Genomic DNA, 57,671 nt, shown 5'->3' on the forward strand with positions numbered 1-57,671 from the left:
AACGGTCTCAGCCCGCGCTTTCAGGCGCTGGGCACTCCGACAAGAAAAATCCCCCTCGTGAGAGGGGCGAATGGTTGTAAATTACTCGTTAACGGTGAAGAACTCAAGCAGGGCGCGCGACGTTCTCTTCGTTACTGATGTTCAAATCATTGTCCAGTACAAGGGCGATCAGCTTATCTTCCAGCGTGAATCGCTCTTCCAGCGCTTCACCGAGGTCGGATAGCGCCCGCTGAAACTCAAGATAGTTATCGTGATCGATGGCGTTCTCGAGCGCGGAATCATAGTAATCCATGATCTGCTGGGTGTTGGCTTCCAGCAGCGGATAGAGCTTGCTGGCTGCTAAATACGGTGTTGTCCCTTCCATTTCGCGGATAATGCGTTCATAAATATTGAAATGGCCGTCGGACAGATAGTCGACCAGGCCCTGACAAAAATCATCCAGCGCTTTTTCATTCAGTCGCATAAACGATTCTTTGCCAGGCTTAATGCCGACCAGATTGTAATAAGCCACGAGTAGATGCTTGCGCACATGTAGCCAGCGATCCACCAGTTTGTTACTTCCTCTAACGCGCTCAGTCAGGCTTTCCAGCTGGTTTAACATGGTCGACTCCGCAAAATGTAGGATTGAATCTGCTTATCCAGAATGTAACCACAATGCTAACAACATGTCAGTGAAGCGAAGGTAGTGCAATAGATATGGATCGTATTATTGAAAAATCAGATCTTGGTTGGTGGATCGTCAGTCACGAACAAAAATTATGGCTTCCTGCCGGGGAAATCCCCTATGGCGCAGCTGAGGCGTTCGATCTTGCTGGCCAGCCAGCGCTACAGATCGGCGAGTGGCAGGGTGAGCCCGTGTGGTTGATCCAACAGCCCCGCCGCCAGGATATGGGATCTGTGCGCCAGGTGCTGGATCTGGACGTGGGGCTGTTCCAGCTGGCGGGGCGCGGCGTGCAGCTGGCGGAGTTTTACCGCTCGCATAAATACTGCGGCTATTGCGGCCATACCATGCGTCCGAGCAAAACCGAATGGGCGATGCTCTGCAACCACTGCCGCGAACGCTACTATCCGCAGATTGCGCCGTGCATTATCGTCGCTATCCGCCGGGAGGATTCCATCCTGCTGGCGCAGCATACCCGTCATCGCAACGGCGTTCATACCGTGCTGGCCGGCTTCGTCGAAGTGGGCGAAACGCTGGAGCAGGCGGTGGCGCGCGAGGTGATGGAGGAGAGCGGGATCAAAGTGAAGAACCTGCGCTACGTCACCTCCCAGCCGTGGCCGTTCCCGCAGTCGCTGATGACGGCCTTTATGGCCGAATATGACAGCGGCGAGATCGTTATCGATCAGAAAGAGCTGCTGGATGCGAACTGGTATCGCTACGACGATTTACCGCTGTTACCTCCGCCGGGCACCGTGGCGCGTCGGCTGATAGAAGATACCGTGGCGATGTGTCGGGCCGAGTATGAGTAGTGTTACACTGAGGCCATGACGCTTAAGGAACTGCAAAAATGACCGAACTGAAGAACGATCGTTATCTGCGTGCGCTGCTGCGCCAGCCCGTTGATGTCACCCCGGTGTGGATGATGCGCCAGGCGGGACGCTATCTGCCAGAGTACAAAGCCACGCGCGCGCAGGCGGGCGATTTTATGTCGCTGTGCAAAAACGCCGAGCTGGCCTGTGAAGTGACGCTCCAGCCGCTGCGCCGCTTCCCGCTGGATGCTGCGATCCTCTTCTCGGATATTCTGACCATTCCGGATGCCATGGGCCTTGGCCTGTACTTCGAAACCGGTGAAGGCCCGCGTTTCACCTCTCCGATCAAAAGCAAAGCCGACGTGGACAAGCTGCCGATCCCCGATCCGGAAGGCGAGCTGGACTACGTGATGAACGCCGTACGCACCATTCGCCGCGAGCTGAAAGGTGAAGTGCCGCTTATTGGCTTCTCCGGCAGCCCGTGGACGCTGGCAACCTATATGGTGGAAGGGGGCAGCAGCAAAGCCTTCACCCTGATTAAAAAGATGATGTACGCCGAGCCGCTGGCCCTGCATGCGCTGCTCGACAAGCTGGCGAAGAGCGTCACCCTCTATCTGAACGCGCAGATTAAAGCCGGTGCGCAGTCGGTGATGATTTTCGATACCTGGGGCGGCGTGCTGACCGGGCGCGATTATCAGCAGTTCTCCCTGTATTACATGCACAAAATCGTAGACGTCCTGCTGCGTGAAAACGAAGGTCGCCGCGTGCCGGTGACGCTGTTCACTAAAGGTGGCGGTCAGTGGCTGGAAGCGATGGCGGCCACCGGCTGCGATGCGCTGGGGCTCGACTGGACCACCGATATTGCTGATGCGCGTCGTCGCGTGGGCGACAAAGTGGCGCTGCAGGGCAATATGGACCCGTCCATGCTCTATGCGCCGCCAGCCCGCATTGAAGAAGAAGTGTCGACTATACTGTCTGGTTTCGGCCAGGGGGAAGGCCACGTCTTTAACCTCGGCCACGGTATTCATCAGGATGTACCGCCAGAGCACGCAGGCGTATTTGTGGAGGCGGTGCATCGGCTTTCTGCCCAGTATCACAAGTAAGGAGTCGTTATGGATCTCGCGTCACTATGCGCTCAGCAAATCGAACTGGCCTCATCGGTGATCCGCGAGGATCGTCTGGATAAGGATCCTCCGCAGTACATTGGCGGAGCAGACGTCGGGTTCGAGCAGGGTGGGGAAGTGACGCGAGCGGCGATGGTGGTACTGAAATACCCTTCGCTTGAACTGGTGGAGTACAAGGTCGCGCGTATCGCGACCACCATGCCGTATATCCCGGGCTTTCTCTCCTTCCGCGAATATCCCGCGCTGCTGGCAGCGTGGGAGCAGCTCTCGCAAAAACCTGATCTGCTGTTTGTCGATGGGCATGGGATCTCACACCCGCGCCGTTTAGGCGTTGCCAGCCACTTTGGGCTGCTGGTGGATGTGCCGACCATTGGCGTTGCCAAGAAACGCCTGTGCGGTGCGTTTGAGCCACTCTCCGCCGAGCCGGGCGCGCTGGCACCGCTTATCCATAAAGGCGAGCAGCTGGCGTGGGTCTGGCGCAGCAAGGCTCGCTGTAATCCGCTGTTCATCGCCACCGGCCATCGGGTGAGCATGGACAGCGCTCTGGCGTGGGTACAGCGCTGCATGAACGGCTACCGCTTGCCGGAGCCGACGCGCTGGGCTGACGCGGTGGCCTCTTCGCGTCCGGCTTTTGTTCGTTGGCAGGAAATTCAGCGGTGATTCAGGTAAACTGCGCCTAATTTTCGATTCGAGAGATCATCATGCTACAAAACCCGATTCACCTGCGCCTTGAAAAGCTGGAAAGCTGGCAGCACGTCACCTTTATGGCTTGCCTGTGCGAGCGCATGTATCCCAACTATGCCGCGTTCTGTAAGCAGACGGGCTTTGGTGATGGCCATATCTACCGCCGCATTCTGGATCTGATCTGGGAAACGCTGACGGTGAAAGACGCGAAGGTGAATTTCGACTCTCAGCTCGAAAAGCTCGAAGAGGCGATTCCGGTGGCGGATGATTTTGATCTGTACGGCGTCTACCCGGCAATTGATGCCTGCGTGGCGTTAAGCGAACTGCTTCACTCCCGTCTGAGCGGTGAGACGCTGGAGCACGCTATTGAAGTCAGTAAGGCATCTATTACGACCGTGGCGATGCTGGAAATGACCCAGGAAGGTCGCGAAATGACCGATGAAGAACTGCGTGCAAACCCGGCCGTTGAGCAAGAATGGGACATTCAGTGGGAAATTTTCCGCCTGCTGGCAGAGTGTGAAGAACGCGATATTGAACTGATAAAAGGGCTGCGCGCGGACTTACGTGAGGCCGGTGAGAGTAATATTGGTATAATTTTTAACCAATGAGATAAGAAAACTTGAGATAACGCCCGTTTTGTCGCTCCTCGACTCTTCCCTTTCGCCCCTTGTCTGGTCTACATTTGGGGGGCGAAAAAAAGTGGCTATCGGTGCGTGTATGCAGGAGAGTGCTTTTTTGGCATTTTCGTCGCACTCGATGCTTAGCAAGCGATAAACACATTGAAAGGATAACTTATGAACAAGACTCAACTGATTGATGTAATTGCGGACAAGGCTGATCTGTCTAAAGTGCAGGCTAAAGCTGCTCTGGAATCTACCCTGGCTGCTATTACTGAGTCTCTGAAAGAAGGCGATGCTGTACAACTGGTTGGTTTCGGTACCTTCAAAGTGAACCACCGCGCTGAGCGTACTGGCCGCAACCCGCAGACCGGTAAAGAAATCAAAATCGCCGCAGCGAACGTGCCGGCATTTGTTTCTGGTAAAGCACTGAAAGACGCAGTTAAGTAAGACGCGTGGCAGTGAACAGTTTTAGCGAAGGGGCGGCAACGCCCCTTTTGTCTTTCTGGCGCGGAACGCTCGCGCTGGCAGGCATGCTGCTGCTGTCCGCCTGCAGCCACGACACCTCCCTGCCGCCGTTTACCGCCAGCGGCTACGCGGACAACCAGGGTGCAGTCAGGATCTGGCGCAAAGATTCCGGCGGCGAAGTGCATCTGCTTTCTGCCTTTAGCCCGTGGCATAACGGCAATACGTCGACGGCGGAATATCGCTGGCAGGGAGATGACCTGTCGCTGATTGAACTGAACGTCTACAGCAAGACCCCCGAACACGTGAAAGTGCGTTTTGACGACCATGGCGAGCTGAGCTTTATGCAGCGCGAAGTCAGCGGTCAAAAACAGCAGCTTTCCAGCGATCAAATCGCCCTCTACCGTTATCGTGCCGAACAAATTCGCCAGACCAGCGATGCGCTTCGTCTGGGACGCGTTGTGCTGCGCCAGGGGCGCTGGCATAACGATGGAACGGTAACCACCTGCGAAGGGCAAACGGTCAAGCCTGAGCTTGAATCCTGGGCGACCGAACACATTCAACGCCGTCAGCGTCATTCATCAATGGAAGTGAGTGTGGCGTGGCTGGAAGCGCCGGAAGGCTCTCAGCTGCTGCTGGTGGCGAACGAAGACTTCTGTACCTGGCAGCCGACGGAGAAGAGTTTTTGAGTTCTGTGGATTAAGCCGGATGGCGCTAACGCTTATCCGGCCTACGAACGATCCCCTCTCCCTTGAGGGAGAGGGTGAGGGCGAGGAGGAATTACTCCCCCTGCTCGCGCGCAATCGCGCGATAGCCGATATCCTGACGGCTAAAGCTACCGTTCCAGTGAATATCCGCCATCAGCGCATAGGCGCGCTTCTGCGCTTCTGCCACGGTATGGCCCAGCGCGGTCGCACACAGCACGCGTCCGCCGTTGGTGAGGACGCGATCGTCTTCAGCCAGCTTCGTACCGGCATGGAACACCTTCGCACCGTCAATCTCTTCCAGCGGCAGACCGTGGATCTCATCCCCGGTGTTGTAATTACCCGGATAACCACCCGCAGCAATCACCACACCCAGAGATGCACGCTCGTCCCACTCTGACGTTTTCTCGTCCAGCTTGCCTTCGCAGGCTGCCAGACACAGATCCACCAGATCGGATTTCATGCGCAGCATGATGGGCTGAGTTTCCGGATCGCCAAAGCGGCAGTTGAATTCGATAACCTTAGGGTTACCCTGCTTGTCGATCATCAGGCCCGCGTAGAGGAAACCGGTGTAGGTGTTACCTTCCGCCGCCATCCCTTTCACGGTTGGCCAGATGACGCGATCCATGGTGCGTTGATGAACTTCGTCAGTCACGACCGGAGCAGGGGAGTAGGCGCCCATTCCGCCGGTATTCGGGCCGGTATCGGCATTGCCCACACGCTTGTGGTCCTGGCTGGTGGCCATCGGCAGAACGTGCTCGCCGTCGACCATCACGATAAAGCTGGCTTCTTCACCGTCGAGGAACTCTTCAATCACGATGCGGTGGCCCGCATCGCCAAAGGCGTTACCTGCCAGCATGTCCTGAACCGCGGCTTCGGCTTCTTCGAGCGTCATCGCGACGATCACGCCTTTACCGGCGGCCAGACCGTCGGCCTTGATAACAATCGGCGCGCCCTTCTCACGTAAGTAGGCCAGAGCAGGCTCCACTTCAGTGAAATTCTGATATTCCGCCGTCGGGATGTTATGACGCGCGAGGAAATCTTTGGTGAAGGCTTTGGAGCCTTCCAGCTGCGCGGCCCCTTGCGTTGGTCCGAAGATTGTCAGGCCCGCCGCGCGGAACGCGTCAACGACGCCAATCACCAGCGGCGCTTCCGGGCCGACGATGGTCAGATCGATTTTCTCGCTCTGGGCAAAGCTCAGCAGCGCCGGAATGTCGGTCACGCCGATAGCCACGTTCTGCAGCGCGGGTTCCAGTGCGGTACCGGCGTTGCCCGGTGCCACGAAGACCGTTTTCACCAGCGGAGACTGCGCCGCTTTCCACGCCAGCGCGTGCTCGCGTCCGCCGTTACCAATTACTAATACTTTCATTTTCAGCTCCGGGAATTAATGGCGGAAGTGGCGCATGTCGGTGAAGATCATCGCAATGCCGTGTTCGTCGGCGGCGGCAATCACTTCGTCGTCGCGGATTGAGCCGCCAGGCTGGATCACGCAGGTGATGCCGACAGCAGCTGCCGCATCGATACCGTCACGGAACGGGAAGAACGCGTCAGAAGCCATGGCGGAGCCTTTCACTTCCAGACCTTCATCGCCTGCTTTAATGCCCGCGATTTTCGCGGAGTAGACGCGGCTCATCTGGCCAGCACCTATTCCGATGGTCATATTCTCTTTCGCGTAGACGATGGCGTTGGATTTGACGAACTTCGCCACTTTCCAGCAGAACAGCGCGTCACGCAGTTCCTGTTCGGTCGGCTGACGTTTGGTCACCACGCGCAGGTCGGCTTCTGTCACCATACCCAGATCGCGATCCTGAACCAGCAGACCGCCGTTTACGCGTTTGAAGTCCAGGCCCGGCACGCGTTCTGCCCACTGGCCGCAAACCAGTACGCGTACGTTCTGTTTTGCCGCGGTAATTTTGAGCGCCTCTTCGGAGGCGGATGGCGCGATGATCACTTCAACGAACTGGCGGGAGATGATGGCCTGAGCCGTTTCAGCATCCAGCTCGCGGTTGAAGGCGATAATGCCGCCGAACGCGGAGGTTGGGTCGGTTTTGTACGCGCGATCGTAGGCATCCAGAATAGAGGAGCTCACGGCAACGCCGCATGGGTTCGCGTGCTTGACGATAACGCAGGCCGGCTCGCTGAACTCTTTCACGCATTCCAGCGCGGCGTCGGTGTCGGCAATGTTGTTATAGGAGAGGGCTTTGCCCTGAACCTGCTGAGCGGTCGCAACAGAGGCTTCTTTTACCTCTTCTTCTATATAGAAGGCTGCCTGCTGGTGGCTGTTCTCACCGTAACGCATATCCTGCTTCTTAATGAAGTTCAGGTTCAGGGTGCGCGGGAAGCGGCCGGAAGGATCTTTGCTTTCACCGTGGTAAGCCGGTACCAGGCTACCGAAGTAGTTGGCGATCATGCTGTCGTACGCGGCGGTGTGTTCGAAGGCTTTGATGGCGAGGTCGAAACGCGTTTCCAGGGTCAGCGACCCTTCGTTGGCATCCATCTCATTAATAATGGTTTCGTAATCGCTGCTCTTTACGACGATGGCCACATCTTTATGGTTCTTGGCCGCGGAGCGCACCATGGTCGGGCCGCCGATATCAATATTCTCTACGGCATCTTCCAGAGAGCAGCCTTCGCGGGCAACGGTCTGGGCAAACGGGTAGAGGTTAACAACCACCATGTCGATTGGTGCGATGTCATGCTGTTCCATAATGGCGTCGTCCTGACCGCGACGGCCAAGAATACCGCCGTGGACTTTTGGATGCAGGGTTTTGACGCGTCCATCCATCATTTCCGGGAAACCGGTGTAATCGGACACTTCGGTTACCGGCAGACCTTTATCTGCTAACAGGCGAGCGGTACCGCCTGTGGAAAGCAGCTCCACACCGCGTGCGGAAAGTGCCTGAGCGAATTCGACGATACCGGCTTTATCAGAAACACTGAGCAGAGCGCGGCGGACTGGACGACGTTGTTGCATGGTAAATCCCCTGGATTTCACGATTACAGAGAGCGTTAGATGAATTTTCCTGTGAAAAACTCATCTAACACACCTGACGAGGCATCCTTGTTAAGCGCGAGCATTTTAACGAAAACGTTTGCGCAACGCTCGCACATTTTCACTTTTTCGTATCATTGTGGATAAGTCTGTGTGTAAAAAGGTATAAGGCGGGGTTTTGCTGTGGAATGCAGCAGTCAGTCATTTTTCTGTCATTTAGCGGTTGCGGCCTGCGGAGAACTCCCTATAATGCGCCTCCATCGACACGGCGGATGTGAATCACTTCACAAACAACCCGGTCGGCTGAAGAGAAAAAATCCTGAAATAACGGGTTGACTCTGAAAGAGGAAAGCGTAATATACGCCACCTCGCAACGGTGAGCGAAAGCCGCGTTGCACTGCTCTTTAACAATTTATCAGACAATCTGTGTGGGCACTCAAAGTGACATGGATTCTTAATGTCTTCGGACAATAAATGAATACCAAGTCTCTGAGTGAACATACGTAATTCATTACGAAGTTTAATTCACGAGCATCAAACTTAAATTGAAGAGTTTGATCATGGCTCAGATTGAACGCTGGCGGCAGGCCTAACACATGCAAGTCGAGCGGTAACACAGGGAGCTTGCTCCTGGGTGACGAGCGGCGGACGGGTGAGTAATGTCTGGGAAACTGCCTGATGGAGGGGGATAACTACTGGAAACGGTAGCTAATACCGCATAACGTCGCAAGACCAAAGAGGGGGACCTTCGGGCCTCTTGCCATCAGATGTGCCCAGATGGGATTAGCTAGTAGGTGGGGTAACGGCTCACCTAGGCGACGATCCCTAGCTGGTCTGAGAGGATGACCAGCCACACTGGAACTGAGACACGGTCCAGACTCCTACGGGAGGCAGCAGTGGGGAATATTGCACAATGGGCGCAAGCCTGATGCAGCCATGCCGCGTGTATGAAGAAGGCCTTCGGGTTGTAAAGTACTTTCAGCGGGGAGGAAGGTGCTGAGGTTAATAACCTCAGCAATTGACGTTACCCGCAGAAGAAGCACCGGCTAACTCCGTGCCAGCAGCCGCGGTAATACGGAGGGTGCAAGCGTTAATCGGAATTACTGGGCGTAAAGCGCACGCAGGCGGTCTGTCAAGTCGGATGTGAAATCCCCGGGCTCAACCTGGGAACTGCATTCGAAACTGGCAGGCTAGAGTCTTGTAGAGGGGGGTAGAATTCCAGGTGTAGCGGTGAAATGCGTAGAGATCTGGAGGAATACCGGTGGCGAAGGCGGCCCCCTGGACAAAGACTGACGCTCAGGTGCGAAAGCGTGGGGAGCAAACAGGATTAGATACCCTGGTAGTCCACGCCGTAAACGATGTCGACTTGGAGGTTGTGCCCTTGAGGCGTGGCTTCCGGAGCTAACGCGTTAAGTCGACCGCCTGGGGAGTACGGCCGCAAGGTTAAAACTCAAATGAATTGACGGGGGCCCGCACAAGCGGTGGAGCATGTGGTTTAATTCGATGCAACGCGAAGAACCTTACCTACTCTTGACATCCAGAGAACTTTCCAGAGATGGATTGGTGCCTTCGGGAACTCTGAGACAGGTGCTGCATGGCTGTCGTCAGCTCGTGTTGTGAAATGTTGGGTTAAGTCCCGCAACGAGCGCAACCCTTATCCTTTGTTGCCAGCGGTTAGGCCGGGAACTCAAAGGAGACTGCCAGTGATAAACTGGAGGAAGGTGGGGATGACGTCAAGTCATCATGGCCCTTACGAGTAGGGCTACACACGTGCTACAATGGCGCATACAAAGAGAAGCGACCTCGCGAGAGCAAGCGGACCTCATAAAGTGCGTCGTAGTCCGGATTGGAGTCTGCAACTCGACTCCATGAAGTCGGAATCGCTAGTAATCGTAGATCAGAATGCTACGGTGAATACGTTCCCGGGCCTTGTACACACCGCCCGTCACACCATGGGAGTGGGTTGCAAAAGAAGTAGGTAGCTTAACCTTCGGGAGGGCGCTTACCACTTTGTGATTCATGACTGGGGTGAAGTCGTAACAAGGTAACCGTAGGGGAACCTGCGGTTGGATCACCTCCTTACCTTAAAGAACCTGCCTTTGCAGTGCTCACACAGATTGTCTGATGAATGATGAACTTCTGAATGTACTTTTGAGTGCATTAAGAAGTTTTGCTCTTTAAAAATCTGGATCAAGCTGAAAATTGAAACGACACATCTTAAATGGTGTGTTCGAGTCTCTCAAATTTTCGCAATCAGAAGTGAAACATCTTCGGGTTGTGAGGTTAAGCGACTAAGCGTACACGGTGGATGCCCTGGCAGTCAGAGGCGATGAAGGACGTGCTAATCTGCGAAAAGCGCCGGCGAGGTGATATGAACCTTTGACCCGGCGATGTCCGAATGGGGAAACCCAGTGTGATTCGTCACACTATCGTTAACTGAATACATAGGTTAACGAGGCGAACCGGGGGAACTGAAACATCTAAGTACCCCGAGGAAAAGAAATCAACCGAGATTCCCCCAGTAGCGGCGAGCGAACGGGGAGCAGCCCAGAGTCTGAATCAGCTTGTGTGTTAGTGGAAGCGTCTGGAAAGTCGCAGGGTACAGGGTGATACTCCCGTACACGAAAACACACAGGCTGTGAACTCGAAGAGTAGGGCGGGACACGTGGTATCCTGTCTGAATATGGGGGGACCATCCTCCAAGGCTAAATACTCCTGACTGACCGATAGTGAACCAGTACCGTGAGGGAAAGGCGAAAAGAACCCCGGCGAGGGGAGTGAAAAAGAACCTGAAACCGTGTACGTACAAGCAGTGGGAGCACCTTCGTGGTGTGACTGCGTACCTTTTGTATAATGGGTCAGCGACTTATATTCTGTAGCAAGGTTAACCGTATAGGGGAGCCGAAGGGAAACCGAGTCTTAACTGGGCGTTAAGTTGCAGGGTATAGACCCGAAACCCGGTGATCTAGCCATGGGCAGGTTGAAGGTTGGGTAACACTAACTGGAGGACCGAACCGACTAATGTTGAAAAATTAGCGGATGACTTGTGGCTGGGGGTGAAAGGCCAATCAAACCGGGAGATAGCTGGTTCTCCCCGAAAGCTATTTAGGTAGCGCCTCGTGAACTCATCTTCGGGGGTAGAGCACTGTTTCGGCTAGGGGGCCATCCCGGCTTACCAACCCGATGCAAACTACGAATACCGAAGAATGTTATCACGGGAGACACACGGCGGGTGCTAACGTCCGTCGTGAAGAGGGAAACAACCCAGACCGCCAGCTAAGGTCCCAAAGTCATGGTTAAGTGGGAAACGATGTGGGAAGGCACAGACAGCCAGGATGTTGGCTTAGAAGCAGCCATCATTTAAAGAAAGCGTAATAGCTCACTGGTCGAGTCGGCCTGCGCGGAAGATGTAACGGGGCTAAACCATGCACCGAAGCTGCGGCAGCGACACTTAGGTGTTGTTGGGTAGGGGAGCGTTCTGTAAGCCGTTGAAGGTGTGCTGTGAGGCATGCTGGAGGTATCAGAAGTGCGAATGCTGACATAAGTAACGATAAAGCGGGTGAAAAGCCCGCTCGCCGGAAGACCAAGGGTTCCTGTCCAACGTTAATCGGGGCAGGGTGAGTCGACCCCTAAGGCGAGGCCGAAAGGCGTAGTCGATGGGAAACAGGTTAATATTCCTGTACTTGGTGTTACTGCGAAGGGGGGACGGAGAAGGCTATGTTAGCCGGGCGACGGTTGTCCCGGTTTAAGCATGTAGGCGGAACGATTAGGTAAATCCGGTCGTTTTTTAACGCTGAGGTGTGATGACGAGGCACTACGGTGCTGAAGTAACAAATGCCCTGCTTCCAGGAAAAGCCTCTAAGCATCAGGTAACATCAAATCGTACCCCAAACCGACACAGGTGGTCAGGTAGAGAATACCAAGGCGCTTGAGAGAACTCGGGTGAAGGAACTAGGCAAAATGGTGCCGTAACTTCGGGAGAAGGCACGCTGATATGTAGGTGAAGCCCCTGCGGGTGGAGCTGAAATCAGTCGAAGATACCAGCTGGCTGCAACTGTTTATTAAAAACACAGCACTGTGCAAACACGAAAGTGGACGTATACGGTGTGACGCCTGCCCGGTGCCGGAAGGTTAATTGATGGGGTTAGCGGCAACGCGAAGCTCTTGATCGAAGCCCCGGTAAACGGCGGCCGTAACTATAACGGTCCTAAGGTAGCGAAATTCCTTGTCGGGTAAGTTCCGACCTGCACGAATGGCGTAATGATGGCCAGGCTGTCTCCACCCGAGACTCAGTGAAATTGAACTCGCTGTGAAGATGCAGTGTACCCGCGGCAAGACGGAAAGACCCCGTGAACCTTTACTATAGCTTGACACTGAACACTGGTCCTTGATGTGTAGGATAGGTGGGAGGCTTTGAAGCGTGGACGCCAGTCTGCGTGGAGCCGTCCTTGAAATACCACCCTTTAATGGCTGGTGTTCTAACGTAGACCCGTAATCCGGGTTGCGGACAGTGTCTGGTGGGTAGTTTGACTGGGGCGGTCTCCTCCCAAAGAGTAACGGAGGAGCACGAAGGTTAGCTAATCCTGGTCGGACATCAGGAGGTTAGTGCAATGGCATAAGCTAGCTTGACTGCGAGAGTGACGGCTCGAGCAGGTGCGAAAGCAGGTCATAGTGATCCGGTGGTTCTGAATGGAAGGGCCATCGCTCAACGGATAAAAGGTACTCCGGGGATAACAGGCTGATACCGCCCAAGAGTTCATATCGACGGCGGTGTTTGGCACCTCGATGTCGGCTCATCACATCCTGGGGCTGAAGTAGGTCCCAAGGGTATGGCTGTTCGCCATTTAAAGTGGTACGCGAGCTGGGTTTAGAACGTCGTGAGACAGTTCGGTCCCTATCTGCCGTGGGCGCTGGAGAATTGAGGGGGGCTGCTCCTAGTACGAGAGGACCGGAGTGGACGCATCACTGGTGTTCGGGTTGTCATGCCAATGGCACTGCCCGGTAGCTAAATGCGGAAAAGATAAGTGCTGAAAGCATCTAAGCACGAAACTTGCCCCGAGATGAGTTCTCCCTGAGACTTTAAGTCTCCTGAAGGAACGTTGAAGACGACGACGTTGATAGGTCGGGTGTGTAAGCGCAGCGATGCGTTGAGCTAACCGATACTAATGAACCGTGAGGCTTAACCTTACAACGCCGAAGCTGTTTCGGCGAAGAGACAGACACGATTTTCAGCCTGATACAGATTAAACAGAATTTGCCTGGCGGCTTTAGCGCGGTGGTCCCACCTGACCCCATGCCGAACTCAGAAGTGAAACGCCGTAGCGCCGATGGTAGTGTGGGGTCTCCCCATGTGAGAGTAGGGAACTGCCAGGCATCAATTAAGAAGAACCCCGTACCGAAAGGTGCGGGGTTTTTTGCTTTTGTCTTTCCTCCTCCTTGAAACTTTCTCACCTTCTGCTTGCAGACTCGACATTCAAACCATTTCTGGGTATCGTTAGCTATCTGGATGTCTAAACGTTTATACGTATGCTGTGAGGATACAAAGCTATGCCGATTCGGGTGCAGGACGAGCTACCAGCCGTCAATTTCTTGCGTGAAGAAAATGTCTTTGTGATGACGACTTCACGTGCGACAGGTCAGGAAATTCGCCCGCTGAAGGTGCTTATTCTCAATCTGATGCCGAAAAAGATCGAAACAGAAAACCAGTTCCTGCGTCTTCTATCGAACTCCCCGCTGCAGGTCGATATTCAGCTGCTGCGAATCGACGCCCGTGAGTCACGTAACACGCCTTCTGAGCATCTGAACAACTTCTACTGCAACTTCGATGACATTCAGGGTGAAAACTTCGACGGACTGATTGTGACCGGCGCCCCGCTGGGTCTGGTTGAATTTAACGATGTCGCCTACTGGCCGCAGATCAAACAGGTCCTGGAGTGGGCAAAAGATCACGTCACGTCCACATTGTTTGTCTGTTGGGCGGTACAAGCCGCACTGAATATTCTCTATGGCATCCCCAAGCAAACCCGCACTGAAAAGCTCTCCGGCGTATACGAACACCATATTCTCCATCCACATGCGTTGCTGACGCGCGGGTTTGATGATTCTTTCCTGGCCCCGCATTCTCGCTACGCTGACTTCCCGGCCCAGCTGATTCGTGATTACACCGATCTGGAGATCCTGGCAGAAACGGAAGATGGGGACGCTTACCTGTTTGCCAGCAAAGATAAGCGCATTGCCTTTGTGACCGGGCATCCTGAGTACGATCCGCATACCCTTGCGTCAGAGTATTTCCGTGATGTCGAAGCGGGTCTCAATCCGGATGTCCCGTACAATTATTTCCCGAAAGACGATCCGCAAAACAAACCGAGAGCAACCTGGCGTAGCCACGGGAATTTGCTTTTCACTAACTGGCTCAACTATTACGTCTATCAGATAACGCCATACGATCTGCGTCACATGAATCCAACGCTGGAGTAATCGTCTGCACTAAACGATCCTAAAGCGTTTCAGCTATTCAAATCAGGCACCTTCGGGTGCCTTTTTTATTTCCGAAATACCCCTCATCATTCAACCAAACTTTAATCTCAATAAAATCAATTAATTAATTGCAATTAACAATTAAAATGGAAATTGTTTTTGATTTTGGAAAAAATAGAGATAGTCTTAATTCTGCTGAGCGAAAACTACCCAACGATCTTTCGTTCGCATCGGGAGCGTGATTTTGGATCTTTGATGAGGAGCAGAGTAATGACTCAACAGGCAACGACGGTCGATGAACTGGCCTTTACCCAGCCGTATGGCGAGCAAGAACAGCAAGTTTTGACGGCGGAAGCGGTAGAATTTCTGACTGAACTGGTGACTCGCTTTACGCCGCAGCGTAATAAGCTGCTGGCGGCACGTATTCATCAGCAGCAGGAAATTGACGATGGCAAGTTGCCTGGATTTATTTCGGAAACCGCTTCCATTCGTCGTGGCGAGTGGAAAATCCGCGGCATCCCTGAAGATTTACAGGATCGTCGCGTTGAGATCACCGGTCCGGTAGAGCGCAAAATGGTGATCAACGCCATGAACGCCAACGTTAAAGTCTTTATGGCCGATTTTGAAGACTCACTGGCGCCTGACTGGAACAAAGTTATCGACGGGCAGATCAACCTGCGCGACGCCGTGAACGGCACCATCAGCTATACCAACGAAGCCGGCAAAATTTACCAGCTCAAACCGAACCCGGCGGTGCTGATCTGCCGCGTACGCGGGCTGCACCTGCCTGAAAAACATGTCACCTGGCGTGGGGAAGCCATTCCGGGCAGCCTGTTTGATTTCGCACTCTATTTCTTCCACAACTACAAGAACCTGCTGGCAAAAGGCAGCGGCCCCTATTTCTATCTGCCAAAAACGCAGGCCTGGCAGGAAGCGGCCTGGTGGAGCGAGGTGTTCAGCTATGCGGAAGATCGTTTCAACCTGCCGCGGGGCACCATCAAGGCCACGCTGCTGATTGAAACGCTGCCCGCCGTGTTCCAGATGAATGAAATTCTGCACGCCCTGAGAGACCACATTGTCGGCCTGAACTGCGGACGCTGGGACTATATTTTCAGCTACATCAAAACCCTGAAAAACTATCCCGATCGCGTGCTGCCGGATCGCCAGGTCGTGACCATGGATAAACCGTTCCTGAGCGCCTACTCGCGTCTGCTGATCAAAACCTGCCACAAGCGCGGTGCCTTTGCGATGGGCGGCATGGCGGCATTTATCCCGAGCAAAGACGCTGAGCGCAACAATCAGGTGCTCAACAAGGTGAAAGCCGACAAAGAGCTTGAAGCCCGTAACGGTCACGATGGCACTTGGATCGCGCATCCGGGTCTGGCCGATACGGCGATGGACGTCTTCAACCGCGTGCTTGGCGACAATAAAAACCAGCTGTTTGTCACCCGTGAAGACGATGCCCCAACGGCTGAAGAACAGCTGCTGGCTCCGTGTGCGGGCGAGCGGACGGAAGAGGGCATGCGGGCCAATATTCGCGTCGCCGTGCAATACATCGAAGCGTGGATCTCCGGCAATGGCTGCGTGCCGATCTACGGCCTGATGGAAGATGCCGCGACGGCGGAGATCTCACGTACTTCCATCTGGCAGTGGATCCACCATCAAAAAACGCTCAGCAACGGCAAGCCGGTGACCAAATCTCTGTTCCGCCAGATGCTGGCCGAAGAGATGCGGGTGATCCAGGACGAGCTGGGCGAACACCGCTTCAGCAGCGGGCGTTTTGACGACGCTGCGCGCCTGATGGAGCAAATCACCACATCAGATGACTTAATCGACTTCCTGACCCTGCCGGGCTACCGCTTCCTGGCGTAACTCACCACATAACAATATGGAGCATCTGCACATGAAAACCCGTACCCAACAAATCGAAGAGTTAAAGAAAGAGTGGACACAACCTCGCTGGGAAGGCATCCGCCGTCCTTACAGCGCGGAGGAAGTGGTGAAATTACGCGGCTCGGTCAATCCGGAATGCACGCTGGCGCAAAATGGCGCGGCGAAAATGTGGAAGCTGCTGCACGGTGGCTCTAAAAAAGGCTACATCAACAGCCTCGGTGCGCTGACCGGCGGTCAGGCGCTGCAGCAGGCGAAGGCCGGTATTGAGGCGATTTACCTCTCCGGCTGGCAGGTCGCGGCGGACGCCAACCTGGCCTCCAGCATGTACCCGGATCAGTCGCTCTATCCGGCTAACTCCGTGCCGTCGGTGGTGGATCGGATCAACAATACCTTCCGTCGAGCGGATCAGATCCAGTGGGCGGCGGGCATTGAACCTAACGATCCGCGCTTTATTGACTATTTCCTGCCGATCGTTGCAGATGCGGAAGCGGGCTTCGGCGGCGTGCTGAATGCCTTCGAGCTGATGAAATCGATGATTGAGGCCGGTGCAGCGGCCGTTCACTTCGAAGACCAGCTGGCGTCAGTGAAGAAGTGCGGACATATGGGCGGTAAGGTGCTGGTTCCCACACAGGAAGCGGTTCAGAAGCTGGTTGCCGCGCGTCTGGCTGCTGACGTGCTCGGCGTGCCGACGCTGGTCATTGCCCGTACCGATGCCGACGCGGCTGACCTGATCACCTCTGACTGCGACCCGTACGACAGCGAATTCATCACCGGCGAGCGTACCAGCGAAGGCTTCTACCGCACCCATGCCGGCATTGAGCAGGCGATCAGCCGCGGCCTGGCGTACGCGCCGTACGCGGACCTGGTCTGGTGTGAAACCTCCACGCCGGATCTGGCGCTGGCAAAACGCTTTGCCGACGCCATCCACGCGAAATACCCGGGCAAGCTGCTGGCCTACAACTGCTCGCCGTCCTTCAACTGGCAGAAAAAGCTGGATGACAAAACTATCGCCAGCTTCCAGCAGCAGCTGTCCGACATGGGCTACAAATACCAGTTCATTACTCTGGCAGGCATCCACAGCATGTGGTTTAACATGTTCGACCTGGCGCACGCCTACGCGCAGGGTGAGGGCATGAAGCACTACGTTGAGAAGGTGCAGCAGCCGGAGTTTGCCGCGGGTAAAGACGGCTACACCTTCGTGTCTCACCAGCAGGAGGTGGGAACTGGCTACTTTGATAATGTGACCACGATTATTCAGGGCGGCACCTCCTCCGTCACCGCCTTAACGGGTTCAACGGAAGAAGCACAGTTCTAATCTTTTCCCCCTCTCCCCTCTGGGGAGAGGGTTGGGTAAGGGGAATATATGTCGCGTGGCCTGGAATTACTGATTGCCCAAACTATTTTGCAGGGTTTTGATGCCCAGTATGGTCGTTTTCTTGAAGTGACATCCGGCGCGCAGCAGCGCTTTGAACATGCAGACTGGCATGCGGTTCAGCAGGCCATGAAGCAGCGTATCCATCTCTATGATCACCACGTGGGTCTGGTGGTGGAGCAGCTGCGCTGTATTACCGACGGTAAAAGTCCCGACGCGGAATTTTTACTGCGCGTCAAAGAGCATTACACCCATTTGTTACCCGACTACCCTCGCTTCGAGATTGCGGAGAGCTTTTTCAACTCCGTCTATTGCCGGTTATTTGACCACCGCTCATTATCTCCTGAGCGGTTATTTATCTTCAGCTCCCAGCCCGAACGGCGCTTTCGAACCATTCCGCGCCCGCTGGCGAAAGATTTCTTTCCCGATCGCGGATGGGAAAAGCTCCTGCACCGCGTGCTAACGGATTTGCCGCTGCGCCTGCCCTGGGAGAATAAAACCCGGGATATCGGCTATATTCACACCCATCTCAACGAAACCTTCGGCGCGGAGGTGCTCAGCCACAGCCATTTACAGGTGGCCAACGAGCTTTTCTACCGCAATAAAGCCGCCTGGCTGGTGGGCAAACTGGTTACGCCGACCGCCATTGTGCCGTTTCTGCTGCCCATTCACCGTACCGACGAAGGGGAACTGTTTGTCGATACCTGCCTGACCACCGGCGCCGAGGCCAGCATCGTGTTTGGCTTCGCCCGCTCTTATTTCATGGTGTACGCCCCGCTGCCTGCCGCGCTGGTGGAGTGGCTGCGCGAGATCCTGCCGGGCAAAACCACCGCCGAGCTATATATGGCGATTGGCTGCCAGAAGCACGCCAAGACGGAAAGCTACCGGGAATACCTGCGTTATGTCACCACCGCTGATGAGCAGTTTATCGAAGCGCCAGGCATTCGCGGTATGGTGATGCTGGTCTTTACGCTGCCGGGCTTCGACCGGGTCTTTAAGGTGATTAAGGACAGATTCGCCCCGCAGAAAGAGATGACCGCCGCGCACGTTCGCGCCTGCTATCAGCTGGTCAAAGAGCACGATCGCGTCGGGCGCATGGCGGATACCCAGGAATTCGAAAACTTTGTGCTGGATAAACAGCAGATCGACCCGGCGCTCATGGCGCTATTGATGCAGGAAGCGCCTGCGAAAATCACCGATCTGGGTGACAAAATCGTGATTAGTCATCTCTACATTGAGCGCCGCATGGTGCCGCTGAATATCTGGCTGGAGCAGTCTGACGGTCAGGCTTTAAGAGATGCGATTGAAGAATACGGCAACGCGATTCGCCAGCTCGCCGCCGCCAATATTTTCCCGGGGGACATGCTGTTTAAAAACTTCGGCGTCACCCGTCACGGGCGGGTGGTGTTCTACGATTACGACGAAATTTGCTACATGACCGAAGTGAATTTCCGCGATATCCCACCGCCCCGCTACCCGGAAGATGAGCTTTCCGGTGAGCCGTGGTACAGCGTCTCGCCGGGCGATGTGTTTCCCGAAGAGTTTCGCCACTGGCTGTGTGCCGACCCGCGTATCGGGCCGCTATTCGAAGAGATGCATGCCGATCTGTTTCGCGCCAGCTACTGGCGCGGACTGCAAACGCGGATCAAAAATGGGCACGTGGAAGATGTGTATGCATACCGCCGCAAGCAGCGGTTTTGCATCCGCTTTTCTCCCTCTCCCTGTGGGAGAGGGCCGGGGTGAGGGCATCAGGCCGCACTCAATTTTAACGAATCCCACCGTACGCCAGCGTCACCTCTTTCGCCGCCTTAATCACCAGCGCACCGAGCTCGGTCACGCGGTCGTCGGTCATCCGCGAAATCGGTCCGGAGATGGAGATGGCGGCAAACGGCTCGCGGTGTTCGTCGAAAATGCAGGCCGCGAGGCAGCGCAGGCCCAGGGCATGTTCTTCATCATCAAACGAATAGCCGCGCTTGCGGGTCAGGGCCAGATCTTCTTTCAGATGCACGGGCGACACCAGGGTGGCGTGGGTGTAGGCGTGCAGCCCTTTACGGTGCAGCAGCCCCGTCACCTGCTCCTCGCTCAGCTGCGAGAGAAATGCTTTCCCCGCCCCGGACGCATGCATCGGCAGCTTGCCGCCAATCGGTGCGGACATGCGCATCAGCTGCGTGCACTGCACCTGGTCGATGATAATCGCCTGATGGTCGCTCTGGTCCAGTACCGCCAGGTTTACCGTCTCGCCGGACTCCTCCATCAGCTTGCGCAGAATCGGATGCACAATCGCAAGCAGGTTGCGGCTCTGCAGGAAGCTGCTGCCGACGATAAACGCGTGCGCGCCCACCGCCCAGTGCCCCAGCTCGCCCACCTGACGCACAAAGCCCAGTTGCTGCATGGTGGTCAGCAGGCGGTGCGTTGTGGAGTTCGGCAGGCCAGCCTGCTGGGCCAGCTCCGTCAGGGCCACGCTGCTGTGCGACTCGGCTATCCACTCCAGCAGCTTCAGACCGCGCGTGAGCGATTGAACCTGTCCGCCCTGTTGTGCGGCGGTGGTGGCAGCAGGCTTTCTGCCGCGTTTGGCGGGAACGGTCGCGACCATGGCGATCTCCTTTTTCTGTATCGTGGAAATCATTTTCGTTTTATTTGGTGAATTTGCAACCGTTATCCTGACTGATCGGAGGAGTGATGGTGAACATGTCTCATGTTACCCCTGAGTGGCTTTTCCACCCTGCGAGATTGTGCCAGTATGGAACCCAGCCTTTTGGCCTTGTTGAGCGTTGTCGGGAGCAAGTGTGAGCAGCAAAGTAGAGCAACTGCGTGCGCAGTTAAATGAACGAATTCTGGTGCTGGACGGCGGCATGGGCACCATGATCCAGGGCTATCGTCTGAGTGAAGACGATTTCCGCGGCGAGCGCTTTGCCGACTGGCCATGCGACCTGAAAGGGAACAACGACCTGCTGGTGCTCAGCAAGCCGTCCGTGATTAAGGATATCCACAACGCCTACTTCGAAGCGGGGGCGGATATCGTTGAAACCAACACCTTCAACTCGACAACCATCGCCATGGCGGATTACCAGATGGAATCCCTGTCGGCGGAAATCAACCTGGAAGCCGCGAAGCTGGCGCGCGCCTGTGCCGACGAGTGGACGGCCCGCACGCCGGACAAGCCTCGCTACGTTGCCGGGGTGCTTGGCCCGACGAACCGCACCGCGTCGATTTCACCGGACGTCAACGACCCGACGTTTCGTAACATCACCTTTGACCAGCTGGTTGCCGCCTACCGCGAATCGACCAGAGCGCTGGTGGAAGGCGGCTCCGACCTGATCCTGATTGAAACCGTATTCGATACCCTCAACGCCAAAGCCGCAATTTACGCGGTGAAAGAGGAGTTTGAGGCGCTGGGCGTTGACCTGCCGATCATGATTTCCGGCACCATCACCGACGCCTCCGGCCGCACCCTGTCTGGCCAGACAACCGAAGCGTTTTATAACTCCCTGCGCCACGCCGAAGCGCTCTCCTTTGGCCTTAACTGCGCGCTGGGGCCGGATGAACTGCGTCAGTACGTGCAGGAGCTATCGCGCATTGCGGAATGCTACGTCACCGCACACCCGAACGCCGGTCTGCCGAACGCGTTCGGTGAATACGATCTCGATGCCGACACCATGGCGGCGCAAATCCGCGAGTGGGCCGAGTCTGGCTTCCTGAACATTGTCGGTGGCTGCTGCGGCACCACGCCGGAGCACATCGCGGCCATGAGCAACGCCGTCGCCGGACTGCCGCCGCGCAAGCTGCCCGAGCTTCCGGTTGCCTGTCGCCTTTCCGGACTCGAGCCGTTGACCATCGGCGACGAAAGCCTGTTTGTAAACGTGGGTGAGCGTACTAACGTCACCGGTTCTGCAAAGTTCAAGCGCCTGATCAAAGAAGAGAAGTACAGCGAAGCGCTGGACGTTGCCCGCCAGCAGGTGGAAAGCGGCGCGCAGATTATCGATATCAACATGGATGAGGGGATGCTCGACGCCGAAGCGGCGATGGTGCGTTTCCTCAACCTGATCGCCGGTGAGCCGGACATCGCCCGCGTGCCGATCATGATTGACTCCTCCAAATGGGAAGTCATCGAGAAAGGGCTGAAGTGCATTCAGGGTAAAGGCATCGTCAACTCTATCTCGATGAAAGAGGGCGTTGATATCTTTATCCACCACGCGAAAATGGTCCGCCGCTACGGTGCCGCCGTGGTGGTCATGGCCTTTGACGAAGTGGGCCAGGCGGATACCCGCGAGCGCAAAATCGAGATTTGCCGCCGTGCGTACAAGATTTTGACCGAAGAGGTGGGCTTCCCGCCGGAAGACATCATCTTTGACCCGAACATCTTCGCCGTGGCGACCGGCATCGAAGAGCATAATAACTATGCCCAGGACTTTATCGGCGCGTGCGAGGACATCAAGCGCGAGCTGCCGCATGCGCTGATCTCCGGCGGCGTATCGAACGTGTCATTCTCATTCCGCGGTAACGACCCGGTGCGTGAAGCGATCCACGCCGTGTTCCTCTACTACGCCATCCGCAACGGCATGGACATGGGGATCGTTAACGCCGGACAGCTGGCGATTTACGACGACCTTCCTGCCGAGCTGCGCGATGCCGTCGAGGACGTGATCCTTAACCGCCGCGACGACGCCACCGAGCGCATGCTGGACCTGGCGGAGAAATACCGCGGCAGCAAATCGGATGAGGCGGCAAACGTTCAGCAGGCCGAGTGGCGTTCCTGGGACGTGAAAAAGCGTCTGGAATACTCGCTGGTTAAAGGCATTACCGAATTTATCGAGCTCGATACCGAAGAGGCGCGCCAGCAGGCAGCCCGCCCGATTGAGGTGATTGAAGGCCCGCTGATGGACGGCATGAACGTGGTCGGCGATCTGTTTGGCGAAGGCAAGATGTTCCTGCCGCAGGTGGTGAAATCCGCCCGCGTGATGAAGCAGGCAGTGGCGTATCTTGAGCCCTACATCGAAGCCAGCAAAGAGAAAGGTTCCAGCAACGGCAAGATGGTCATTGCCACCGTGAAGGGCGACGTGCACGACATCGGTAAGAATATCGTCGGCGTGGTGCTGCAGTGCAATAACTACGAAATTATCGACCTCGGCGTGATGGTCCCGGCGGATAAAATCCTCAAGACCGCGCGCGAAGTGAACGCTGACCTGATTGGCCTCTCCGGGCTGATCACCCCGTCGCTCGACGAAATGGTCAACGTGGCGAAGGAGATGGAGCGTCAGGGCTTCACCATTCCGCTGCTGATTGGCGGCGCGACCACCTCGAAAGCGCACACGGCGGTGAAAATCGAGCAGAACTACAGCGGGCCGACGGTGTACGTGCAGAACGCCTCGCGCACCGTGGGCGTGGTCTCCGCGCTGCTCTCTGACACCCAGCGCGACGAGTTTGTTGAGCGCACCCGCAAAGAGTACGAAACCGTCCGCATCCAGCACGGCCGTAAGAAGCCGCGCACCCCGCCTGTTTCACTCCAGGCGGCGCGCGACAACGATCTGGCCTTTGACTGGTCGAGCTATACGCCGCCGGTCGCGCATCGTCTGGGCGTTCAGGAGGTCAGCGCCAGCATCGAGACGCTGCGCAACTACATCGACTGGACGCCGTTCTTTATGACCTGGTCGCTGGCGGGTAAATATCCGCGCATCCTGGAGGATGAGGTGGTAGGCGAGGAGGCGAAGCGTCTGTTCAAAGATGCCAACGACATGCTCGACACGCTGAGCGCAGAGAAAACCCTCAACCCGCGCGGCGTGGTGGGGCTGTTCCCGGCGAACCGCGTGGGTGACGACATTGAAATTTATCGCGATGAAACCCGCACCCACGTATTGGCAGTCAGCCGCCATCTGCGCCAGCAAACCGAGAAAGTGGGCTTTGCCAACTACTGCCTGGCCGATTTCGTCGCGCCGAAGTTAAGTGGTAAAGCCGACTATATCGGCGCCTTTGCGGTAACCGGCGGTCTGGAAGAAGATGCGCTGGCGGACGCGTTCGAAGCGCAGCACGATGATTACAATAAAATCATGGTGAAAGCGATTGCCGACCGCCTGGCGGAAGCCTTTGCCGAGTACCTCCACGAGCGCGTGCGTAAGGTGCACTGGGGCTACGCGGCGAATGAAAACCTCAGCAATGAGGATCTGATCCGCGAAAACTACCAGGGCATTCGCCCGGCACCGGGATACCCGGCCTGCCCGGAACACACCGAGAAAGGCACAATCTGGAAACTGCTGGACGTAGAAGCGCATACAGGTATGAGGCTCACCGAGTCGTTCGCCATGTGGCCGGGCGCGTCAGTCTCAGGCTGGTACTTCAGCCATCCGGACAGCAAGTACTTCGCCGTGGCGCAGCTGCAGCGGGATCAGATCGAAGATTACGCCTTGCGCAAAGGGATGAGCGTATCAGAAGTGGAGCGCTGGCTGGCCCCTAATCTCGGCTACGACGCCGACTAAAATCACTTTTCCTTACAACAAACAGGGCACCTCAAGGGTGCCTTGTCTCTTTCTTACGCTTAAACCCTTATACTGAACCTATGGAAAACGAATAACGATAAGGAGGAAAACCTTCCGTGCTGACCCTGTTACATCTGCTCTCTGCAGTCGCACTGCTCGTATGGGGCACCCATATCGTCCGTACCGGCGTGATGCGCGTTTTTGGCGCCCGTTTACGTACCGTCCTCAGCAGCAGCGTTGAGAAGAAGCCGCTCGCCTTCTGCGCGGGCATTGGCGTAACGGCACTGGTTCAGAGCAGTAACGCCACGACCCTGCTTGTCACCTCCTTTGTGGCGCAGGATCTGGTGGCGCTGGCCCCGGCGCTGGTCATTGTGCTGGGTGCGGATGTAGGTACCGCGCTGATGGCGCGTATCCTGACGTTCGATCTCTCCTGGCTGTCCCCGCTGCTGATTTTTATCGGCGTTATCTTCTTCCTCGGCCGCAAACAGACGCGCGCCGGCCAGCTTGGACGTGTGGGCATTGGCCTGGGGCTGATTCTGCTGGCGCTGGAGCTGATTGTGCAGGCGGTCACCCCTATTACCGAGGCCAACGGCGTTCAGGTCATCTTCGCTTCCCTGACCGGGGACATCATGCTCGACGCGCTTATTGGCGCGGTGTTTGCCATCGTCAGCTACTCCAGCCTGGCCGCCGTGCTGCTGACGGCCACGCTCACCGCCGCCGGGGCGATCTCCTTCCCGGTCGCGCTGTGCCTGGTGATCGGTGCCAACCTCGGCTCGGGCCTGCTGGCGATGCTCAATAACAGCGCGGCCAACGCCGCAGCCCGACGCGTGGCGCTCGGCAGCCTGCTGTTTAAGCTGGTGGGCAGCCTGATTATCCTGCCCTTTATCCACCCGCTGGCGAATCTGATGGACAACCTCCCGTTGCCGAAGGCGGAGCTGGTGATCTATTTCCACGTGTTCTACAACCTGGTGCGCTGCCTGGCGATGGTACCTTTTGCCGGGTCGATGGCCCGCTTCTGTGAACGCCTCATTCAGGACGAACCGGAGCTGGATGCGCGCCTGAAACCGAAGCACCTGGATACGTCCGCGCTGGACACCCCGGCGCTGGCGCTGGCGAATGCCGCGCGCGAGACGCTGCGCATGGGCGACGCGATGGAAACCATGCTCGAAGGCCTGCAAAAGGTGATGCACGGTGAGCCGCGTGAAGAGAAAGAGCTGCGCAGGTTAGCTGACGATATCAACGTGCTCTATACCGCAATCAAGCTTTACCTGGCGCGCATGCCGCAGGACGAGCTGGCGGAAGAGGAGTCCCGCCGCTGGGCGGAAATTATCGAGATGTCGCTCAACCTTGAGCAGGCTTCGGATATCGTTGAACGCATGGGCAGCGAGATCGCCGACAAATCCCTTGCCGCGCGTCGTGCGTTTTCAGGTGAAGGCCTGAAGGAGCTGGAAGCGCTGCACGAACAGCTGGTCAGCAACCTCAAGCTGGCGATGTCGGTATTCTTCTCCAGCGATGTGCCGAGCGCGCGCCGCCTGCGCCGCAACAAGCATCGTTTCCGTATTCTGAACCGCCGCTACTCGCACGCCCACGTTGAGCGTCTGCACCAGCAGAACGTGCAGAGTATCGAAACCAGCTCACTCCACCTGGGACTGCTGGGCGATATGAAGCGCCTCAACTCGTTGTTCTGTGCGGTGGCCTACAGCGTGATGGAACAGCCGGATGAAGACGACGAGCGGGATGAGTATTAATCTCTGAAAGCGCCTCGCAAAACCTTGTTGCGAGGCGTGACACCTTATCAAGCGCCATTTACCCTTCAGACCTTACGTTTTTTAGGGAATAGAAAATGGTCGTTTATTACGCTACACTTCGCCAATTCATGCGCATTCCGATGGGGGTTTTCATGCGCACTACTCATGGCATTAAAAAATCAGTCAACGTGTCGTTAGCACCTGAAATCCTTGAAGAGGCGCGACGGCTTAAACTTAATCTCTCTGCCGTGCTCACGGCTGCACTGCAGGAGCAGTTTCGTGCGCATCAGCGTGCAGAGTGGTTAGCAGAAAATAAAGCTTCTATCGAGGCCATTAACCAATGGGTTGATGAAAACGGCTCCTTTAGTGACTTTCAGAGGTCGTTCTGATGGAGCAATATTTTGCTTATGAGAATGAAGGTAAGGGGAAAACTGCCTATCCCTGGCTAATCAATATGCAGCATCCCGTGGCTAATGTGATGAAGCATGTTCTGGTCGCCCCCGCAGTTGAACTTAGCCATCTGGGAGGCATTCAGCCACCTGCGAAAGTGTGCCCTGTCGTTGAGATAGCGGGTAAACCCTGTGTGGTAATGATGCACATGATGGCAGGCATATCGCCAAAAGAGTTAGGCGAGCGTGTCGCCGATCTTACGCAAAACCGTGCTTCATTGCGGGATGCACTCGATTTTTTGATCAACGGTTACTAACACTTTTTTGTCAGCCGCAAGGTAAGGTATATTTCGCCCTTCACAGGAGAAACTATGCTGCCAACTCAATCAACCCGATTAAACAAATACATTAGCGAGAGCGGGATCTGCTCACGTCGCGAGGCTGACCGTTACATTGAACAAGGTAACGTGTTTCTTAACGGCAAACGCGCCACCATCGGCGATCAGGTGGTGCCTGGCGATGTGGTTAAAGTGAATGGTCAGCTCATCGAACCGCGTGATGCTGAAGACCTGGTGTTTATCGCGTTGAACAAACCGGTTGGGATTGTCAGCACCACGGAAGACGGTGAGCGGGACAACATCGTTGATTTCGTGAACCACAGCAGCCGTATCTTCCCGATTGGCCGTCTGGATAAAGACTCTCAGGGGCTGATTTTCCTCACCAACCACGGCGATCTGGTCAACAAGATCCTGCGTGCCGGTAACGATCACGAGAAAGAGTACATTGTGACGGTGAATAAGCCGGTCACGGACGACTTCATTCGCGGTATGGGCGCCGGTGTGCCGATCCTTGGTACCGTTACGAAAAAGTGTAAGGTGAAGAAAGAAGCGCCGTTCGCGTTCCGCATTACCCTGGTGCAGGGCTTAAACCGCCAGATCCGCCGCATGTGCGAACATTTCGGTTATGAAGTGACGAAGCTTGAGCGCACGCGCATCATGAACGTCAGCCTGTCCGGCATTCCGCTGGGTGAATGGCGCGACTTAACGGATGACGAACTGATCGAGCTATTCAAGCTTATCGAGAACTCCTCGTCCGAAGCGAAGCCGAAGGCCAAAGCAAAACCGAAAACCCAGGCGATTAAACGTCCGGTGGTGAAGGCGCCGCAGGCGGAAGAGAAAGGACGCGGCAAATCGGGTAACGGGAAGCGATTTACCCAGCCTGGCCGTAAAAAGAAAGGGCGCTGATTAGCGCCTTCCACGGGTAGACGTTGTGGCCGACCAGGAAAAGGTCGCCTCTGCATCGGGTTTATAAGCCTGCTCTTTTTTCAGCTTGCGGGCTTTTTTCGCCGCGGCGTCACGCTGCGCCATCAGCTTATCGATGTACTCTTTTTTCACCTGATTGGTTTCGGCGTTCGTCAGCGTGCGGCCATGTGCGATACGGGCGCGGTCGAGAAGCGTTTTCAGTTCGCGCTGCTCGGCTTCGGTCATGTCTTTCTGGGTCAAACGTGGTATAGCCATTGCTGAAGCCTCCTGATGGGGAGGCTTCAGTGTAAAGCAAGCTGAGTCAATTAACCCTGCTTCACCGCATCTTTTTTCGTTTGTTCATCAATCGGTTTGCCGGACCAGTAGCCCGCCAGCAGCGAGCCGGAGAGGTTGTGCCAGACGGAGAACAGCGCGCCAGGCAGGGCCGCCAGCGGGGAGAAGTAAATTTTACCAAGCGCCGCCGCCAGGCCGGAGTTCTGCATCCCTACCTCGATTGCCAGCGTGCGGCAGGTCGATTCGTCGAAGCCAAATAGTTTCCCTCCCCAGTAGCCGCCCAGCAGACCAATGGTGTTATGTAGCACCACCGCGACGATCACCACAAAGCCTACGGAAGCAATGTGCGAGGCGGAGCCCGCTACCACGGCGCTGATGATGGCCAGAATACAGGCCATTGAAAACGCGGGCAGGTATGGCTCAACGGCCTTCACCACGCGCGGGAAAAGATGGTGAATGGCCAGCCCCACCGCAATCGGGATCACCACAATCTGCAGAATGCTCAGCAGCATGCCCATCACGTCCACCTGAATATGCGCATCCACGTACAGGCGGGTTAACAGCGGCGTGGCAATCACGCCCACCAGCGTAGAGACGGACGAGATAGTGACGGAGAGCGCCACGTCGCCTTTCGCCAGATAGATCATGACGTTGGACGCCGTGCCGCTGGCCACGCTGCCCACCAGCACCATCCCGGCGGAGAGGTCGGGCGGCATCTTAAAGGCCATCGCCAGCAGCCACGCCGCGAGCGGCATCACCAGGTAGTGCAGAAATATTCCTGCCGCGACGGGCGCAGGGCGAGACAGCACGCGTTTAAAGTCGTCGACTTTCAGATGCACGCCCATACCGAACATGATCAGCATCAGCAGGGTGGTGACCCACGGCCCGATGCCGGTGAACGTGGTGGGGGTGTAATACGCGAGTACGGAGAGCAGCAGCGCCCATAACGGGAACAGCCGCGTGATGGCGGATAACATAATGGTTTCCTTGCAGTATTGTCGTGTTGTTTAGTTATGAAAAAGCCGGGTCTGTGCCCGGCTTGTAGATATTGTTTATCGCGCTAACGAATTTTATTCAAACAAATTCTGATGAAGTTTCTGCACGACCTGCTCGGCCTGATCGGCAGGCACCAGGAAGCAGAGGTTATAGCTGGACGCACCGTAGCAAATCATGCGGATGTTGAACGGGTCGAGCACACCAAACACCTCTTTGCCCACGCCGCAGGCACGCGACAGCTTGTTGCCAATGATGGCAACCAGCGCCAGATCTTCTTCCACTTCCACGCGGCACAGCTCGGACAGCTCAATCAGCAGCGACTGCGTCAGCAGGGTGTCGCCGGTGGAGGTAGAACCGGTGGTGTCCAGCGTCAGCGCAATGCTCACTTCAGAGGTGGTGATCAGATCCACGGAGATGTTGTGGCGTGCCAGAATGCCAAACACTTCCGCCAGGAAACCGCGGGAGTGCAGCATATTGTGGCTGTGCAGGGTGACCAGCGTCTGGCGACGGCGCAGGGCCAGGGCGCGGAACAGCGGCGGGTTTTCCGTTTTCTTGCAGACCAGCGTCCCGCCCGCTTTCGGATCTTTACTGGAGCCGACGAAGACCGGAATATCGCTACGTACGGCTGGCAAAAGGGTTGCCGGATGCAGCACTTTCGCACCGAAGGTGGCCATTTCAGCCGCTTCTTCAAACGCGATCACGTCAATACGTTTCGCCGCAGAAACGACGCGCGGGTCGGTGGTGTAAATGCCCGGAACGTCAGTCCAGATATCCACGCGCGTGGCATGCAGGGCTTCGCCCAGCAGCGCGGCGGTGTAGTCGCTGCCGCCACGGCCAAGCGTGGTGGTGCGGCCCTTCGCTTCACTGCCGATAAAGCCCTGGGTGATCACGATACCGTCTGCCAGGCGTGGTGCCAGCTGCTGATTGGTCAGTTCGGCCAGTGCTTCAACGTCCGGCTCGGCACGGCCAAAGCGGTCGCTGGTACGCATCACTTTACGCACGTCAAACCACTGCGCCTGAATGTTACGCTCGCGCATGATTTCAACAAACAGCAGGGTGGACATCAGCTCGCCGTGGCTAACCAGCTCGTCGGTCAGGGCGGTGGAGGTGGCCAGAGAGGCGGCTTCTGCCAGGGTAGTGATATTTTCCAGCAGACGTTCCACTTCCTCGCGGATGACGTTCGGGTTCTGCAGACGCTCAAGAATGTCGAACTGAATTTTGCGCAGTGCATCCAGCTTCACGAAACGTTCTGTCGCTTCCAGTCCTTCAGACAGAGAAACCAGCAGGTTCGTCACGCCGGCAGATGCAGACAGCACCACCAGGCGGGTATTCGGATCGGCCAGCACCACATCGGCGCTGCGGTTCATGGCATCGTAATCGGCCACACTGGTGCCGCCAAACTTGGCGACCACAAAACTCGTCATAACAACCTCGTGTCAGGGAATGAATAAGCGACCTTGGCACAAGAGTGAAACGAAAACAGGTGCAGGCGCAAAATACGGCCCTATAAATAAAATGCGGGGGAGGTCCTGTCAATGCTGGGATTATGCGGATTTTTTATGGGGGGGTACCCCTGAGAAACAGGACTTATAACAGCGCCAGATTTTATGCTCCGTTTTAGGGCATTTTGACCGACATTTCGCCGCCCCGGGAGGGCGTTTCAGCAGCTATACTTTTCGGGTCTTTTCACCTGCGTTTGATGCAGGCCAGGGCAATGGCATAAAAACCATCACAATTTTTATTTGCAGGCGCTACAATCGACCGCAGTCACAATTCTCAAATCAGAAGAGTATTGCTAATGAAAAACATCAACCCAACGCAGACCGCTGCCTGGCAGGCACTCCAGAAACATTATGATGAAATGAAAGACGTCACCATCGCGGATCTGTTCGCGAAAGATGCCGATCGTTTCAACAAGTTCTCCGCGACCTTCGACGACCTGATGCTGGTGGATTTCTCCAAAAACCGCATTACCGAAGAGACGCTGGCAAAACTGCAGGATCTGGCGAAAGAAACCGAGCTTGCCGACGCCATCAAATCCATGTTCTCCGGTGAGAAGATCAACCGCACCGAAGACCGTGCCGTGCTGCACGTCGCTCTGCGTAACCGTAGCAATACGCCAATCATCGTTGACGGCAAAGACGTCATGCCGGAAGTGAACGCGGTGCTGGAAAAGATGAAAACCTTCTCCGAAGCGATCATCTCCGGCAACTGGAAAGGCTACACCGGCAAAGCGATCACTGACGTGGTTAACATCGGTATCGGCGGTTCTGACCTCGGTCCGTTCATGGTGACCGAAGCGCTGCGCCCGTACAAAAACCACCTCAATATGCACTTTGTGTCTAACGTCGATGGTACCCACATCGCCGAAGTGCTGAAGAACGTGAACCCGGAAACCACCCTGTTCCTGGTTGCGTCTAAAACCTTTACCACCCAGGAAACCATGACCAACGCCCACAGCGCGCGCGACTGGTTCCTGAAAACGGCTGGCGATAACAAGCACGTGGCGAAACACTTCGCGGCGCTGTCTACCAACGGTAAAGCCGTCAGCGAGTTCGGCATTGATACCGCGAACATGTTCGAGTTCTGGGACTGGGTTGGCGGCCGCTACTCCCTGTGGTCTGCGATTGGCCTGTCCATCATCCTGTCCGTGGGCTTCGACAACTTCGTTGAGCTGCTCTCCGGCGCGCACGCGATGGATAAACACTTCTCCACCACCGCACCAGAGAAAAACCTGCCGGTGCTGCTGGCGCTGATCGGTATCTGGTACAACAACTTCTTCGGCGCTGAAACCGAAGCGATCCTGCCGTACGACCAGTATATGCACCGCTTTGCGGCCTACTTCCAGCAGGGCAACATGGAATCCAACGGTAAATATGTTGACCGTAACGGCAACGCGGTGGACTACCAGACTGGCCCAATCATCTGGGGCGAGCCGGGCACCAACGGTCAGCATGCCTTCTACCAGCTGATTCACCAGGGCACCAAAATGGTACCGTGCGATTTCATCGCCCCGGCTATTACCCATAACCCGCTGTCCGATCACCATCCGAAGCTGCTGTCCAACTTCTTCGCACAGACCGAAGCGCTGGCGTTTGGTAAATCCCGCGAGGTGGTTGAGCAGGAATACCGTGACCAGGGTAAAGACCCAGCCACGCTGGACCACGTGGTGCCGTTCAAAGTGTTCGAAGGCAACCGTCCAACCAACTCCATCCTGCTGCGCGAAATCACGCCGTTCAGCCTGGGTGCGCTGATTGCTCTGTACGAGCACAAAATCTTCACACAGGGCGCGATCCTGAACATCTTCACCTTTGACCAGTGGGGCGTTGAGCTGGGCAAACAGCTGGCAAACCGTATTCTGCCAGAGCTGGGTGATGATAAAGCGATTACCAGCCATGACAGCTCAACAAATGGTTTGATCAACCGTTATAAAGCATGGCGTGCGTAATTAAAACGTCATGAAAACGTGCCGGCGAAATGCCGGCATTTTTTTATCGGATAATTCCTGATGTCTGTTAGTTAACTCAAATTCTGGATCTGAGTTTAATCCGAAAAAGACGGTTAACCCGTTAATTGCTGCGGTTTATTTTAAGAAAATACGCAGTAGTCCATTAATATATTTATATTATAAGTTATTGATTTTTATAAATTATATATTTATGCCATTTGTCTTTCATTTCCATTTTAACCATTAATCCGAAAACCCTCTCCCTATTTCCCCTTACGGCAAACCCACGGCAGTAGTTGTGTATACTCGATTCCGCCTGAAATTCTTTTCGGGCAAATCTCCATTCATTCATTGAAGGGAAATTGTTATGAAGAAAGTACTGTATGGCATTTTTGCCATATCTGCGCTTGCGGCGACATCTGTCTATGCAGCTCCGGTTCAGGTCGGGGAAGCGGCAGGTTCGGCTGCGACGTCTGCGTCTGCGGGAAGTTCTACCGCAGCCAGCGCCAGCACCGTAAGTTCAGCCGTGGGTGTCGCGCTGGCGGCAACCGGTGGCGGTGATGGCTCCAACACCGGAACCACGACCACCACGACAACCAGCACCCAGTAATAGCGGGTGTTTTAATCATAACCACACTTCGGTGTGGTTATTTCGCCCCTTCGGAGAAGAGTCGTGAAGCGACCTGCAATCATTCTGATTTGCCTGCTGCTGCAGGCGTGCTCGGCCACCACTAAAGGGCTGGGAAACTCACTGTGGGAAAGCCTGTTCGGCACACCGGGCGTGCATCTGACCGATGACGAACTTCAGAACATGCCCTATGCCAGTCAGTACATGCAGCTTAACGATGGCCCGCAACTGTTTGTGGTGCTCGCTTTCGATGAAAACGGGCAGCAGAAATGGGTGACGCAGGATCAGGCTACCATCGTGACGCAGCATGGCCGTATCGTGAAAACCCTGCTGGGCGGCGATAACCTGCTGGAGGTGAATAATATCGCCGACGACCCGCTGATCAAGCCGAACAAGATCGCCGACGGCGCAGGCTGGACGCGCACGATGGGCTGGACCGAACACAAGCAGGTGCGTTACGCCACGGCACGCTCGACCTTCCGCTGGGACGGCACGGACAGCGTGAAAGTCGGCAGCGACGAAACGCAGGTTCGCGTGCTGGATGAAGAGGTCACCACCGACAAGGCCACCTGGCACAACCGCTTCTGGATCGACGAGGAAGGGCAGATCCGTCAGTCCTTACAGTATCTCGGTGCCGGATTCTTCCCGGTCAAAACCACCCTGATCAAGGCGGCGAAATCATGAAAACGCTCATTCACGTTGCGCTTATCGCCAGTTTTGCCGCGCCGCTGGCATGGTCCGCCGGGACAGTAAAGGTCTACACGCCGGACAGTGAAAAACCCAAAACCTTAACCCACGCCGAGCATCTGCTCGATCTCGTCGGACAGCCAAGGCTCGCCAACAGCTGGTGGCCGGGCGCGGTCATCGCTGAACGGCAGAAGACCGCTGAAGCGGAACAACAGCACAAGGCTCTCCTTGCGAGGCTGACGGGACTCGCGGAGCAGGAAGATGGCGACGACGCGGCGGCCATTAACAGCGTCCGTCAGCAGCTGCAGGCGCTGAAGGTGACGGGCCGTCAGAACGTCAATCTTGACCCGGATGACGTGCGCGTCACGGAAAACGGCAACCCGACGCTGGAAGGGGACTATACGCTCTGGCTGCCGGCGAAGCCGACGACGGTGACCGTGATGGGGCTTATCAGCAGCCCGGGTAATAAGCCCTTTACCCCCGGTCGTGACGTGGCGAGCTACCTCGACGAGCAGAGCCTGCTGAGCGGTGCCGATAACAGCTACGCCTGGGTGGTTTACCCTGACGGCCACACGCAAAAAGCCCCCGTCGCTTACTGGAATAAACGGCATATCGAACCCATGCCGGGCAGCATCATTTTTGTCGGTTTTGCCGACCATTTCTGGACGAAGGCGTATGACGGGCTTAACGCCGATATCCTTCACTCCCTGATTCAGCGGATACCGGAATAATGAAAAGAACTTATCTCTACAGCATGCTGGCGCTCTGCGTGAGTGCCGCCTGCCATGCAGAAACGTATCCGGCACCCATTGGCCCGTCTCAGTCAGACTTCGGCGGCGTCGGTTTACTACAAACGCCCACCGCGCGTATGGCGCGCGAGGGGGAAATTAGCCTTAACTACCGTGATAACGACCAGTATCGCTACTACTCGGCGTCGGTGCAGCTGTTCCCGTGGCTTGAAACCACGCTGCGCTATACCGACGTGCGGACGAAACAATACAGCAGCGTCGAGGCGTTCTCAGGCGATCAGACCTACAAAGATAAAGCCTTCGACGTCAAGCTGCGCCTGTGGGAAGAGAGCTACTGGATGCCGCAGGTCTCAGTGGGTGCCAAAGATATCGGCGGTACCGGTCTGTTTGATGCGGAATACATCGTGGCCAGCAAAGCCTGGGGGCCGTTCGACTTCTCACTCGGGATGGGATGGGGCTATCTCGGCACCAGCGGTAACGTGAAAAACCCGTTTTGCTCCTACAGCGATAAATACTGCTACCGCGATAACAGTTATCAGAAAGCGGGCTCCATCAACGGGGACCAGATGTTCCACGGCCCGGCGTCGCTGTTTGGCGGTGTAGAGTATCAAACACCCTGGCAGCCATTACGCCTGAAGCTGGAGTACGAGGGGAATGACTACTCGCAGGACTTCGCCGGGAAGATTGAGCAGAAGAGCAAGTTTAACGTCGGCGCCATTTATCGCGTCACCGACTGGGCCGACGTTAACCTCAGCTACGAGCGCGGCAATACGGTGATGTTTGGCTTCACGCTGCGCACCAACTTTAACGACATGCGGCCGCACTACAATGATAACGCGCGGCCTGCATACCAGCCGGAGCCGCAGGATGCGATTCTGCAGCACTCTGTGGTGGCAAACCAGCTGACGCTGCTGAAATACAATGCCGGTCTGGCGGATCCGAAAATTCAGGTGAAAGGCGATACGCTGTACGTGACCGGCGAGCAGGTGAAATACCGCGACTCGCGCGAAGGGATCGAACGCGCCAACCGGATCGTTATGAACGATCTCCCGGACGGGATCCGCACGATCCGCGTGACGGAGAATCGTCTCAACCTGCCGCAGGTGACGACGGAAACGGACGTTGCCAGCCTTAAGCGCCACCTGGAAGGCGAACCGCTCGGGCATGAAACCGAGCTGGTGCAAAAACGCGTAGAGCCGATCGTGCCGGAGACCACCGAGCAGGGCTGGTATATCGACAAGTCGCGCTTCGATTTCCATATCGATCCGGTGTTGAACCAGTCCGTCGGCGGGCCGGAAAACTTCTACATGTATCAGCTGGGCGTCATGGCGACGGCGGATCTGTGGCTTACCGACCACCTGCTGACCACCGGCAGCCTGTTTGGCAACATCGCTAACAACTACGACAAGTTCAACTATACCAACCCGCCAAAAGACTCACAGCTGCCGCGCGTGCGTACCCGCGTGCGTGAGTACGTGCAGAACGATGCCTATGTGAATAACCTGCAGGCCAACTATTTCCAGTACTTCGGCAACGGCTTCTACGGCCAGGTGTACGGCGGGTATCTGGAAACCATGTACGGCGGCGCGGGGGCGGAAGTGCTTTATCGTCCTGTCGACAGCAACTGGGCGTTCGGGGTTGATGCCAACTACGTCAAGCAGCGTGACTGGCGCAGCGCCCAGGACATGATGAAGTTCACCGACTACAGCGTCAAAACCGGTCACCTGACTGCCTACTGGACGCCGTCGTTCGCACCTGACGTGCTGGTGAAAGCCAGCGTCGGCCAGTACCTGGCGGGCGATAAGGGCGGCACGCTGGACATCTCCAAACACTTCGACAGCGGCGTCGTGGTGGGCGGCTACGCCACCATCACCAATGTCTCGCCGGACGAATATGGGGAAGGGGACTTCACCAAAGGGGTTTACGTATCGATTCCGCTGGATCTGTTCTCATCTGGTCCAACCCGCAGCCGTGCGGCCATCGGCTGGACGCCGCTGACGCGCGACGGTGGTCAGCAGCTTGGGCGTAAGTTCCAGCTGTACGACATGACCAGCGACAAGAACATTAATTTCCGCTGATGCCCCTCACCCTAACCCTCTCCCCAAAGGGGAGAGGGGATCGCTCGGCGCTGTCTTTTCCCCCTCGCCCCTTTGGGGAGAGGGCCGGGGTGAGGGGAATCCTCTCCGTTGCGCCAAACATAAACAAAAAATATAGATCTCCGTCACATTTTTGCGTTATACAGGAACCTCGCCCTGGAGAATGAGGTGCTGTATGACATCCCTGACTCGCCCGCGCGTTGAGTTTATCTCAACTATCCTCCAGACCGTGCTGAACCTCGGTCTGTTGAGCCTTGGCCTGATACTGGTCGTCTTTTTGGGTAAAGAGACGGTGCATCTGGCGGATGTACTGTTTGCCCCTGAACAAACCAGCAAATATGCGCTGGTGGAAGGCCTGGTGGTCTACTTTCTCTACTTTGAATTTATCGCCCTGATTGTGAAGTACTTTCAGTCCGGCTTTCACTTCCCGCTGCGTTATTTTGTCTACATAGGGATCACCGCGATTGTGCGGCTGATCATCGTCGATCATAAATCCCCGCTCGACGTGTTGATCTACTCGGCGGCGATCCTGCTGCTGGTGATCACCCTCTGGCTGTGTAACTCAAAGCGGCTGAAACGGGAATAAAAAAATGGCGCTCCGAAGAGCGCCTAACAACAGTCACAAGTTGGGTCAATACAATACGTCTAAAGTTGAGGGTTGCAGTGGCATAACAAAATGAAACTTAACCTTTCACACCGCCCGCCGTCAGGCCATTGACCAGCCAGCGCTGCGCCAGCAGGAACACCACGGTAATCGGGATGGCGGAAAGTACGGCCGCCGCGGCAAAGTCGCCCCACAGGTAGTTTTGCGGATTGAGGTATTGCTGCATACCCACGGCCAGGGTGTAGCTGTTCACATCACGCAGTAACAGTGAGGCAACCGGTACTTCGGTGATCGCAGCGATAAACGACAGGATAAACACCACCGCCAGAATCGGCACCGACAGCGGCAGCAGCACCAGGCGGAACGCCTGCCAAGGGGTTGCCCCATCCAGCGCCGCCGCTTCTTCCAGCGAGCCGTCGATGGTTTCGAAATAGCCTTTAATGGTCCATACATGCAGTGCGATACCGCCAAGATAGGCGAAGATCACGCCACCGTGGGTGTTCAGACCGATAAACGGAATGTACTGGCCCAGGCGGTCAAACAGGGCGTACAGCGCCACCAGCGACAGCACGGCCGGGAACATCTGGAAAATCAGCATCCCTTTCAGCAGCGTCGCTTTGCCCGGGAAACGCATACGGGCAAAGGCGTAAGCGCAGGTGGTGGACAGCGCCACGATACCGATCGCGGTAATGCCTGCGATTTTCACCGAGTTCCACAGCCACAGCAGCACCGGGAACGGCGGCGGCGTGACGCGGCCATCCGCGTGCTCCACGCTGAAGCCCAGCGCGAGCTTCCAGTGCTCCCAGGAGATTTCGTCCGGGATCAGGCTCCCGGTGGCGAAGTTACCCGAACGCAGGGAGATGGCGATAACCATCAGCAGCGGGAACATGATCGCCGCGATGAAAATCAGCAGGCCTAAGTGCGTCGCCAGGAGGCGCAGCTTCTGAGATTTGGGTTGTACCATTGCCATGATCGATGCCCTCCTTAGTCAAATTTCATACGTGTGGCTTTCAGGTTCACAATCGCCAGTGCGCCTACCAGCAGGAAGATCAGGGTGGCAATCGCCGCCGCCAGACCGAAGTCCTGACCGCCGCCGCCTTCGAAGGCGATACGGTAGGTGTAGCTCACGAGCAGGTCGGTATAACCTGCCGGCGTCGTGGTGCCAAGGCGATCCGGACCGCCGTTGGTCAACAGCTGAATCAGCACGAAGTTGTTAAAGTTAAAGGCGAAGCTGGCAATCATCAGCGGGGTGAGCGGCTTGATGAGCAGCGGCAGCGTAATCTTAAAGAAGTTCTGGAACGGGCCCGCGCCGTCCATCGCCGAGGCTTCGTACAGATCGTCCGGGATAGCCTTCAGCAGGCCCATGCACAGGATCATCATGTACGGATAGCCCAGCCAGGTATTGACGATGATGATCATCGAGCGGGCGGTGGTTGGGTCGCTGAACCAGGCCGGTTTGATGCCAAACAGCGCGCTCAGCATCATGTTGATTTCACCGAAGCTCTGGTTAAACAGCCCTTTGAAAATCAGAATCGAGATAAACGACGGCACGGCATACGGCAGAATCAGCAGTACGCGGTAAATCGCTTTGCCCTTCAGGGATTCCCACTGGACGAGGCAGGCCAGCACCATACCCACGGCAACGGTGAGGATCACGGTCAGTACGGAGAAGACCACCGTCCAGACGAAGATGGCGAAGAACGGTTTCTGAATGCCTTCGTCAGTAAACACGCGGGTAAAGTTGTCCCAGCCGATGGTGACGGTATAGCCCGGGCTGAGTTTGTCATCACCCCATTTGCCGTCGGCAGTAATGGACTGATAGAAACCAATGTCGTTATTCGGACGATATTTCACGCCGCTCTGGTTGTTGGTCAGCGTGCCGTCATCCGCCAGAGTATAGAGCGGCTGCGTGCCGGAGAACTGGCGCAGCGAGCTCATCGTCACTTTGCTTTCGTCTGGCAGCACGGCGGTGAGCTGGGTCAGCGCCTGACGGTTCTGGGTAATGACGCGCAGGTTGGCACGTTCACCTTCCGGCAGGGCCTGTGCCTCTTTTAAGGCCAGCTTCTGCTCGCCGCCAAATTTGAACGCGTCGGAGACATAGTATTTGCTGCTTGCTTCGTCAGTAAGCGCTAACTTCCACTCGTTTCCGGCAGGATACAGACCGAAGTTAAAGGTTTTACCCGCCTGATAAGAGCGGTCCAGAAGCACCTGCGTTGCGCGTTCCTGCGCAAGCTGGTTGGTGCTGCTGTAGTTGGTGAACGCAATGGCGATGGTACAAATCAGCGGGAACAGGACAAACAGCCCCATCCCGGCCACGCCCGGGTAGACATAGCGCCAGGCATAGGCTTTACGATTAGCGAAAATATACAGGCCAGCAGAGCTTAAAATCAGCGTCATGATGGCGAACAGATATTCCCCTTGTACGTACATTAAAACAACAAGGTAACCCACCAGCAGGCACAGCAGACCGATCGCTGACCACTTCAGCGCGTCGCTTTGCCACCAGCGTTTCTTTTTAATGACATCCATGGGGTTCTTCCTCTACAACGGTGGAATCTTATCGTCAGGTGGCGCTGCGCTTACCTGACCTACGGATCGTGCCGTAGTCGTAGGGCGGGTAAGCGCACGCGCCACCCGCCGTTTTTCTGCTTACTTAGTAATACGACCCTGAGCATCTTTCAGCGCGGCATCGACAGTCTGGCGACCGCTTGCAGCGTTGATAACCGCGGTACGGGTGGCGTACCAGAACGCGGCCATCTGTGGGATGTTCGGCATGATTTCGCCTTTCTGGGCGTTATCCATAGTGGCCGCGATACGTGGGTCTTTCGCCAGATGATCCTGGAAGGATTTCAGCGCGACGGCACCCAGCGGTTTGTCCTTGTTCACTTCATCCAGACCCTGATCGGTCAGCAGGTAGTTTTCCAGGAACTCTTTCGCCAGCTCTTTGTTCGGGCTGGCGGCGTTGATGCCCGCGCTCAGCACGCCAACGAACGGCTTAGACGGCTTGCCTTTGAAGGTTGGCAGCAGCGTCACGCCATAGTTGATTTTGCTCTTGTCGATGTTGGTCCAGGCCCACGGACCGTTGATGGTCATCGCGGTTTCGCCTTTGTTGAACGCCGCTTCCGCGATGGAGTAATCGGTATCCGCGTTCATGTGTTTGTTCTTTATCAGATCCACCAGGAAGGTCAGACCCGCTTTCGCGCCCGCGTTGTCCACGCCCACGTCTTTCACGTCATACTTGCCGTTTTCAAACTTGAACGCGTAACCGCCGTCGGCAGCAATCAGTGGCCAGGTGAAGTACGGCTCTTGCAGGTTGAACATCAGGGCGGATTTACCTTTCGCCTTCAGCTCTTTATCCAGTTTCGGGATCTCTTCCCAGGTCTTCGGCGGGTTAGGAACCAGGTCTTTGTTGTAAATCAGAGACAGGGCTTCAACCGCGATTGGGTAAGCGATCAGCTTGCCGTTATAGCGAACGGCGTCCCAGGTGAACGGGAACAGTTTGTCCTGGAAGGCTTTGTCTGGCGTCACTTCAGCCAGCAGGCCAGACTGCGCGTAACCCCCGAAACGGTCATGCGCCCAGAAGATGATGTCCGGGCCATCGCCGGTTGCCGCAACCTGCGGGAATTTCTCTTCCAGTTTGTCCGGGTGCTCTACGGTCACTTTGATGCCGGTATCTTTCTCGAATTTTTTGCCCACTTCGGCCAGGCCGTTATAGCCTTTGTCGCCGTTAATCCAGATAACCAGTTTGCCTTCTTCAATTTTGGCGAGCGCCGGTGCGGAAATCATCATTGCTGCGAGGGCGGACAATGCGAAAACGCGTGCGCCAGTCTTGATATTCATAGCTGCCATCCTTTTTGGTGATGTCTCGTGGTATGACTTCAGTGGTTCAACGTGTCTCAGTCTCCTTATTTGACATCCTCTTTCCATCCTCCCAACCCCTACGCCCCACCCCCCGTTTGTGTGATCTCCGTTGCATAAATTTAAGTTATGAGTGCTGGCGCACATAAAAACCCACCGAATTTTGCAGGCGGCTTCACGAATTTTGCCTCAGCCCTCCCGCAGCGGTCGCAGAGCCTGCTCCCTCATCCTCCCGCCTCCTCCCCCATAAAAAAGGCGGGGGGTGGAGGATTCGGGAAAGTAATGGATACCCCATAGTGAACTTATCTTGAATGTTTCTGTCGGTGACAGGTTGTAACGAAGGGAGAAGGGCATGGCGAGCGTACAGCTGCGTAATGTAACGAAAGCCTGGGGTGACGTTGTGGTGTCGAAAGACATCAATCTGGACATCAACGAAGGCGAATTCGTGGTGTTTGTTGGCCCATCAGGCTGTGGTAAATCTACTCTGCTGCGTATGATTGCCGGTCTTGAAACTATCACCAGCGGCGACCTGTTGATCGGTGATACCCGAATGAACGACATCCCACCTGCCGAACGTGGAGTCGGTATGGTGTTCCAGTCTTATGCTCTCTATCCCCACCTTTCCGTTGCCGAGAACATGTCCTTTGGCCTGAAGCTGGCCGGCGCGAAGAAAGAGGTTATTAACCAGCGCGTGACACAGGTGGCGGAAGTGTTACAGCTGGCTCACCTGCTGGAGCGTAAACCGAAAGCGCTCTCCGGTGGTCAGCGTCAGCGTGTGGCGATTGGCCGTACGCTGGTGGCCGAACCGCGCGTGTTCCTGCTTGATGAACCTCTCTCTAACCTGGATGCCGCCCTGCGCGTCCAGATGCGTATCGAAATCTCCCGTCTGCACAAGCGTCTTGGCCGCACGATGATTTACGTCACCCACGATCAGGTCGAAGCGATGACCCTCGCCGACAAAATCGTGGTGCTGGATGCCGGTCGCGTGGCGCAGGTGGGCAAACCGCTGGAGCTGTATCACTACCCGGCAGACCGCTTTGTTGCGGGCTTTATTGGCTCGCCAAAGATGAACTTCCTGCCCGTCAAAGTGACCGCGACAGCGATTGAACAGGTACAGGTGGAGCTGCCAAACCGCCAGCAGGTCTGGCTACCGGTCGACAGCGCCAACGTACAGGTCGGGGCAAACATGTCCCTCGGTATTCGTCCTGAGCACCTGCTGCCGAGCCACATCGCCGATGTGACCCTGGAAGGTGACGTTCAGGTCGTCGAACAGCTTGGTCACGAAACACAGATTCATATCCAGATCCCCGCCATCCGTCAGAACCTGGTCTACCGCCAGAACGACGTGGTGTTGGTAGAAGAGGGTGCCAGATTCGCTATCGGCTTGCCGCCAGAGCGTTGCCATCTGTTCCGTGAGGATGGCACTGCATGTCGTCGGTTGCACAAAGAGCCAGGCGTTTAAGCAATCCCAAAAGAAGACACGAAACCGACAGGTGAAGTGTTCAAAGAAAAGCAATGATCTCAGGAGATAGAATGATGATTACTCTGCGCAAACTTCCTCTGGCAGTTGCCGTCGCAGCGGGCGTAATGTCTGCTCAGGCAATGGCCGTGGATTTCCATGGTTATGCTCGTTCCGGTATTGGCTGGACGGGGAGTGGTGGTCAACAGCAGTGCTTCCAGGCAACCGGTGCTCAAAGTAAATACCGTCTGGGTAACGAATGTGAAACCTATGCGGAACTGAAACTGGGTCAGGAAGTGTGGAAAGAAGGCGATAAAAGCTTCTATTTTGACACTAACGTAGCTTATTCAGTTAACCAGGAAAACGACTGGGAAGCCACCAGCCCAGCTTTCCGTGAAGCTAACGTGCAGGGTAAAAACCTGATTGAATGGTTGCCAGGTTCTACCATCTGGGCCGGTAAGCGCTTCTATCAGCGTCATGACGTCCACATGATCGACTTCTACTACTGGGATATTTCAGGGCCTGGTGCAGGTCTTGAAAACATCGATCTTGGCTTCGGTAAACTGTCTTTAGCGGCGACACGCTCCACTGAAACAGGCGGCTCTGCTACCTTTGGTAGCGACAGCATTTATGATTACAACCAAAAAACGGCGAACGATGTTTTCGATGTTCGTTTAGCTCAGATGGAAATCAACCCAGGGGGTACGCTGGAACTGGGCGTTGACTACGGTCGTGCTAACCCACGTGATGATTATCGTTTGGTTGACGGCGCGTCTAAAGATGGTTGGATGTTCACTGCTGAACATACTCAGAGCATGCTGAAGGGCTATAACAAATTTGTGGTTCAGTATGCGACCGATTCAATGACTTCTCAGGGTAAAGGCCTGTCTCAAGGTTCTGGGGTAGGTATCGATCCTAACTCACATTTCGCCTATGACATCAACAATAACGGTAGCCTGCTGCGTATCCTGGATCATGGTGCAATCTCTTTGGGCGATCGTTGGGACCTGATGTACGTTGGTATGTATCAGGATATCGACTGGGATAATAATAACGGCACCAAATGGTGGACCGTGGGCGTTCGTCCAATGTTCAAATGGACGCCAATCATGAGTACCTTGCTGGAAGTGGGTTACGACAACGTCAAATCCCAGGAAACTGGCGAAACCAACAACCAGTACAAAATCACCCTGGCGCAACAGTGGCAGGCAGGTGACAGCATCTGGTCACGTCCAGCAATCCGCGTCTTCGCAACTTATGCCAAGTGGGATGAAAAATGGGGCTACGACTACACCGGTAACCCTTCCAACAACGCGAACTTTGGTAAAGCAGTCAAAGATGGCTTTAACGGTGGTTCCTTCGGTCGCGGTGACAACGACGAGTGGTCCTTCGGCGCCCAGATGGAAATCTGGTGGTAATCCCGTCTTAATCTGACGTAATGACCAAACTGAGGGGCGCAAGCCCCTCAATCCTTGGGACGGCGCGCTATTGCCTGGCTACCGCTGACCTGTGCATTTTGAGGTGATAACAATGAAAATGAACAAAACTCTCCTTGCTCTTTGTTTATCCGCAGGGCTGCTGGCAAGCGCGCCAGCAGTAACGCTCGCTAATGTGAATTTCGTTCCGCAAAACACAACATCCGCGCCGGCCATTCCGGCCGCTGCGTTGCAACAGCTGGTCTGGACGCCTGTCGATCAATCTAAAGCCCAAACGACCCAGCTCTCGACGGGGGGGCAACCACTTAATGTTCCGGGCATCAGTGGTCCGGTGGTTGCATACAGTGTGCCTGCAAACATTGGCGAACTGACGTTGACGCTCACAAGTGAAGTTAACAAGCAGACCAGCGTTTTTGCACCGAACGTGCTCATTCTTGACCAGAACATGACACCTTCTGCGTTCTTCCCGAGCGAATACTTTACCTATCAGGAGCCTGGTGTCATGAGCGCAGACCGCCTCGAAGGGGTAATGCGACTGACGCCTGCGCTGGGTCAGCAGAAAATTTATGTACTCGTCTTCACCACGGAAAAAGATTTGCAGCAAACCACTACGCTGCTTGATCCCGCTAAGGCCTATGCCAAAGGCGTAGGTAACGCCGTGCCGGACATCCCGGACCCGATCGCCCGCCACACCACTGACGGTCTTGTGAAGCTGAAAGTGTCAACCAATAGTGCGTCCAGCGTCCTGGTCGGCCCACTGTTTGGCTCCTCCGGTACCGGACCTGTCACCGTAGGCAACACCGCTGCGCCTGCCTATACCGCGCCAGCTGCCACGGCAGCCGCACCGGTAGCGACCGCAGCACCGGCCCCGACAAAGAAAGCGGAGCCGGTACTGAACGACACCGAAGAATACTTCAACAACGCCATTAAGCAGGCGGTGAAGCGCGGCGATGTCGATAAAGCGCTGAAACTGCTTGATGAAGCCGAACGTTTAGGTTCAACCACTGCCCGTTCCACCTTTATCAGCAGTGTAAAAGGCAAGGGGTAACCGTTTCCCCGCAGTGCTGATTTGTTAGTCGTTTGGTGCGCCTGAGTGGGCGCACTTTTTTTCGTCTCCGCCAGGCTGTTGCACTCTTGTTGCGATCGTGATCGTTAAATAACGTTTGGCCCCCCTCAATCCGTGTTTCTGCGATACAATGCCATTACGTTATGTATCGGAGAGTCTGGCATGTCACACCCTGCGCTAACGCAACTGCGTGCGCTGCGCTATTTCGACCAAATACCTGCGCTTGAACCGCAGCAACTGGACTGGTTGCTGCTGGAAGATTCCATGACGAAACGTTTTGAGCAGCAGGGTAAAACGGTTACGGTGACCCTGATTCAGGAAGGGTTTGTCTCTGGCGATGAGATTGCCAGCGAGCTGCCGCTGCTGCCGCAAGAGCCACGTTACTGGCTGCGTGAAATTTTACTCTGTGCTGACGGTGAGCCGTGGCTTGCCGGGCGGACGGTGGTGCCCGAGTCCACCCTTTCCGGGCCCGAGCTGGCGCTGCAACGTCTGGGGAAAACGCCGCTGGGGCGTTACCTTTTCACCTCGTCTGAGCTTACCCGGGATTTTATTGAGATTGGTCGTGATGCCGAACTCTGGGGGCGTCGTTCCCGCCTTCGCCTGAGCGGTAAACCGTTAATTCTGACGGAGCTTTTTTTACCGGCATCACCGTTGTACTAAGAGGAAGAAAAAATGGAGTGGAGCCTGACGCAGAATAAGCTGCTGGCGTATCACCGCTTAATGCGTACCGATAAACCCATTGGCGCGTTACTGTTGCTGTGGCCGACCCTCTGGGCGCTGTGGCTCGCCACGCCGGGCGTGCCGCCGCTGTGGATCCTTGGCGTATTCGTTGCCGGCGTCTGGCTGATGCGTGCGGCGGGCTGCGTGGTGAATGACTATGCCGATCGTAAATTCGATGGTCATGTTAAGCGTACTGCCGGTCGTCCGTTACCCAGCGGGCATGTGACCGGGAAAGAAGCCCGCGTGCTGTTTATTGTTCTGGTGCTGCTCTCTTTCCTGCTGGTGTTAACCCTCAACACCATGACCATTCTGCTTTCCGTTGCGGCGCTGGCCCTGGCCTGGGTGTATCCGTTTATGAAGCGCTACACCCATCTGCCGCAGGTGGTGCTGGGGGCGGCGTTTGGCTGGTCGATTCCGATGGCGTTTGCGGCGGTTAGTGAGTCTTTACCGCTCAGCTGCTGGCTGATGTTCCTGGCGAACATTCTCTGGGCCGTGGCGTATGACACCCAGTACGCGATGGTTGACCGCGACGATGACCTGAAAATTGGCATCAAATCAACCGCCATCCTCTTTGGCCGTCAGGACAAGCTGATCATCGGTATCCTGCAGGTTGCGGTACTGGCGCTGATGGTGGCGATTGGTCGCCTGAACGGGCTGAACTGGGAGTTCTACTGGTCCGTGCTGGTGGCGGGACTGCTGTTTGCGTACCAGCAAAAGCTGATTGCGAAGCGCGAACGCGACGCCTGCTTCAAAGCGTTTATGAACAATAACTACGTCGGTCTGGTGCTGTTTTTAGGCCTGGCGATGAGCTACTTCATATAAAAAAAGCCGGGTGGCGGCTTCGCCTTACCCGGCCTACGATTTAGCAGGATATGTAGGCCCGGTAAGCGTCAGCGCCACCGGGCGTTTTTTTACCGGCGACGCAACAACCTGAGCGCGTTCGCCGTCACCAGCACCGTTGCCCCGGTATCCGCCAGCACCGCCAGCCACAGCCCGGTCATGCCCAGCAGCGTGGTCACCAGGAAAATCCCCTTCAACCCCAGCGCGATGCCGATGTTCTGACGGATATTGGCCCGCGTCGCGCGCGCCAGGCTAATCATCTGCGCCAGTCCGGTCAGGCGGTTGTGGGTCAGCGCCGCGTCAGCCGTTTCCAGCGCCACGTCGGTCCCGCTGCCCATCGCAATACCAATGGTGGACGCTTTCATCGCCGGAGCATCGTTAATCCCGTCACCGACCATCGCCAGCGGCGTCTGAGCGTTCAGCTCCGTTACCGCGCTGACCTTATCCGCAGGCAGCAATCCGGCTTTAAACGCCAGCCCCAGCTCACCCGCAATTGCTGCCGCCGCGCGAGGGTTATCGCCGGTGAGAATCACGCCCTTCACGCCCAGCTGATGTAGCGCCACCACAGCTTCTTTTGCGTCATCGCGGAGGGTGTCGCGCAGCGCCAGCATCCCTTTTGCGACGCCGTCCTGCATCACGCTCACAACAGTTTGTCCGGTTTGTTCTAACGCCTCCACCTCTGGAGTAGAAGACTTGCCAGCCGCGACAATCAGTACCTTTTTACCGTCAACGGTGGCCTCAATCCCTGACCCGACCAGCGCCCGCTGGGCGGTTGCCGGAGGGATGTTCAGCCCGCGCGACTGCGCTTCACGCACAATCGCCTGCGCCAGCGGGTGAGTGGAGCCCTGTTCAACGGCGGCGGCCAGGGTCAGCAGTTCATCTTCACCGATATCCTGCGGATATACGCCGGTCACCTGCGGTTTGCCGACGGTCAGCGTACCGGTTTTATCGAACGCGATTTGCTGAACCTGGCTCAGCTGCTCCAGCGCCGCGCCGCCCTTAATCAGCGCCCCGCGACGTGCCGCCGCCGCCAGCCCGGAGGTAATCGCCGCCGGGGTGGAAATCACCAGCGCGCACGGACAGCCGATCAGCAATAGCGTCAGCCCTTTATAAATCCAGCCCTCCCACGGCGCGCCAAAGAACAGCGGTGGGACGACGGTAACCAGCAGAGCCACCAGCATAATGGCGGGCGTGTAGATCCGGCTGAAGCGGTCAATAAAGCGTTCGACCGGCGCGCGGCGCTCTTCGGCCTCTTCAATCAGCTTCAGGATACGGTCGATGGCGCTGTCGCCCGGCTCGGAAAGCACGGTGAGCTGTACCAGACGGTCGACGCTGGTGGCACCCGCAGGCACTTTTTCACCCGCCTCACGTTCGACCGGAATGGATTCGCCGGTCAGGGCGCTTTCATCAAAGCTCGCGGTGGCGGTAAGCAGCGCGCCGTCTGCAGGCAAACGTCCGCCTGCCGCGACTTCAATCACGTCGCCCGGACGAAGGGTCGTGATGGCGACCGTTTCACGCGTGCCGTTTACCACGCGCGTGGCGGTTTCCGGCTTCAGCGCCATCAGCGCGCTGACCCCTTTACGCGCCCGGCTGGCTGCCCAGCCCTCAAGGCGTTCACCGATTAAGAACAGCAGCAGCACCATCGCCGCTTCTGCCGTTGCGCCAATAAACAGCGCCCCGATAGCCGCCACGCTCATCAGCGTTTCGATGGCAAACCAGCTGCCGCTTTTCATCAGGCGCAGCGCCTGACGGGCAATCGGGAACAGCCCGACCAGCGTGGTGGCGATAAACGCCAGGTTGCCGAACGGGTGGTTGAACTGTTCCAGCCCCCAGCTCAGGGCCATCATGATGATGAGGGTAATGAGCGGCAGGTTTTCTTTCAGGGAAGAGGCTTTTTCAGCGGGCGCCGTTTCGCTACGAAGGGTATAGCCCGCCTTGCTGACGGCGGCTTCCACCTGTTTGCTGACGTCGTTATCGGCGCTAACCAGCAGCTTTTCAGTGGCGAATAGCACCTGAACGTGACTCACGCCCGGCACTTGTTTGACGGCGTTTTCCACTTTGCGCGCGCAGGCGGCGCAGTCCATGCCGTTAACGACCCAGCTGTAGCGGTTGCCGCTTTCAGGCAGCATTTCAGTTTGTGTTTCGCACGCCCCCTCGCAGCAGCAGTCGTCTTTCGGCGGAACCGGACTGAGCTTAAGTGCCGAGAATTGTGGAACTTTTTTAGATGTTTCTGGAGTCGACATGGCAGTCTCCGGTAATGATAATTTTCTCATTAACCGCAGCATACACTCTGGAGTCGACTCCAGAGTCAAGACTTATTTAAATATACAGCGAACGCACGATCAGGAAGTGCCCGGCAAAGTAGCAGGCGGCGGCTATCGCGTTATCCGCACGGAAGCGGCGACGATAGTGGCTGCCCAGCCACACGACATTCCCGATCAGCAGCAGCGCGGCACCGAAGAACGCGGACATCGCCGGAGCGGTCGGACGGAAGAACCACAGCTCGCCCGCCAGCCACACCATTACCAGGGTCATGGCGATAAACGTGCAGACCGGCAAACGCATCTCTTCCAGACGTGACCAGATCACCGCGATCAGCAGCGCGCCAATCACCAGCAGCACCAGCGGCAGCGGCCAGAAGAAGGAGAGCGTCATCTGGCTGGCAAAGTAGATGGTGTAAAGCAGATGCGACAGGAAGAACGCGCCGACGGCATAGAGCAGGCGCTGACGGGGGAGCAGAGTCAGCGCATCGCCTATCAGGGACGCACACAGCCCGGCGAGCACCAGATAGCTGACGGCGTTGAACATCGGCGCTTGCCAGGCCAGCAGCAGCAGGAGCAACAGCGTGACCGGTTTAAACAGCCAGCGCTGCCAGGTGGGACCACGGTACGACGCATCGACATAAAGCCATGCGGAAAAACAGACAGCGATAAATGACCAAAGCATATTAACTCCCTGTATCTGTTAAGTCTGAATAATCAGTTTCTGATCCAGTGTAGTGATGCGGGCGGGCGTTTGGCAATGGCGGGGAAGGCAGGGTATCCTGAATTCCGCATAATCTGATGGGATTGTAGAATGAGCAAGATGCCGCTGTTTTTCATTATCGTGGTGGCGATTATCGTCATTGCCGCCTCGTTCCGCTTCGTACAGCAGCGCCGCGAGAAGGCGGATAACGATGCCGCACCCCTGATGCAAAAGCGCGTGGTGGTGACCAACAAACGCGAAAAACCGCTCAATGACCGCCGCTCGCGCCAGCAGCAGGTGACGCCTGCGGGCACAACAATGCGCTATGAAGCGAGCTTTAAGCCGGAAACGGGCGGCCTGGAGATGACCTTCCGCCTGGAGGCGCAGCAGTACCATCAGTTGACGGTGGGAGAGAAAGGAACGCTGAGCTATAAAGGGTCGCGATTTGAAGGGTTCAGGACGGAATAATGCACGAACGGTTCCCTCTCCCTGTGGGAGAGGGGTAGGGTGAGGGCATCAGCCCGCACCTTACTTCTTCACCTGCGCCTTAAACTTCTTCATCCACACCAGCAGTTCAAACACGCCGAAAATAAACACGCGCAGCTGCTGCCAGCCCGTCATCTGCGGGCCGTCTTTCGGCAGGCCGTTTTTCAGCATCACCATCTGCAGGGCGTGCATAAAGGAGGTGAAAATCAGCGCGACGTTAACGAAAATGTTCATCGGGCGCGGGAACGGGTGCACCAGATTCAGAATCAAAAACGCCCAGACGCCCAGCATCAGCAAACGTCCCAGGTTAATCAGTACCGGCATCGGATCCTCCTTGTGCCTGACGGTGATACAGACGATAAGCAACCTGACCCGCGACTTTTTCACGGTGCAGATCCCAGTGAGCGGGAACCGGCGGTAAACCGTTTTCCACTTCGCTTTCAACGTAAATTAGCGCGTCATCCGCAAGCCAGCCGTTTTGTTCCAGCAGGGATAGCGTCTCCTCCAGCAGCCCCTTACGGAACGGCGGGTCGACAAACACCACGTTATGCGGCGTGCCTTTCTGCGCAAGAAAACTCAGCGTGTTGGTGTTCACGACTTTGGCGTTGCCCGCCTTCAGCGTCGCCAGATTTTGCTGCAGCGTCTGCGCCACGCCGCGCTCCATCTCCAGCAGCGTGGCGCTGGCGGCATAGCGCGACAGTGCTTCCAGACCGAGCGCGCCGCTTCCGGCGAAGCAGTCCAGGCAGTGGGCGTCTACCATTGACGGGGCCAGCCAGTTAAACAGCGTCTCGCGCACGCGGTCGGTAGTAGGGCGTAAACCGGGGCTGTCCGGCACCGGTAATTTCCGGCCTCGCCACTGACCGCCGATAATACGAATTTGACCGGCCGGGGCGCGGTTGGGTTTCTTCATCTCAGGAAAGCTCTGTTAACAATTGGCCTGCGATTGCGGGCGGTGATGTCAATTAAGTAAAGTGTTAGACTATTTCATCATTTTTTTAGCTTCCATGTATATAGCGCCGCGAGGAGTGTAGTCGCAGATGGCAAAACAAAAAAAACGTGGCTTCTTTTCCTGGCTGGGCTTCGGTGAAAAAGAGCAAGAAACAGAACAGAAAACCGAAGAGCAACAAGCCGTTGAAGAGCAGTCACCGCCTGAAACGCCTGTAGAAACCGCCGCGGTAGTCGACGCGGAAGAAACGGCGCACAGCAAAGAAGAGGTTGAATCCTTTGCAGAAGAGGTGGTTGAGGTCACGGAACAGGTTCAGGAGAGCGAGAAGCCAGAGCCGGTTGTCGTTGATGACCTTACCGAAGCACCGCAGGCCGTTATCGAGCATGAAGAGCTGCCGCTGCCGGAAGAGGCGAAAGCCGAAGAGGTGTCTGCCGAAGAGTGGCAGGCCGAAGCGGAAACCGTTGAAATTGTTGAGGCGGTGGAAGAAGAAGCGGCAATAGAGCCAGAACTCACCGACGAAGAGCTTGAAGCCCAGGCGCTGGCGGCGGAAGCGGCTGAAGAAGCGGTCATCGTGGTGCCGGTGGAAGCAGAACCGGAAGAAGAGATCGTTCAGGAGCAGGAAAAACCGACCAAAGAAGGTTTCTTCGCCCGCCTGAAGCGCAGCCTGCTCAAAACCAAAGAAAACTTAGGTTCCGGATTTATCAGTCTGTTCCGCGGCAAGAAGATCGACGACGATCTGTTTGAAGAGCTGGAAGAACAGCTGCTGATTGCGGACGTCGGCGTGGAAACCACCCGTAAGATCATCGCCAACCTGACCGAAGGGGCGAGCCGCAAACAGCTGCGCGACGCCGAAGCGCTGTACGGCCTGCTGAAAGACGAGATGGGTGAAATTCTCGCAAAAGTTGACGAACCGCTTAATATTGAAGGCAAAACGCCATTTGTTATTCTGATGGTGGGCGTGAACGGCGTAGGTAAAACCACCACCATCGGCAAGCTGGCGCGTCAGTTCGAGCAGCAGGGCAAATCGGTGATGCTGGCGGCGGGCGATACCTTCCGTGCGGCGGCGGTTGAGCAGCTGCAGGTTTGGGGTCAGCGCAACAACATTCCGGTGATTGCCCAGCATACCGGCGCGGATTCCGCGTCCGTGATCTTCGACGCCATCCAGGCGGCGAAGGCGCGCAACGTGGACGTGCTCATTGCCGATACCGCAGGGCGTTTGCAGAATAAATCGCACCTGATGGAAGAGTTGAAGAAAATCGTTCGCGTTATGAAGAAGCTGGACGAAGACGCACCGCATGAAATTATGCTGACCATTGACGCCAGCACCGGACAGAACGCCATCAGTCAGGCGAAGCTGTTCACTGAAGCGGTAGGACTGACGGGGATCGCGCTGACCAAGCTGGACGGCACCGCGAAAGGCGGGGTGATCTTCTCCGTGGCCGATCAGTTCGGCATTCCTATCCGTTACATCGGTGTAGGCGAGCGTATTGAGGATTTACGTCCGTTTAAGGCGGACGACTTTATTGAGGCATTATTTGCCCGAGAGGACTAACAATGATTCGCTTTGAACACGTCAGCAAGGCCTATCTCGGTGGGAGACAAGCGCTGCAGGGGGTGACATTCCACCTGCAGCCGGGCGAGATGGCATTCCTGACCGGCCATTCCGGCGCGGGGAAAAGTACCCTGCTCAAGCTTATCTGTGGGATCGAGCGGCCAAGCGCCGGGAAAATCTTTTTCGGCGGGCATGAGATCAGCCGCCTGAAAAACCGCGAAGTGCCTTTCCTGCGTCGTCAGATCGGCATGATTTTCCAGGATCACCACCTGCTGATGGATCGCACCGTTTTCGATAACGTGGCCATTCCGCTGATTATTGCCGGCGCCAGCTATGACGATATCCGCCGTCGCGTCTCTGCGGCGCTGGATAAGGTCGGGCTGCTGGACAAAGCGAAGAACTTTCCGATCCAGCTCTCCGGCGGTGAACAGCAGCGCGTGGGCATCGCCCGCGCGGTGGTGAACAAGCCTGCCGTGCTGCTGGCGGATGAACCGACCGGTAACCTGGACGATGCCCTGTCAGAAGGGATTTTGCGTCTTTTTGAGGAATTCAACCGCGTAGGGGTCACCGTATTGATGGCGACGCACGATATCGGGCTCATTTCCCGTCGTTCGTACCGCATGCTGACCCTGAGCGACGGGCATTTGCACGGAGGCCACGGTGAACAAGCGTGATGCAATAAACCAGATTCGGCAGTTCGGGAACCGGTTTGACCGTTTCCGTAAGCCGCAGGGCGGTGGTGACGGCAATCGTAATGCGCCGAAGCGCCAGAAGGCCGCGACAAAACCGGCCTCCCGTAAAACCAACGTGTTTAACGAACAGGTACGCTACGCTTTCCACGGCGCGCTGCAGGACCTGAAAAGCAAACCGCTGGCGACGTTCCTGACGGTGATGGTGATTGCCATCTCCCTGACGCTGCCAAGCGTCTGCTATATGGTCTATAAAAACGTCAACCAGGCGGCTTCACAGTATTATCCGTCCCCGCAGATCACGGTCTATCTGGATAAAGCGCTCGACGATAACGCCGCGGCGCAGGTGGTTGGGCAAATCCAGGCCGAGCAGGGCGTGGAGAAGGTCAACTATCTCTCACGTGAAGACGCGCTGGGCGAGTTCCGTAACTGGTCTGGCTTTGGCGGCGCGCTGGATATGCTCGAAGAGAACCCGCTGCCCGCCGTGGCGGTGGTGATCCCGAAGCTGGATTTCCAGGGGACCGATTCGCTTAACACCCTGCGCGATCGCATCACGCGCATTAAGGGCATTGATGAAGTGCGCATGGATGACAGCTGGTTTGCGCGTCTCTCAGCCCTGACCGGGCTGGTAGGACGCGTCGCGGCGATGATTGGCGTGCTGATGGTGGCGGCGGTCTTCCTCGTCATTGGTAACAGCGTTCGCCTGAGCATCTTTGCCCGTCGCGATACCATCAACGTGCAGAAACTGATTGGTGCGACGGATGGCTTCATCCTCCGACCGTTCCTTTACGGTGGCGCACTGCTCGGTTTTTCCGGCGCATTTCTTTCACTGATATTGTCAGAAATTTTGGTGATGCGGCTTTCGTCTGCCGTGACTGAAGTGGCGCAGGTTTTCGGAACGAAGTTTAATATCAGCGGCTTAGGTTTCGATGAGTGCCTGTTACTGCTGCTGGTGTGCTCGATGATTGGGTGGGTGGCAGCCTGGCTGGCAACCGTTCAACATTTACGTCACTTTACTCCCGACTAATAAAAGCGTGATATAATCTTTCCCTGCACCGAGATGTTCGCTCTGCAGGGAAAGCGTCCCTGTTGTCTCTTCCCCTGTTATCATCTCCATGTCACATTTTGTGCGTAATTTATTCACCGTTGCACCTGGAACTTGTGGATAAAATCACTGTCTGATAAAAGAGTGAATGCTAATCTCGTTGCTCAAACGCTTTGGCATGGTTGTTGCCTGACGGGGACGACCTGGACCAGAAGAAACATTGAGAGGAATGAATGACCAAAGAAATGCAAACTTTAGCTTTAGCCCCTGTTGGTAACCTGGAATCTTATATCCGGGCTGCGAACACCTGGCCGATGTTAACGGCCGAGGAAGAAAAGGAGCTTGCTGAAAAGCTGCATTACCAGGGCGATCTGGAAGCAGCTAAGACGCTGATCCTGTCTCACCTGCGCTTTGTTGTTCACGTTGCTCGTAATTATGCGGGCTACGGCCTGCCGCAGGCGGACTTGATTCAGGAAGGTAACATCGGTCTGATGAAGGCTGTACGTCGCTTTAACCCGGAAGTGGGTGTGCGACTGGTCTCCTTCGCCGTGCACTGGATCAAAGCAGAAATTCACGAATACGTGCTGCGCAACTGGCGTATCGTGAAAGTCGCCACGACAAAAGCGCAGCGCAAACTGTTCTTTAACCTGCGTAAAACCAAGCAGCGTCTGGGCTGGTTCAATCAGGATGAAGTGGAAATGGTGGCGCGCGAGCTGGGCGTAACCAGCAAAGACGTGCGTGAGATGGAATCCCGTATGGCCGCGCAGGACATGACCTTTGATATGTCCTCCGACGACGACGCATCTGACAGCCAGCCGATGGCACCGGTTCTGTATCTGCAGGATAAAACCTCTAACTTTGCTGATGGCATCGAAGAGGATAACTGGGAAGATCAGGCCGCGAACAAGCTGACTCATGCGATGGAAGGCCTCGACGAACGTAGTCAGGATATTATCCGCGCCCGCTGGCTGGACGAAGACAACAAGTCCACGCTGCAGGAGCTGGCCGACCGCTATGGCGTTTCTGCGGAACGTGTCCGTCAGCTTGAAAAGAACGCCATGAAAAAACTTCGCGCCGCTATCGAAGCGTAATTTCTGCGAAGTACACCGAGAACCCCTGGATGAGAATCCGGGGGTTTTGTTTTTTTAGCGCCCGCTCTGGCGAATTCCCTCCCCCTGGCAAACACTTACTGATGCGCTAAGCAGGCGACTTTCTCAGGGGGACAGGGTGAAAAACAACGAACTGAACGACCGGCGTTTACAGGCGACGCCGCGCGGCATCGGCGTGATGTGTAACTTCTATGCCGATAAAGCTGAAAACGCCACGGTGTGGGACGTGGAAGGCAACGAGTACATCGACTTCGCCGCCGGGATCGCGGTGCTGAACACCGGCCATCGCCATCCCAAAGTCATTTCCGCCATCGAAAAACAACTCCACGCCTTTACCCATACGGCGTACCAGATCGTGCCGTATGAAGGCTATGTGGTGCTTGCCGAACGTATCAACGAACGCGTGCCCGTTGAAGGCCCTGCCAAAACGGCGTTCTTTTCAACGGGAGCAGAGGCGGTCGAAAACGCGGTAAAAATTGCCCGGGCGTACACCAAACGTCCCGGCCTTATCACCTTCGGCGGCGCGTTCCACGGCCGCACCTTTATGACCATGGCGCTGACCGGCAAAGTTGCGCCGTACAAGCTCGGCTTTGGCCCGTTCCCCGGTTCGGTTTATCACGCGCAGTATCCGAATGAACTGCACGGCGTCAGCACCGCTGAGGCGTTGAAAAGCCTGGAACGCATCTTTAAAGCGGATATCGCACCTGACCAGGTCGCGGCCATTATTCTCGAACCGGTTCAGGGAGAGGGCGGTTTCAACATCGCGCCAGCCGATTTTATGCAAGCGCTGCGTGCCCTGTGCGATACCCACGGCATTTTGCTGATTGCCGACGAGGTGCAAAGCGGCTTCGCCCGTACCGGCAAGCTGTTCTCGATGGAACATCACTGCGTGAAGCCGGATCTGATCACCATGGCGAAAAGCCTGGCGGGTGGGATGCCGCTCTCAGCGGTGTCGGGCCGGGCTGAGGTGATGGATGCCCCCGCGCCGGGCGGGCTGGGCGGTACCTACGCCGGAAACCCGCTGGCGATTGCCGCGGCGCATGCCGTGCTCGACGTGATTGATGAGGAAGATCTCTGCACGCGCTCGGCGCATCTTGGCCATCACCTGGTGGAAGTGCTGAACAAAGCGAAGGAACACTGCCCGTATATCGCGGACATTCGCGCGCAGGGTTCAATGGTGGCGGTGGAGTTTAACGACCCGCAAACGGGCCAGCCTTCGCCGGAATTTACCCGCCAGGTGCAGGAGCGCGCGTTGCAGGAAGGGCTGCTTCTTCTGAGCTGCGGCGTCTACGGCAACGTCATTCGTTTCCTCTATCCGCTGACGATCCCTGAAGTGCAGTTCCGTAAAGCGCTGGACATCATATCCGCCTCGCTGACACGTTAAAGCCATATGCCCGGCGAAAATCCCTGCCGGGCCTATCATATATTCATTTCAAATTAGCTATTCCAAAATCATAAAAATCGGGTATGTTTTAGCAGAGTATGCTGAAAAAGCGCGAACAGCACACCTATAACTGACATAAAGCGCTGCACAACAACATCACAACAATCGTAATAACCATAATAATGGGGAATCTCAGGATGAACATGAAGGGTAAAGCGTTACTGGCAGGATGTATCGCGTTGGCATTCAGCACCATGGCACAGGCAGACATCAAAGTGGCTGTGGTTGGCGCGATGTCCGGTCCGGTAGCACAGTACGGCGACCAGGAATTTACCGGCGCTGAGCAGGCGGTTGCAGACATTAATGCTAAGGGCGGTATTAAGGGCGAAAAACTGCAGATCGTAAAATATGATGATGCCTGTGACCCGAAACAAGCGGTCGCGGTCGCGAACAAAGTGGTGAACGACGGGATCAAATACGTTATCGGTCACCTGTGCTCTTCCTCTACTCAGCCCGCGTCTGACATCTACGAAGACGAAGGTATTCTGATGATCACCCCGGCGGCGACCGCACCGGAGCTGACCGCGCGCGGCTATAAGCTGACCCTGCGCACCACCGGTCTGGACTCTGACCAGGGCCCAACCGCGGCGAAATACATCGTTGAAAAAGTGAAGCCGAAGCGCATTGCCATCGTTCATGACAAGCAGCAGTACGGTGAAGGTCTGGCGCGTTCAGTGCAGGACAACCTGAAGAAAGCCAATGCCGACGTGGTGTTCTTCGACGGGATCACCGCCGGTGAGAAAGACTTCTCCACCCTGGTGGCGCGTCTGAAGAAAGAGAATATTGATTTCGTTTACTACGGTGGCTACCACCCGGAAATGGGCCAGATCCTGCGCCAGGCGCGCGCTGCGGGCCTGAAAACCCAGTTTATGGGTCCGGAAGGCGTGGCGAACGTTTCCCTGTCTAACA

47 protein-coding genes, 3 rRNA genes and 1 riboswitch (2 of these 51 cut by a window edge) are annotated in these 57,671 nt (G+C 56.2%); of the genes, 36 read left to right on the forward strand and 14 right to left on the reverse strand.

Annotated elements, in window-relative coordinates; all coding sequences use genetic code 11:
• A riboswitch (TPP riboswitch) is annotated at positions 1 to 49 on the reverse strand; it reaches 63 nt to the left of the window's first position.
• Between the two features lie 54 nt (positions 50 to 103).
• Entirely contained in the window at positions 104 to 601 is a 498-nt protein-coding gene (locus tag AC4IC4_RS01040) for an Rsd/AlgQ family anti-sigma factor (protein WP_023334107.1), read from the reverse strand.
• A 95-nt stretch (positions 602 to 696) separates the two neighbouring features.
• On the opposite strand from AC4IC4_RS01040, the gene nudC reads away from it, so the two are divergent.
• The 6 genes from nudC to AC4IC4_RS01070 all read left to right on the forward strand — a co-directional run bounded on the left by nudC (position 697) and on the right by AC4IC4_RS01070 (position 5,049).
• A complete protein-coding gene (gene nudC / locus AC4IC4_RS01045; protein WP_061716170.1) occupies positions 697 to 1,470 on the forward strand; it encodes an NAD(+) diphosphatase in 774 nt (257 codons plus the stop codon).
• Between the two features lie 38 nt (positions 1,471 to 1,508).
• On the forward strand, positions 1,509 to 2,573 hold the full coding sequence (gene hemE, locus AC4IC4_RS01050; protein WP_491472009.1) for a uroporphyrinogen decarboxylase: 1,065 nt from the start codon (positions 1,509 to 1,511) through the stop codon (positions 2,571 to 2,573).
• A 9-nt stretch (positions 2,574 to 2,582) separates the two neighbouring features.
• Positions 2,583 to 3,254 (forward strand): deoxyribonuclease V, encoded by a 672-nt coding sequence (gene nfi / locus AC4IC4_RS01055; protein WP_491472010.1) that lies wholly within the window; start codon positions 2,583 to 2,585, stop codon positions 3,252 to 3,254.
• Between the two features lie 41 nt (positions 3,255 to 3,295).
• Positions 3,296 to 3,886: a YjaG family protein gene (locus AC4IC4_RS01060; protein WP_008503468.1), complete on the forward strand. Its 591-nt coding sequence runs from the start codon at positions 3,296 to 3,298 to the stop codon at positions 3,884 to 3,886.
• Positions 3,887 to 4,072: 186 nt separating this feature from the next.
• On the forward strand, positions 4,073 to 4,345 hold the full coding sequence (gene hupA, locus AC4IC4_RS01065; RefSeq protein ID WP_002445246.1) for a nucleoid-associated protein HU-alpha: 273 nt from the start codon (positions 4,073 to 4,075) through the stop codon (positions 4,343 to 4,345).
• A gap of 11 nt (positions 4,346 to 4,356) precedes the next feature.
• Positions 4,357 to 5,049 (forward strand): DUF1481 domain-containing protein, encoded by a 693-nt coding sequence (locus tag AC4IC4_RS01070; protein ID WP_024908250.1) that lies wholly within the window; start codon positions 4,357 to 4,359, stop codon positions 5,047 to 5,049.
• Positions 5,050 to 5,140: 91 nt separating this feature from the next.
• On the opposite strand, the gene purD is transcribed toward AC4IC4_RS01070, so the two are convergent.
• Both purD and purH read right to left on the reverse strand, forming a co-directional pair.
• The gene (gene purD, locus AC4IC4_RS01075; protein WP_248166164.1) at positions 5,141 to 6,433 is read right to left on the reverse strand and encodes a phosphoribosylamine--glycine ligase; all 1,293 of its coding nucleotides are present in this window, start codon (positions 6,431 to 6,433) and stop codon (positions 5,141 to 5,143) included.
• A 15-nt stretch (positions 6,434 to 6,448) separates the two neighbouring features.
• Positions 6,449 to 8,038, reverse strand: coding sequence for a bifunctional phosphoribosylaminoimidazolecarboxamide formyltransferase/IMP cyclohydrolase (purH, locus tag AC4IC4_RS01080; RefSeq protein ID WP_491472011.1), 1,590 nt, complete (start codon positions 8,036 to 8,038; stop codon positions 6,449 to 6,451).
• A gap of 560 nt (positions 8,039 to 8,598) precedes the next feature.
• Here purH and AC4IC4_RS01085 point away from each other — a divergent pair.
• The 7 genes from AC4IC4_RS01085 (at position 8,599) to aceK (ending at position 19,541) form a co-directional block, all read left to right on the forward strand.
• Positions 8,599 to 10,138 (forward strand): 16S ribosomal RNA (locus tag AC4IC4_RS01085).
• Positions 10,139 to 10,337: 199 nt separating this feature from the next.
• Positions 10,338 to 13,243 (forward strand): 23S ribosomal RNA (locus tag AC4IC4_RS01090).
• A 70-nt stretch (positions 13,244 to 13,313) separates the two neighbouring features.
• Positions 13,314 to 13,429, forward strand: a 5S ribosomal RNA gene (gene rrf, locus AC4IC4_RS01095).
• The 16S, 23S and 5S rRNA genes sit together here, the layout of an rRNA operon.
• 174 nt (positions 13,430 to 13,603) lie before the next feature.
• Positions 13,604 to 14,533, forward strand: coding sequence for a homoserine O-acetyltransferase MetA (metA, locus tag AC4IC4_RS01100; protein ID WP_008503405.1), 930 nt, complete (start codon positions 13,604 to 13,606; stop codon positions 14,531 to 14,533).
• A 270-nt stretch (positions 14,534 to 14,803) separates the two neighbouring features.
• A complete protein-coding gene (aceB, locus tag AC4IC4_RS01105) occupies positions 14,804 to 16,405 on the forward strand; it encodes a malate synthase A (RefSeq protein WP_473701794.1) in 1,602 nt (533 codons plus the stop codon).
• Between the two features lie 31 nt (positions 16,406 to 16,436).
• Positions 16,437 to 17,741: an isocitrate lyase gene (gene aceA / locus AC4IC4_RS01110; RefSeq protein WP_023334117.1), complete on the forward strand. Its 1,305-nt coding sequence runs from the start codon at positions 16,437 to 16,439 to the stop codon at positions 17,739 to 17,741.
• A 48-nt stretch (positions 17,742 to 17,789) separates the two neighbouring features.
• Positions 17,790 to 19,541, forward strand: coding sequence for a bifunctional isocitrate dehydrogenase kinase/phosphatase (aceK, locus tag AC4IC4_RS01115; protein ID WP_491472012.1), 1,752 nt, complete (start codon positions 17,790 to 17,792; stop codon positions 19,539 to 19,541).
• A gap of 22 nt (positions 19,542 to 19,563) precedes the next feature.
• Here aceK and iclR read toward each other — a convergent pair whose 3' ends face one another.
• Complete coding sequence (iclR, locus tag AC4IC4_RS01120) at positions 19,564 to 20,391, reverse strand: glyoxylate bypass operon transcriptional repressor IclR (protein ID WP_075201537.1); 828 nt, start codon at positions 20,389 to 20,391, stop codon at positions 19,564 to 19,566.
• Between the two features lie 193 nt (positions 20,392 to 20,584).
• Between iclR and metH the strand changes: the two genes are divergently transcribed.
• The 5 genes from metH (at position 20,585) to rluF (ending at position 27,649) form a co-directional block, all read left to right on the forward strand.
• Complete coding sequence (gene metH, locus AC4IC4_RS01125) at positions 20,585 to 24,268, forward strand: methionine synthase (protein ID WP_491472013.1); 3,684 nt, start codon at positions 20,585 to 20,587, stop codon at positions 24,266 to 24,268.
• A gap of 116 nt (positions 24,269 to 24,384) precedes the next feature.
• The gene (locus AC4IC4_RS01130; RefSeq protein WP_048990567.1) at positions 24,385 to 26,016 is read left to right on the forward strand and encodes a Na/Pi cotransporter family protein; all 1,632 of its coding nucleotides are present in this window, start codon (positions 24,385 to 24,387) and stop codon (positions 26,014 to 26,016) included.
• 95 nt (positions 26,017 to 26,111) lie between these two features.
• Positions 26,112 to 26,405 carry a type II toxin-antitoxin system CcdA family antitoxin gene (locus tag AC4IC4_RS01135; protein WP_048990569.1) on the forward strand — a complete coding sequence of 98 codons (294 nt, stop codon included), beginning with the start codon at positions 26,112 to 26,114 and terminating at the stop codon, positions 26,403 to 26,405.
• A complete protein-coding gene (locus AC4IC4_RS01140) occupies positions 26,405 to 26,722 on the forward strand; it encodes a CcdB family protein (protein ID WP_029740630.1) in 318 nt (105 codons plus the stop codon). The genes AC4IC4_RS01135 and AC4IC4_RS01140 overlap by 1 nt, the downstream gene beginning before the upstream one ends.
• 54 nt (positions 26,723 to 26,776) lie before the next feature.
• Entirely contained in the window at positions 26,777 to 27,649 is an 873-nt protein-coding gene (gene rluF, locus AC4IC4_RS01145) for a 23S rRNA pseudouridine(2604) synthase RluF (protein WP_491472014.1), read from the forward strand.
• Here the strand turns inward: rluF and AC4IC4_RS01150 are convergent, their stop codons facing one another.
• The 3 genes from AC4IC4_RS01150 to lysC all read right to left on the reverse strand — a co-directional run bounded on the left by AC4IC4_RS01150 (position 27,650) and on the right by lysC (position 30,360).
• A complete protein-coding gene (locus AC4IC4_RS01150; RefSeq protein ID WP_491472015.1) occupies positions 27,650 to 27,922 on the reverse strand; it encodes a YjbD family protein in 273 nt (90 codons plus the stop codon). It lies immediately after the preceding gene.
• 50 nt (positions 27,923 to 27,972) lie between these two features.
• Positions 27,973 to 28,917 carry a ketopantoate/pantoate/pantothenate transporter PanS gene (gene panS, locus AC4IC4_RS01155; protein ID WP_407859322.1) on the reverse strand — a complete coding sequence of 315 codons (945 nt, stop codon included), beginning with the start codon at positions 28,915 to 28,917 and terminating at the stop codon, positions 27,973 to 27,975.
• Between the two features lie 93 nt (positions 28,918 to 29,010).
• On the reverse strand, positions 29,011 to 30,360 hold the full coding sequence (lysC, locus tag AC4IC4_RS01160; protein ID WP_045909145.1) for a lysine-sensitive aspartokinase 3: 1,350 nt from the start codon (positions 30,358 to 30,360) through the stop codon (positions 29,011 to 29,013).
• Between the two features lie 374 nt (positions 30,361 to 30,734).
• Between lysC and pgi the strand changes: the two genes are divergently transcribed.
• The 6 genes from pgi to psiE all read left to right on the forward strand — a co-directional run bounded on the left by pgi (position 30,735) and on the right by psiE (position 37,130).
• Positions 30,735 to 32,384: a glucose-6-phosphate isomerase gene (gene pgi / locus AC4IC4_RS01165; protein WP_048990575.1), complete on the forward strand. Its 1,650-nt coding sequence runs from the start codon at positions 30,735 to 30,737 to the stop codon at positions 32,382 to 32,384.
• A 367-nt stretch (positions 32,385 to 32,751) separates the two neighbouring features.
• Complete coding sequence (yjbE, locus tag AC4IC4_RS01170; RefSeq protein ID WP_008503423.1) at positions 32,752 to 32,994, forward strand: exopolysaccharide production protein YjbE; 243 nt, start codon at positions 32,752 to 32,754, stop codon at positions 32,992 to 32,994.
• 63 nt (positions 32,995 to 33,057) lie between these two features.
• Positions 33,058 to 33,696 (forward strand): YjbF family lipoprotein, encoded by a 639-nt coding sequence (locus AC4IC4_RS01175; protein WP_491472016.1) that lies wholly within the window; start codon positions 33,058 to 33,060, stop codon positions 33,694 to 33,696.
• Positions 33,693 to 34,430: a capsule biosynthesis GfcC family protein gene (locus AC4IC4_RS01180; protein ID WP_463727389.1), complete on the forward strand. Its 738-nt coding sequence runs from the start codon at positions 33,693 to 33,695 to the stop codon at positions 34,428 to 34,430. Before AC4IC4_RS01175 ends, AC4IC4_RS01180 begins: the two co-directional genes overlap by 4 nt.
• Entirely contained in the window at positions 34,430 to 36,526 is a 2,097-nt protein-coding gene (locus AC4IC4_RS01185; protein ID WP_024906678.1) for a YjbH domain-containing protein, read from the forward strand. Before AC4IC4_RS01180 ends, AC4IC4_RS01185 begins: the two co-directional genes overlap by 1 nt.
• A gap of 193 nt (positions 36,527 to 36,719) precedes the next feature.
• Positions 36,720 to 37,130: a phosphate-starvation-inducible protein PsiE gene (gene psiE / locus AC4IC4_RS01190; RefSeq protein ID WP_000202963.1), complete on the forward strand. Its 411-nt coding sequence runs from the start codon at positions 36,720 to 36,722 to the stop codon at positions 37,128 to 37,130.
• 97 nt (positions 37,131 to 37,227) lie between these two features.
• On the opposite strand, the gene malG is transcribed toward psiE, so the two are convergent.
• The 3 genes from malG to malE all read right to left on the reverse strand — a co-directional run bounded on the left by malG (position 37,228) and on the right by malE (position 40,988).
• On the reverse strand, positions 37,228 to 38,118 hold the full coding sequence (gene malG, locus AC4IC4_RS01195; RefSeq protein ID WP_008500077.1) for a maltose ABC transporter permease MalG: 891 nt from the start codon (positions 38,116 to 38,118) through the stop codon (positions 37,228 to 37,230).
• Positions 38,119 to 38,132: 14 nt separating this feature from the next.
• Positions 38,133 to 39,677 (reverse strand): maltose ABC transporter permease MalF, encoded by a 1,545-nt coding sequence (gene malF / locus AC4IC4_RS01200; protein ID WP_301512270.1) that lies wholly within the window; start codon positions 39,675 to 39,677, stop codon positions 38,133 to 38,135.
• A 120-nt stretch (positions 39,678 to 39,797) separates the two neighbouring features.
• Positions 39,798 to 40,988, reverse strand: coding sequence for a maltose/maltodextrin ABC transporter substrate-binding protein MalE (gene malE / locus AC4IC4_RS01205; protein WP_032645104.1), 1,191 nt, complete (start codon positions 40,986 to 40,988; stop codon positions 39,798 to 39,800).
• 370 nt (positions 40,989 to 41,358) lie between these two features.
• Here malE and malK point away from each other — a divergent pair, with 370 nt between their 5' ends.
• The 5 genes from malK to ubiA all read left to right on the forward strand — a co-directional run bounded on the left by malK (position 41,359) and on the right by ubiA (position 46,509).
• Positions 41,359 to 42,468: a maltose/maltodextrin ABC transporter ATP-binding protein MalK gene (gene malK / locus AC4IC4_RS01210; RefSeq protein WP_032650555.1), complete on the forward strand. Its 1,110-nt coding sequence runs from the start codon at positions 41,359 to 41,361 to the stop codon at positions 42,466 to 42,468.
• 71 nt (positions 42,469 to 42,539) lie between these two features.
• Positions 42,540 to 43,883, forward strand: a complete 1,344-nt coding sequence (locus AC4IC4_RS01215; protein WP_208763405.1) for a maltoporin — start codon at positions 42,540 to 42,542, stop codon at positions 43,881 to 43,883.
• 112 nt (positions 43,884 to 43,995) lie between these two features.
• The gene (gene malM / locus AC4IC4_RS01220; RefSeq protein ID WP_024906683.1) at positions 43,996 to 44,949 is read left to right on the forward strand and encodes a maltose operon protein MalM; all 954 of its coding nucleotides are present in this window, start codon (positions 43,996 to 43,998) and stop codon (positions 44,947 to 44,949) included.
• A 180-nt stretch (positions 44,950 to 45,129) separates the two neighbouring features.
• Positions 45,130 to 45,627, forward strand: a complete 498-nt coding sequence (gene ubiC / locus AC4IC4_RS01225; RefSeq protein ID WP_024906684.1) for a chorismate lyase — start codon at positions 45,130 to 45,132, stop codon at positions 45,625 to 45,627.
• A 12-nt stretch (positions 45,628 to 45,639) separates the two neighbouring features.
• On the forward strand, positions 45,640 to 46,509 hold the full coding sequence (gene ubiA / locus AC4IC4_RS01230; protein ID WP_491472017.1) for a 4-hydroxybenzoate octaprenyltransferase: 870 nt from the start codon (positions 45,640 to 45,642) through the stop codon (positions 46,507 to 46,509).
• Positions 46,510 to 46,598: 89 nt separating this feature from the next.
• Here ubiA and zntA read toward each other — a convergent pair whose 3' ends face one another.
• Both zntA and AC4IC4_RS01240 read right to left on the reverse strand, forming a co-directional pair.
• Entirely contained in the window at positions 46,599 to 48,770 is a 2,172-nt protein-coding gene (zntA, locus tag AC4IC4_RS01235; RefSeq protein ID WP_491472018.1) for a Zn(II)/Cd(II)/Pb(II) translocating P-type ATPase ZntA, read from the reverse strand.
• Between the two features lie 76 nt (positions 48,771 to 48,846).
• Entirely contained in the window at positions 48,847 to 49,473 is a 627-nt protein-coding gene (locus tag AC4IC4_RS01240) for a lysoplasmalogenase (RefSeq protein WP_024906687.1), read from the reverse strand.
• 129 nt (positions 49,474 to 49,602) lie between these two features.
• Between AC4IC4_RS01240 and AC4IC4_RS01245 the strand changes: the two genes are divergently transcribed.
• Complete coding sequence (locus AC4IC4_RS01245) at positions 49,603 to 49,959, forward strand: DUF2500 domain-containing protein (protein ID WP_024906688.1); 357 nt, start codon at positions 49,603 to 49,605, stop codon at positions 49,957 to 49,959.
• A 60-nt stretch (positions 49,960 to 50,019) separates the two neighbouring features.
• On the opposite strand, the gene AC4IC4_RS01250 is transcribed toward AC4IC4_RS01245, so the two are convergent.
• Positions 50,020 to 50,301 (reverse strand): DUF1145 family protein, encoded by a 282-nt coding sequence (locus tag AC4IC4_RS01250; RefSeq protein ID WP_010436509.1) that lies wholly within the window; start codon positions 50,299 to 50,301, stop codon positions 50,020 to 50,022.
• Positions 50,285 to 50,887 (reverse strand): 16S rRNA (guanine(966)-N(2))-methyltransferase, encoded by a 603-nt coding sequence (rsmD, locus tag AC4IC4_RS01255; protein WP_024906689.1) that lies wholly within the window; start codon positions 50,885 to 50,887, stop codon positions 50,285 to 50,287. Before rsmD ends, AC4IC4_RS01250 begins: the two co-directional genes overlap by 17 nt.
• Before the next feature lie 127 nt (positions 50,888 to 51,014).
• Between rsmD and ftsY the strand changes: the two genes are divergently transcribed.
• The 6 genes from ftsY to livJ form a co-directional block, all read left to right on the forward strand.
• Positions 51,015 to 52,475: a signal recognition particle-docking protein FtsY gene (ftsY, locus tag AC4IC4_RS01260; protein ID WP_491472019.1), complete on the forward strand. Its 1,461-nt coding sequence runs from the start codon at positions 51,015 to 51,017 to the stop codon at positions 52,473 to 52,475.
• Between the two features lie 2 nt (positions 52,476 to 52,477).
• Positions 52,478 to 53,149: a cell division ATP-binding protein FtsE gene (gene ftsE, locus AC4IC4_RS01265; RefSeq protein WP_023310016.1), complete on the forward strand. Its 672-nt coding sequence runs from the start codon at positions 52,478 to 52,480 to the stop codon at positions 53,147 to 53,149.
• Positions 53,136 to 54,191, forward strand: a complete 1,056-nt coding sequence (gene ftsX / locus AC4IC4_RS01270; protein ID WP_024906691.1) for a permease-like cell division protein FtsX — start codon at positions 53,136 to 53,138, stop codon at positions 54,189 to 54,191. Before ftsE ends, ftsX begins: the two co-directional genes overlap by 14 nt.
• Before the next feature lie 251 nt (positions 54,192 to 54,442).
• Positions 54,443 to 55,300, forward strand: coding sequence for an RNA polymerase sigma factor RpoH (gene rpoH, locus AC4IC4_RS01275; protein WP_024906692.1), 858 nt, complete (start codon positions 54,443 to 54,445; stop codon positions 55,298 to 55,300).
• A 136-nt stretch (positions 55,301 to 55,436) separates the two neighbouring features.
• Entirely contained in the window at positions 55,437 to 56,702 is a 1,266-nt protein-coding gene (locus AC4IC4_RS01280) for a 4-aminobutyrate--2-oxoglutarate transaminase (protein ID WP_491472020.1), read from the forward strand.
• Positions 56,703 to 56,899: 197 nt separating this feature from the next.
• On the forward strand, positions 56,900 to 57,671 hold the 5' portion of the coding sequence (gene livJ / locus AC4IC4_RS01285; RefSeq protein WP_024906694.1) for a branched chain amino acid ABC transporter substrate-binding protein LivJ. The gene runs 329 nt beyond the window's last position; the window shows 772 of its 1,101 coding nt (coding positions 1–772); the start codon lies at positions 56,900 to 56,902; its stop codon lies beyond the right edge, outside the window.

The organism is Enterobacter sp. Taxon_2 (genome assembly GCF_058355295.1).

Bases quoted from the DNA above. Each gene is read 5' to 3' on its own strand.
- pgi (WP_048990575.1), top strand. From the start codon at position 30,735: ATGAAAAACATCAACCCAACGCAGACCGCTGCCTGGCAGGCACTCCAG.
- ftsE (WP_023310016.1), top strand. From the start codon at position 52,478: ATGATTCGCTTTGAACACGTCAGCAAGGCCTATCTCGGTGGGAGACAA.
- lysC (WP_045909145.1), bottom strand. From the start codon at position 30,360: ATGACGAGTTTTGTGGTCGCCAAGTTTGGCGGCACCAGTGTGGCCGAT.
- ubiC (WP_024906684.1), top strand. From the start codon at position 45,130: ATGTCACACCCTGCGCTAACGCAACTGCGTGCGCTGCGCTATTTCGAC.
- hemE (WP_491472009.1), top strand. From the start codon at position 1,509: ATGACCGAACTGAAGAACGATCGTTATCTGCGTGCGCTGCTGCGCCAG.
- iclR (WP_075201537.1), bottom strand. From the start codon at position 20,391: ATGGTCGCGACCGTTCCCGCCAAACGCGGCAGAAAGCCTGCTGCCACC.
- AC4IC4_RS01185 (WP_024906678.1), top strand. From the start codon at position 34,430: ATGAAAAGAACTTATCTCTACAGCATGCTGGCGCTCTGCGTGAGTGCC.
- metA (WP_008503405.1), top strand. From the start codon at position 13,604: ATGCCGATTCGGGTGCAGGACGAGCTACCAGCCGTCAATTTCTTGCGT.
- AC4IC4_RS01060 (WP_008503468.1), top strand. From the start codon at position 3,296: ATGCTACAAAACCCGATTCACCTGCGCCTTGAAAAGCTGGAAAGCTGG.
- malF (WP_301512270.1), bottom strand. From the start codon at position 39,677: ATGGATGTCATTAAAAAGAAACGCTGGTGGCAAAGCGACGCGCTGAAG.
- AC4IC4_RS01150 (WP_491472015.1), bottom strand. From the start codon at position 27,922: ATGGCTATACCACGTTTGACCCAGAAAGACATGACCGAAGCCGAGCAG.
- rluF (WP_491472014.1), top strand. From the start codon at position 26,777: ATGCTGCCAACTCAATCAACCCGATTAAACAAATACATTAGCGAGAGC.
- nfi (WP_491472010.1), top strand. From the start codon at position 2,583: ATGGATCTCGCGTCACTATGCGCTCAGCAAATCGAACTGGCCTCATCG.
- nudC (WP_061716170.1), top strand. From the start codon at position 697: ATGGATCGTATTATTGAAAAATCAGATCTTGGTTGGTGGATCGTCAGT.
- aceK (WP_491472012.1), top strand. From the start codon at position 17,790: ATGTCGCGTGGCCTGGAATTACTGATTGCCCAAACTATTTTGCAGGGT.
- rpoH (WP_024906692.1), top strand. From the start codon at position 54,443: ATGACCAAAGAAATGCAAACTTTAGCTTTAGCCCCTGTTGGTAACCTG.
- AC4IC4_RS01180 (WP_463727389.1), top strand. From the start codon at position 33,693: ATGAAAACGCTCATTCACGTTGCGCTTATCGCCAGTTTTGCCGCGCCG.
- panS (WP_407859322.1), bottom strand. From the start codon at position 28,917: ATGTTATCCGCCATCACGCGGCTGTTCCCGTTATGGGCGCTGCTGCTC.
- malM (WP_024906683.1), top strand. From the start codon at position 43,996: ATGAAAATGAACAAAACTCTCCTTGCTCTTTGTTTATCCGCAGGGCTG.
- AC4IC4_RS01245 (WP_024906688.1), top strand. From the start codon at position 49,603: ATGAGCAAGATGCCGCTGTTTTTCATTATCGTGGTGGCGATTATCGTC.
- AC4IC4_RS01215 (WP_208763405.1), top strand. From the start codon at position 42,540: ATGATGATTACTCTGCGCAAACTTCCTCTGGCAGTTGCCGTCGCAGCG.
- malG (WP_008500077.1), bottom strand. From the start codon at position 38,118: ATGGCAATGGTACAACCCAAATCTCAGAAGCTGCGCCTCCTGGCGACG.
- ubiA (WP_491472017.1), top strand. From the start codon at position 45,640: ATGGAGTGGAGCCTGACGCAGAATAAGCTGCTGGCGTATCACCGCTTA.
- rsmD (WP_024906689.1), bottom strand. From the start codon at position 50,887: ATGAAGAAACCCAACCGCGCCCCGGCCGGTCAAATTCGTATTATCGGC.
- AC4IC4_RS01240 (WP_024906687.1), bottom strand. From the start codon at position 49,473: ATGCTTTGGTCATTTATCGCTGTCTGTTTTTCCGCATGGCTTTATGTC.
- malK (WP_032650555.1), top strand. From the start codon at position 41,359: ATGGCGAGCGTACAGCTGCGTAATGTAACGAAAGCCTGGGGTGACGTT.
- purD (WP_248166164.1), bottom strand. From the start codon at position 6,433: ATGAAAGTATTAGTAATTGGTAACGGCGGACGCGAGCACGCGCTGGCG.
- AC4IC4_RS01135 (WP_048990569.1), top strand. From the start codon at position 26,112: ATGGTCGTTTATTACGCTACACTTCGCCAATTCATGCGCATTCCGATG.
- zntA (WP_491472018.1), bottom strand. From the start codon at position 48,770: ATGTCGACTCCAGAAACATCTAAAAAAGTTCCACAATTCTCGGCACTT.
- yjbE (WP_008503423.1), top strand. From the start codon at position 32,752: ATGAAGAAAGTACTGTATGGCATTTTTGCCATATCTGCGCTTGCGGCG.
- AC4IC4_RS01250 (WP_010436509.1), bottom strand. From the start codon at position 50,301: ATGCCGGTACTGATTAACCTGGGACGTTTGCTGATGCTGGGCGTCTGG.
- purH (WP_491472011.1), bottom strand. From the start codon at position 8,038: ATGCAACAACGTCGTCCAGTCCGCCGCGCTCTGCTCAGTGTTTCTGAT.
- aceA (WP_023334117.1), top strand. From the start codon at position 16,437: ATGAAAACCCGTACCCAACAAATCGAAGAGTTAAAGAAAGAGTGGACA.
- malE (WP_032645104.1), bottom strand. From the start codon at position 40,988: ATGAATATCAAGACTGGCGCACGCGTTTTCGCATTGTCCGCCCTCGCA.
- aceB (WP_473701794.1), top strand. From the start codon at position 14,804: ATGACTCAACAGGCAACGACGGTCGATGAACTGGCCTTTACCCAGCCG.
- psiE (WP_000202963.1), top strand. From the start codon at position 36,720: ATGACATCCCTGACTCGCCCGCGCGTTGAGTTTATCTCAACTATCCTC.
- AC4IC4_RS01140 (WP_029740630.1), top strand. From the start codon at position 26,405: ATGGAGCAATATTTTGCTTATGAGAATGAAGGTAAGGGGAAAACTGCC.
- hupA (WP_002445246.1), top strand. From the start codon at position 4,073: ATGAACAAGACTCAACTGATTGATGTAATTGCGGACAAGGCTGATCTG.
- AC4IC4_RS01040 (WP_023334107.1), bottom strand. From the start codon at position 601: ATGTTAAACCAGCTGGAAAGCCTGACTGAGCGCGTTAGAGGAAGTAAC.
- ftsY (WP_491472019.1), top strand. From the start codon at position 51,015: ATGGCAAAACAAAAAAAACGTGGCTTCTTTTCCTGGCTGGGCTTCGGT.